The organism is Xanthomonas sp. MUS 060 (assembly GCF_000963215.1).
GTDB lineage: Bacteria > Pseudomonadota > Gammaproteobacteria > Xanthomonadales > Xanthomonadaceae > Xanthomonas_A.
The window spans coordinates 1-56,664 of the sequence record NZ_JZIM01000016.1 but is presented as its reverse complement, the minus strand read 5'-3'; the positions used below and the strand labels follow the sequence as shown (position 1 = coordinate 56,664).

The following is a 56,664-nucleotide window of genomic DNA, read 5'->3' as shown; positions in this document are numbered from 1 at the left end:
CTTCGAACGCTTCGTATTGTCGGCCGACCCCGCCTACCGCCCAGTGGACCCGCAGTGGGACTACCTGTTCAACAGCTACTACCAGAGCCTCGGTCCGGCGCACGCACGGCCGCACCGCGGCCTGTTGTCGCGCCCATCGCTGGCGCAAGTGCTGGACTATCGCAGCGAAATCGAAACGCGCGTGTTGGCACGGCTGCAGCAGGGCGCGCTAGCACCGCAGGCACTGCAGGCGCTGGAATTGGGCTTGCAGCACGAACAACAACATCAGGAATTGCTGCTGACTGATATCAAACACGCGTTCTGGCGTAACCCGCTGGGGCCAGCATACCGTTCGGATTTGCACGTCCAGCGCGCACCGGCCACCAGCTTGCGCTGGCTCCAGCGCGACGAGCAGATCTGCATGATCGGCGCCCCCGCTTGGCCGGCGCATGCGGACTTCGCCTACGACAACGAGTCGCCACAGCACCGCGTGCTGGTGCCGGCGCACGCGCTGGCCAGTCGTCCGGCCAGCAACGCCGAGTACGCCGAGTTCATCGCCGACGGCGGCTATCGCAGCATCGGCCTGTGGCTCAACGACGGCTGGGCGCGGCGCGCCGCCGAGGACTGGCAGCGGCCGCTGTACTGGCACGCCGACGGCGTGCGCGAGTTCACCCTGGGCGGCTGGCGCGAGCGCGATCCGCATGCGCCGGTGTGCCACCTGAGTCTGTTCGAGGCCGATGCCTACGCACGCTGGGCCGGCGCACGCCTGCCGACCGAGATGGAGTGGGAACAAGCCGCCACCGGCATCGCCATTGCCGGCAACTTCGCCGATGCCGATGCACTGCATCCACAACCATCGACGCCAACGGAAACAGGGCTGCAACAGTTGTTCGGCGATGTCTGGGAGTGGACCGGCAGTGCCTATCTGCCGTATCCGGGGTTTCGCCCGTGGTCGGGCGCGTTGGGCGAATACAACGGCAAGTTCATGAACGCGCAATGGGTGTTGCGTGGCGGTAGCTGCGCCACCCCGCACGACCACATCCGCGCCAGCTATCGCAATTTCTTCCCCTCCGATGCGCGGTGGCAGTTCGCCGGCGTGCGCCTGGCCAAGGACCCCGCATGAATGCCGCAACCGCCCGTGCCCTGACCGAAGCCGCATTGACCGACCTGCATCCGCAGCCGGACGATATCCTCGCCGATGCAATCGATGGATTATCGCGCAGCCCCAAACAATTGCCGTCCAAGTATTTCTACGACACCGAGGGGTCGCGTCTGTTCGAAGCGATCACGCATCAGCCCGAGTATTACCTGACCCGTACCGAGTTGAGCCTGCTGGAAGCACATATGCCATCGATTGCGCAGGCCGTGGGTATCGGCGCGCATGTGGTGGAACTGGGCAGCGGTAGCGGACGCAAAACACAACTGCTGCTGGACGGCCTACGCATGCCGGTGGCCTATACCCCAATCGAAATGGCGCGCGACATCCTGATGTCCAGCACCACGCGCCTGACCGAATGCTTCCCGCACATCCAAATGCTGCCGGTGTGCGCCGACTTCACCGCACCGGTTCCTCTACCGCAGCCACAACGCGACGCACGCCGCACGCTGGTGTTCTTCCCCGGCTCGACTCTGGGTAACTTCACCCGCGAGGACGGCATCGCACTGCTGCGCTCGATACGCACGACCATGCGCGAGCACGGCTGCGCGCTGATCGGTCTCGACCTGATCAAGGATCCCGCAGTGCTGGAGGCGGCCTACAACGATGCCGCTGGCGTCACAGCCGCATTCACGTTGAACCTGCTGCGCCGCCTCAACCGCGAAATCGGCAGCGACTTCGATCTGGAGCAATTCCGCCACCGCGCGGTGTACGTACCCGCAGAGCAGCGCATCGAAACCTTCCTGGTCAGCCAATGCGCGCAGCAGGTGCATGTGGGCGGACATCGCTTCGCCTTCGCCGCCGGAGAAGCGATGCAGGTGGAATACAGCCACAAATATACCGACCACAGCTTCGGTGCGATGGCCGCCGAAGCCGGCCTGCGCGTCAGCCATGGCTGGAACGCGCAGGACGATGCGTTCGGATTACGCTTGCTGCAAGCGCTGTGAAGCCAGAAAAGCACACCACGCGCGGTTAGGCGTGGTAGCCGTTGCTGATCGGGTAGCGGCGTTCGCGCCCGAAGGCGCGGCGCGAAACCTTCGGGCCCGGCGCAGCCTGATGACGCTTCCACTCGGTGATGCGCACCAGCCGTATCACCTGATCGACCACCTCCGCCGCATAGCCGGCGGCGACGATCTCATCGCGCGATGCTTCCTGATCGACGTAGCGATACAGGATACCGTCGAGCACGTCGTAGGGCGGCAGCGAATCCTGGTCGGTCTGGTTGGCGCGCAGTTCCGCCGACGGTGCCCGCGCGATCACCGCTGACGGAATCACCGCCGTTGCAGCGAGCGTATTACGCCATGTCGCCAGGGCAAATACCTCGGTCTTGTACAGATCCTTCAGCGGCGCGTAGCCGCCGCACATATCGCCATAGATGGTGGCGTAGCCGACCGCGTACTCGCTCTTGTTGCCGGTGGTCAGCAGCAAGCCGCCGAACTTGTTCGCCAGCGCCATCAGGATCAACCCACGGCTGCGCGATTGCAGATTCTCTTCGGTAACGTCGGGTTGAGTGCCTTCGAATAACGGACCGAGCGCCTGCAACACGCCTTCGAACGCCGGCTCGATCGCCACCGTCTCCAACCGTACCCCCAGCGTGCGGCATTGCTCGGCGGCCAGGTCGTTGGACAAATCGGCGGTATAACGCGAGGGCAAACGCACGGCGGCGACATTCTCCGCACCCAGCGCGTCCACCGCCATCGCCAGCACCAGCGCCGAGTCGATCCCGCCGGACAATCCCAGCCATACCTTGGAAAAACCGTTCTTGCGACAATAATCTCGCAGCCCACGCACCACTGCGCGCCAGGCCAGCGCTTCCATGCTCTCCTCGTCGGCACCGTCGCGATTCCAGTGCAAAGGCGCGAAGCGGCGTTTGCCAGGGTCGTAATCGACGACCAACCATTGGTCGGTAAACGCAGCGGCGGCGGGATGCACCGTGCCGTCGCCGTCGGCCACCACCGAGGCACCATCGAACACCAGCGCATCCTGACCACCGACCACGTTGAGATACGCCAACGCCGCACCGCTTTCACCGCTGCGCTCGGCCAGCAACGCATCGCGCTGCGCGTGCTTGCCACGCTCGTAGGGCGAGGCATTGGGCACCAACACAAGTTCGGCACCGGCACGCACGGTCGCGGCCAACGGCTCGGGGAACCACAGATCCTCGCAGATCACCAATCCCACCGGCGTGCCCTTGAGGTCGAACACGCAGTGTTCGCCATCCGGATCCACATCGAAATAACGGCGCTCGTCGAACACCGCGTAGTTGGGCAATTCGCGCTTGCGGTAGGTAGCGGCGATACGCCCGTCGCGCAGCACGCTAGCGGCGTTATACACCACGCTGCCGACGCTTTGCGGCCAGCCGACCACCGCGACGATGCCATGCACACGCGCGGCGATACGTTGTACGGCCTGTTCGCAATCGGCGAGAAACCCAGGGCGCAACAGCAGATCTTCCGGAGGATAGCCACTTATCGCCAATTCCGGGAACAGCACGATGTCGGCGCCATGCGTATCGCGCGCCTGCTCGATCAGCGCCATGATCCGGTCGGTGTTCTGGGTCACGGCGCCAACCGGAAAATCGAACTGGGCCATGGCGAGGCGGAGGGAAGAAGACATTGACAACCTTGCAGTTTGGAAGGGAAGCCGGGCAGCGGCCGTCCCACAGATGATCAGGCAAGTCTAGCGAGGATCAGGTGCATCAGCAGCCTGTCAAACCCGAGCCTGCCTCCAACCACTGACAACACGCCCTCTCATGCCAGCTTTAGGAGTTGGCAAAAATCGATAGGGTGCCCCTGACCCGGCTTGCGCGTGCGATTGCGGCGGGAAGTCTGCCCGCCGCCCTGAATACAAGCTTGCAGTGTCGATGATGCTGAAATTGCGCTGCCGCCGTTTCAGTCCTCGCCTTGATGGCGTTGCGCATAGAACTCTGCCGCCGCCTCGATCAGGTACGTATAGCGCTTCACCATCCCCTGCCAGGCCAGGGCTTGCGCTTGGTGTTCGGCGGGTAGATCCGGCGGGATCTCGCTGACCTCATCGATCAGTTTTGGGACTTCGTGATTCCACCAACGCAGCATCAGGTCCGGTCGCGGATGCGTGCGAATCAAGGACTCCAGCAGCGACTGCATCGCCACCAACTGCCGCACCGTGCGGATGCGCTGGCCTTCCAGAAAATGCGTGCGCTGCTGTTGCTCGGCCAGCGCCTTTTCCAATGCCTCCAGCCGCTGGTTGAGGTGAGCGTGGCCTCGGCCGAAAACTCTCATGCGATGACACTTCGGCCAGCGCCAGCCGGGGCAACTGCGGCACTCTCAGCAATCGCTTTCAGAAAGTATGAGCCTTGATTGAGAACGCGCCGTCTGCGTGTATCGCGTGCCGTGGCGCTCATGCCATCCGCCTGGCTATCGGCCATACGAGTGCTGGTATTGCTGTTGTTGCTGTTGCTGCCGCATGGCCGTCAACTCCGCTTCCTGTGTCTGCAGTTGGGTCTGCACCTGCTGCAGCGTGGACTGCACCGATGGAAACTCTCATGCGATGACACTTCGGCCAGCGCCAGCCGGGGCAACTGCGGCACTCTCAGCAATCGCTTTCAGAAAGTATGAGCCTTGATTGAGAACGCGCCGTCTGCGTGTATCGCGTGCCGTGGCGCTCATGCCATCCGCCTGGCTATCGGCCATACGAGTGCTGGTATTGCTGTTGTTGCTGTTGCTGCCGCATGGCCGTCAACTCCGCTTCCTGTGTCTGCAGTTGGGTCTGCACCTGCTGCAGCGTGGACTGCACCGATGGAGCTCGCCGGCTCGCGCAGGTCCACCATGAAGTGCGTGTAGGGGACCTTGAGATCGCAGACATAGAGCGTATCGCCCTTGGGGACTAAATGATTATCCCCGCCTGGGCTCATTTTGTAGAGCGCCATCTCGCCGACGACCTGATGCAGGCGTTCCTCGGACATCGAGATGCCCTTCTTTTCCAGGTTGGCTTTGGTCTGCGCGTAAGATCGCAGACATAGAGCGTATCGCCCTTGGGGACTAAATGATTATCCCCGCCTGGGCTCATTTTGTAGAGCGCCATCTCGCCGACGACCTGATGCAGGCGTTCCTCGGACATCGAGATGCCCTTCTTTTCCAGGTTGGCTTTGGTCTGCGCGTAGAGGGCGCGCAACGGGGAATTGGGGCTGCTGTAGGGTTCCAGCGCCTTGGGTGCGGCTTGTTGCTGCGCAGTGGCGAGGTCGGGGCGAGGCTGGGCCGGACGCTCGGCGACGGCATCGGTCGAGTGGGAGAGTGCAGGCTGGGCGTGATCGGCCAAATGGCGGTCGGTGGCGAGGTCCTGTGTCTTCTGCCGCGCGGCGAACTGGGCATGCGTTTGCAGCGCTTCGAGCGTGCCTGGGTCGGCGATACCGGTTGGCTCGCGGCCAGCCCAACGCTGGAAGTTCTCTACCGCCTGTTGGGTGCGGGGGCCGTAGTCCTTGTCGTCCTGGATGGCCTTGCCATCGTGGTCGGTGGCACCGATGGTCTGCAAATGTTGTTGTANTGACGCTGTTCGTGTTGATGCGAACGGGTGTCTTGGCTGTGGCGCTGGTCGTGTTCGTGTTGCTGCGCATCCATGGTTTGACGGTGCAATTGCGCGTGTTGCTGCGTGATCTGGTGTTGCCGCTCGCGCGTTGCCTGCGCTTGCTGTTCCTGCTGCTGCAGTTGCGCGATCCGCGCCTGTTCCTGCATGTCCACGCTGGCTGGTTTTTGCGGAGCCAATGCGGTGTCATGTGACGTCGGCGCATGTGTCTGCGAATGCGCTTGCGCGAGTTGCGGCGCGTGCTGCTGCGCCTGTTGTATGCGTTCGTGGTGCTGTTGGGCGGCGAGGTCTCCTGCATCGACGTGTGCCTGTCCATGGACAGCGACGGTGTGGAAGCGGCAGAGGATGAAGAGGAGGAGGACGTGTTCGCGTTTGTCGATGTGCTGTGGGTGGACGCTACGCCCGGCACATGCGGCGTTACGTCTTGTTGCAAATACGCCGGCAACGGTGGCGCCACTGACGCATGCGGATGCGGTCCCTCCCGGAAGAACGCCGGCAACGCCGGATCGGTGCGCTCAGGCGACACCGCCACCGTGCGCAAGGGCAAGTGCGCGCGCAACCCGGCATCCAGGGATTGGGCATCGAATGGAGCCAGAGTCATGGCTGGGCCGGCCAAGTCATGCACATGCACGCGATGCCCGAGCGTCGTCGCCATGGTGGTGGTGTAATAGGATTCGTGTTGTTCGGAGCGGTGGATGACGTTCATTTCCGGCGCGCTGGGCACGGTGCGCGGTTGCAGGAACGGTTTATCGCTGAGGCTATTGACATAATGGTGTTGCCGCTCGCGCGTTGCCTGCGCTTGCTGTTCCTGCTGCTGCAGTTGCGCGATCCGCGCCTGTTCCTGCATGTCCACGCTGGCTGGTTTTTGCGGAGCCAATGCGGTGTCATGTGACGTCGGCGCATGTGTCTGCGAATGCGCTTGCGCGAGTTGCGGCGCGTGCTGCTGCGCCTGTTGTATGCGTTCGTGGTGCTGTTGGGCGGCGAGGTCTCCTGCATCGACGTGTGCCTGTCCATGGACAGCGACGGTGTGGAAGCGGCAGAGGATGAAGAGGAGGAGGACGTGTTCGCGTTTGTCGATGTGCTGTGGGTGGACGCTACGCCCGGCACATGCGGCGTTACGTCTTGTTGCAAATACGCCGGCAACGGTGGCGCCACTGACGCATGCGGATGCGGTCCCTCCCGGAAGAACGCCGGCAACGCCGGATCGGTGCGCTCAGGCGACACCGCCACCGTGCGCAAGGGCAAGTGCGCGCGCAACCCGGCATCCAGGGATTGGGCATCGAATGGAGCCAGAGTCATGGCTGGGCCGGCCAAGTCATGCACATGCACGCGATGCCCGAGCGTCGTCGCCATGGTGGTGGTGTAATAGGATTCGTGTTGTTCGGAGCGGTGGATGACGTTCATTTCCGGCGCGCTGGGCACGGTGCGCGGTTGCAGGAACGGTTTATCGCTGAGGCTATTGACATAATCGGTCGGCCAACAGATTGCCGTTGCGTACCGACAAACCATCGAGCCGATAGGAACCACCGATATCCGAATGCGCGCCAGGATGGACCAGATTGAGGAATCGCCCGTCGTGGGAATGGCCGGGATGCAAGATGTCCTTGGCCGGAAAGAGATCGCGGCGTTCATCGCGTGCGGTGAGTTGCAAACTCGACACCACCGAGGGCGGCAAGCGCACGTCGTGGAGGAATCGCCCGTCGTGGGAATGGCCGGGATGCAAGATGTCCTTGGCCGGAAAGAGATCGCGGCGTTCATCGCGTGCGGTGAGTTGCAAACTCGACACCACCGAGGGCGGCAAGCGCACGTCGTGCAGATTCATGTCACCGGTGGCGACCGGGTCCAGCAAGCCGACTGTCTGCGCGGTGCGACCGGGCGGCACCAACGGCGGATGTGTGGGAGTGAGTTTTAGGATTTCGCCGTGTGGTCCCTGTTCGATCTTCATGTCAATCGGGTTCTGGATGCCGCGCTCGTGGACCATGCGGGTAAACATGGCCGCAGTGACGGCACCACGGCTGAAGCCGGTGGACACGATGCTGATTTCGACTTTCTTGTCTTGGTCACGCCATTGTTTGGCTTGGTTGATGAAATTAAAGTACATCTCTTCCATCCGTGGGCCGTAGCTATAGCCCATGGCTCCGTCGAGAGTGCGGGTCACGGCATCGTCCTGGGTGCCTACCCCGGGGACGTAGTGGCCTCCGATATTGCGAAAATTTGCTTTTTTAGTAGCTTGCACCTGGTCGTACAGAATCCCAATATTGGTGATGTGCTGAGGATCCTTGTACTTGTCGTTGCCCGTGCCATCGAAGCAAGCCACGAACAAACGGGTGTGTGGGTTCTGTTGACTGACCAGTAGCGGCGCTTGGAACTGAGCCAGCGCATGGCGACTGTGTGCATATGCCGCCAAGTCTTGCGCCGTCACCGGATACGTTTCCACCTCATCCGGCCATGTCTTTGCATCGGTATGCTCGTTGCTCATTACATGCTCCCTGGCGAGGACGCCATCAGTAAGTTTTGGTGTAGGCGAGGATCAGGTCGTTGCGGAAATCGCTGTCTGGGTTGTCTGGCTTCCGTAGCACAGTCGTCTGCACCATCGCCTTCATATACACATTGATGGTGCGATCGTTGACTTCCAGAATGATGTCCGGACGGATATCTGCCTGCAGGATTGGCGGCAACTGATTCTGTGGCACGTGATGCAGGACCACCTTATCCTTGAAGATGGCTTCGAGATCGACCAGGGCATGGTGCGGCTGGCCGTCCTTGGAGCGCCATGTCACTTCGGCGGGCGGGGGGAAGTGTGGAAAGTTACGGATGCCGATGGTGCCGGAATCAAGGTTGCCGGGGTAACCATCGCCTAGCGAAGCCGACGAAATTTGTTTGACATCATCGGGATCGTGGGCCTCGTATCTGCCGTCGTACAGCACCTTGCAGCCATAGGTGTCGTAACACATCGCCCCGAACGCATGCGTACTGAACGGAATCGGCTTACTGGTATCGATATGCACGGTGTTATGGGCATCGACGGGAATATTGCCGATCATGTGAATGCCGGAAGCGGTGTTGGTCGGAGCGTTGGTCGGCGTGTTCATGCGCGAACATCCAGTCAGGGAGTGGGCGAAGACGGCGGTCAGCAGCAGGGGAAGCGCTGCACGGGACGGCGTGGCAAACGGAGGTCGCGCAGCCATAGTTCCACCTGTGGGAAGGGAGAGAGACAGCCTACTGCCCAGGGCGTGATCGCGATAGCGAGGTGCCGGGTTGACGCTGCTCAAGCGCCACGCGGGTTGAGCGGCCATCATGGCGCCGCGTCCGGCATACGCAGCATCGCGCAGGTGGCAATCGATGGACATCAGCAGTTCGGCAGGAATTTTCCTACAGCGTCATTTGGCATCAGCACTGTCCTGGTCTAATTCTCGTGGACACCTCGATAGGGGATGATCATCCCCAACGAGGACGTAGCACGCCATGACATCGCTTCGCCGCAGAACCTTCGATGCCGCCTTCAAACTGCAGGTGGTGCACATGATCGGCAACCAACATCTGAGCGTTGGCCAGTAAGGCGTGTCTGAATTGCCAGTTTCCGTTAGGGAAGGTCTGAACTTGCCCACCTTCCCTGTTTTTTACCTGACCAACACATTGAATTTTAAGCTTGCTGATATCGGAAGTCTGACTTGTTCAGACCTTGGCTGTCTCAAGGATCAAGTGCATCGTCGCCTCAATACGCTCCATGCGATGGAACAGACGCCGCATCCTGCCACCACGCCAACAGCGCGGCACAATCAGTGAAATGCAGGTCAGCTAGCGCAGGCCATGGGTTATCCGCACGCAGCAACACCGTAGTGGCCCCTGCATTGCGACCGCATTGCAGGTCGTACTCGTGATCGCCCACCATCGCCATCGCCTGCGGCGCCACACCCCACTGTTCTGCCAGATGCAACAGGCCACCCGGATGCGGCTTGGGCGGAGCGTCGTCGCGGCCGAGGATGGTCACCGTGTCGAACAGATCATCAAGTTCGATCTCTTCCAGAGTCAGCTGCGCCAGTTCACGCGCATTGCGGGTCAGCACGGCCAACCGGCAATCGGCGGCATGCAAAGTCCGCAGTAGTAACGAAGCACCATTGGCGGCGATCGCTTCATGCGCCAATGCGCGTTCGTGTTCGAGCAACCAAGCATGCTTGGAGGCGCGCTGCGCCTCCGGCAACGCCGCCAGGTGCTGCAGGATGTCGGCATGCAGCGGAATCTGCAGGGCGTCGCGAATCACGCTGAAATCGTGCACGGCGCGGGTCAAGGTGCCATCCATGTCGAACACCCAATGCCGCACCTGGCGCAACGTCCGTGCCTGTGACGTGGTGAAATCCATGCGGCTCAATCCCACCCCGGCATCTGCGCGCCATCCAGCCCGCCAGTCTCGAACACTGCCGTGCGCGTCCCACCCGCCTTCACGGGAAACGTGATCTGCAGGACCGTGGTCTTGCGCGCCAGCTTCCACAGCGCTTTGTTGTCGGTGATGAACATGGCGATGGCTTCGTCGGTCTTCGGGCGGCTCGCCGCAGCGGGACGTGGCGCACCGGCATCGGCCTTCAATTCCACCTTGCAGCCGCTGGCGCAACGGAAATCGCCGGACTGCAGCACCAGGTACGCGCTGCGCTTCCACTCGGGATGATCGCGGAACACCAGTTGCACCGGCTTGGGTCCACTGCCGTCCACGTCCACCTTGTCGCGGCTGTACAGCATCGCCGCGCGCTGCACGCCCTTGCCCACCGGCACCTGCGAATACTGCCAGGCGGCCTGCATGCGCCGCAGTTCGCGCGCGGCCTCGCCCTTGGCCTTGACCTCGGCATAGCCGGGCCGAATGCGTTCGGCAGCAGCGGAGCCGGGATACTGCTGCAGCAATGCGGCGCCGTGGATCCGCGCCAACTCCCAGTTGGCAGATGTGACGGCAGCGGCGTATTGCTTGGCCAGGTCCTCGGCGGCCTGCGCCTTGGCCTGCGCTTGCGCGGCGGCTTGCGCCTTGCGTTCGGCTTCGTGGTCGCCGCAACCGGCCAGGGCAACGGCGCACAGCGCGCCGAGCAGGAGACGTTTCATCGTGGGGTTCCTCGTTGGATCAGGGTCGCGATCGCCTGCGCGACGTCGTTGGGTTTTTCGACAATGGACATGTGGCCGCTGCCCTCCAGCATCACCTGGATCGCCTGCGGCAGGCGCTGCGCGTACAACGCCAACGCACTGACATCGATCACCGCATCCTGCACGCAGTACAGCAGCAAGACCGGCTGACGGATCGACGCGGCCTCCTCGAACGGCAGAAACGCCTCTTCGCCGCGACCGATCCGCGCCAGTACCTGCTGCTCGAAATCGGCCTCTTGGCGGCGCCAGGCAACCACCACCGGCACCGCCCATGCCGGGATGCGCGGTTTGCTACGCTCAAGCACGAATGCGGTCTCGATGTAACGGCGCAGCGAGGCGGCATCGTGCACTGCGAACGGGTTATGACCTTCCAGCACCGTCTGGCCGAAGGCGTTGTCGGCAAAACGCACGCCGGCCGCATTGAGCAAACCGACGCGGTCAAATCGTGCGGGATGACGCGCGGCGGCCAACGCGGCGATGCCGCCGCCCATCGAATGTCCAATCAGCACGCACTGGCTGCCGGCACGGCGGACGCAATGCGCGGCGAATGCGGCGACGCGTTCGGCCTGCGCGAGGAAACCATAATCTTCGCCGGCAATGCGCTGGCTCTCCGCCCAGCCAGGCAGATCGGGGATGATCAGGTGATAACGCGTCCCCAGCACACGCGCCAGCGGTAGCCAGTTTTCCTTGCTACCCGTGAAGCCGTGCAGCAGCAGCAGGGTCGGTGCGGCGGGATCGGACGCGGCGCGTTGCAGATACGTCCAGCGGTGCCCGGCAACCTGCGCCTGACACCGTTGCAATCCAGTGCCGCAACACTGACGCCGGCCTTCCAGGCGCAGCAGCAGGAATGGCTTGTGCCACAACAGCAACGCAACACCTGGCAACAGCAGCAACACAACGGCCAGCACGGTGAACAGCACCCACGGCCACATCATCATCGACGCCATGAAAGAACCAGGAAGCAACAGCATGCCATGCGCTCAGGCCGCCGCGTCGGCTTCGCCAAGATGGATCGCCAGCCAAACGGTGGCATGGTCGAGGTCGGTGAAGGTCACCCAGTGCGGCGTATCGGCGGGGATGAACACATAGTCGCCTGGCGCAAGCGAGATTTCCTGGTCGTGCACGAGCACCCGCGCGCGGCCACTCAGTACCATCACCCATTCATCGTGCGCTTGCAGATAGGGCGCGTCCTTGGGCGTGGTTTGCCCATGCGAGACGATGCGTTCGATGCGACAGCCGGAGCGCTTGAGCAGCTCGGTGAAGACTTCACCGCCAGCGGCATCCGGCAGCGGCGTCAGCAGCTTCCCGAACGTGGTACAGAGATCGGTCATGTCAGGGCATTCTCCTCGGCAGATGCCAGCCGGTCCAGCAAAGCTGAACCTGGGAGCGGAGGACCAAGACGACGGCAAATGCCGGAGCGTCGGGTCGGCAGGCGGACGAAGGTCAAGCACGCATGGACGATGAGGCCATCGGCATTTGCCGAGGATAGCGCGAATGCCCAGCGCCGGGATCACCCCGGCGCCGCGCGCACCCACCGACACCGTCTGCGGGCGCTACCAGTTCAATGCGCGACTGCGTCGGCCTTGGCCTTGGCTTTGTCCAGCATGTCCTGCACCGACACCGTGGTGATCGGATGGTATCCAGGCTTGGCCTGGGCGAAGACCTGCTCGGCGAACGCCAGGCCGTCCGGGGTCTTCACCAACTCCGCGTAGATCGGCAGGATCAGCCGACGGCGACCGATGCGGGCGATGAATTGCCCAGCGGCCGGGCGCGCGTCGAGGTCGCCGCTGCGGATGGCCAGCGGGTACCAGCGCATCGCGATCTCGCCGTTCGGTGTACCGGTGAAATGGTAGGCCGCGTCGAGCTGCTTGATCTGTTCCGGACTGAGTACAGGCGGCAGGCCACTGAGGAAACGCACCCATTCCTGCGTGCTCCAGGCATCGGTGATCTGCTTGCCCGGCAACGTGCCACTACCATTCCAGGCGATGCGTGCGGTGTCGACCATCGTGAAATTGCGTGAGCGCGCTTTCTGCGCGAAAGCGGGAATACCCGGCTCGTCCAGCCACGCATGCAACTCCTTCTCACTCACCACGCCCGGCTTCTTGGCCAGCAGATGGGTTTTCAGATAATCGACGAATTGGTCGGTGTTGGCACTCTGGAAAGCGTGGTCATCGAACCAACCGCGCAGGAACGCATCGAACGTGTCGCGACCGAAACGTTGCTCCAGAAATTGCAGGAACCAAGCACCTTTGACATAGGCAATCTGACTCAGAGCATCGTCTGGATCGCGCTCGGTCAGCGCTGGCAGCGCCAGCAGTTGGTCGGCCGGACGCATGCCCTGCAGATCGGCCAGTAAATCGGTTTGGTCGATCTGGCGCTCCATCTCGGCCGCTTCGGCACCGTACAGCGCTTCGGTGATGCGTGCCTGTACATAGGTGGTGAATCCTTCGTTGAGCCAGATGTCTTTCCAACTGGCATTGGTCACCAGGTTGCCGGACCAGCTATGCGCCAGTTCGTGCGCGATCAGCGACACCAGCGACTTGTCGCCGACAATCACGGTCGGCGTGGCGAAGGTCAGACGCGGATTCTCCATGCCACCGAACGGGAACGACGGCGGTAACACCAGCATGTCGTAGCGGCCCCAGCGATACGGGCCGTACAGCGTCTCGGCGGTGACGATCATTTTTTCGGTGTCTTCAAATTCCTTGGCCGCCTTGTCGGCCATCGCCGGTTCGGCCCACATGCCAGAGCGTGCGGAGATCGGCTTGAACACCAAGTCACCAGCGGCGATGGCGAGTAGATAAGACGGGATCGGCTGCGGCATCTTGAACGTGTAATCGCCGTCGCGCACCGCGTTCGGATCGTTGTCGGCGCTCATCAGCACCATCACGTCAGGACGCGAGACCACATGCGCGCTGTAGGTGAAACGCACGCTCGGCGTGTCCTGCAACGGCACCCACGAGCGTGCGTGGATGGCTTGCGACTGGCTGAACATAAAGGGCAGCTTTTTGCCCTCGGTCATCGCCGGCTCCAGCCACTGCAAGCCGGAGGCAGTGGCGGAGGTGTGATAAGCGATGGTGATCTTCTGTGGCCGGTTGGGCGCTTCGATCGTCAGCTTGCTGCCGTAGATCGCATTGGCCGGGGCCAGCGCGTACTGCAGCGGCGCCAGATCGCCCTTGCCATCGTCGGCCTGCACCTTTTCGATGGTCAATTCACGGGTATCCAGGACCAGTTGCTTGGCGTTGCGATCCTTCCAATCCAAGGTATAGGTTGCGGTACCACCGATCTGCTTGTGGTCGAAATCCAGCTTGAGATCCAGCACCAGATCCTTGATGACGACCTTGGACGGCTCGGCATACGAGGTCTCGTCGTGGCTGCGATCCACGCGCGGCGCGGCGGCAGGCGTTGCGGGAGCGGCGGCGGCAGGCGCCTGTTCATTGGAACAGCCCGCCATGCCGATCGCGACAGTCAAGGTCAACAGCAAGGGAGATCGCATACAGGCCACCGCATCGGGCAAAACCGGATTCTAACGCAGCCTCGCCCGCACGCCGTGCGATGCCCGATTGGCGCAAGCCACCGCGTTACGTCGATAACTCCTGTGCTTGCCAGCTCGCCGGCAACGCCAGGAAATCGCGCTCCTGCCATTGCGCATGTTCAAGATATTCCTCGGCAATGCCACGAATCAGGCGCTGCTTCATCTCATCTCCCATGGACAGCAGCTCGGCGACCGGCAAATTCCAGTGTCGCGCGAAACGGATCGCATACCGATATCCGTCGACATCCTCGAGGATCGGGCGCAGCGCAGGATCGGGCCATAGCGCCACCAGTTCTTCCAGCAGCGAGGAGCGCTCCTGCTGCCTGCGCAGCATCTGCTCGACGCGGCGCAGCGCCCTGTCGAGGAACGCGTCAGGATCGCCCAAGCGTAATCTGCACGAATGCCACTGCCAACCGCTCGCCCAGTGCGGATCGGCAATCATCCGATTGATCAGTGAAATCGACCCACCCTCCAGAATCACACCACCAGCAGCACGGTGCCGCTCGACCATGTCCTTGAGTAAGGCGTGCGCCTCATCCGCTGCGATGATGCCCTCGCGCACCGCGCGCGAAGCGAGATAGATCCTGCGGGTGCCACGCAGCTCTGGCGACAACGGACGCCCGCTGCCGGTCGCCAGTTCGGGATAGCACTGAATGCGATCCAGCGCGATGACCGGCCATCCGGTTTGCTCGGCCAACGCCACGGCGAGCGCAGTCTTGCCGCTGCAAGTCGGCCCCCAGATCAAATGCAACGTCCCGCTCATCGCCCGCCAGCCTCTTTCAGGCATGGCCTGTGCGTAAGCGCATCGCCCGACCGGGCACAGGTGTGCATGTAGTTGGCAATCAAGTTGGCCGCATGCTCACGGATTCCCTCTCTCCAACCCGAGGAAAGCATCAGACCACTACGCTGCTCCTCGGCGTGCATATAAGGTGTTTCCCATTCGATCCGGACAGCAGCGCCGGTGCATTCCTCAAGCATCCGACCCAGCGCTTGCCCTTCGCAGCGATACAGAAGACACGTTCGCACGCCTTGCCGTACTAGTGCATTGAAACGCTCGGCTCGTGCGATTAAAACGTCCCCCGCCACCAACGGCATGGACGAATAATAGCAAGCGATATCGAGGGAGCGAAAGCACGGATCGGATTGTGCATCGCCATCGCATATCAAAAAAAACGATTGCCACTGGCAAGGCTAAATTTCAGCAGGCCGGTCTGCGGCATACCCAGCATCAACGGTGTTAACTGGCCGCACAAGGCCGTGAATTCGATGTCCTCGAAACAACCGAGGACATCCATCAATGCCAGCCATTCAAAGGTATCGCAGCTACCGCATGCAGGAGAAATCGCCATTCGTCACCAACCATCTCGATGAATATAGAAAGAAGAAACTTATTGCGGAACGCTTCAGCCAAAACAGCTTGAACACCATGCTGAGAAAGCTATTCTTCAAAAAGATTCATTTCAAAATCATGAAATCGACTCACAACCTCGCGGCAATCTCCATAATTGCTTAGAGTTGCTAAAAACGTCGCCATTCGCTTTCGGGTGGGGGGCTGACAACGTACAAGAGCCGCAGTGTACAAAGGATGAGGATTTCCTAACGCTGCTCGCATACCGTGCGGCGACAACGGCGTCGTTTTGTTAGCGACTCTTAAATGCGTTGACCGATGACGCGTGAATCATCCAGAGACTGTACAACTCATCGATCCGATGCAAATTCAGCAACATTAAAATTTACATGGCGATAACAGGGACGACCGACCGTAAGCCAACGCATCCGCCAAGACTCAAACGGTGGAGCCGATGTTCGGCGGTCCGGCCAATACCCTGCATGCCTTCTGGATGCACAACTGCGCACGCATCCGCCACAGCGACGCGACGCATCCGCCACCAGCAAATGATAGGCTCAGATCTTATAGCCGGAATGGATCGCCACGATTCCACCCGTCATATTCTTGTAGTGACTGCGGGCAAAGCCGGCCGCTTCCATCATCGCTTTCAACGGCTCCTGCGGCGGATGCTTGCGGATACTTTCAGCCAGGTACTGGTAGCTCTCGGCATCCTTGGCGAACAATTTACCCAGCCGCGGCAGCACCTTGAACGAGTGGAAGTCGTAAAGCGGCTTGAACCAATCGACGGTGACCTCGGAGAACTCCAACACCCGCACTTGTCCGCCAACCTTGAGGACACGGTACATCTCGCGCAATGCCGCGTCCTTGTCGGTCACGTTGCGCAGACCGAAGGCGATGGTGACCAGATCGAAGCACTGGTCCGGGAACGGCAGCGCCTCGGCATTGCATTGCACATACTCCAGGCCAGCCACCAGGCCACGATTGGTCAGCCGGTCGCGCCCCACCGACAACATGCCGGCGTTGATGTCGCCCAGCACCACCGCGCCGTCGCTGCCGACGCGCTCCTTGAGCAGCGCGGCGATATCGCCAGTGCCGCCCGCCAGATCAAGGACGCGGTCGCCCGGTTTGACCTGGGCAGTGGCCACAAAATAACGCTTCCACACCCGATGAATGCCAAGACTCATCAGATCGTTCATCAGATCGTAATTGCCCGCGACCGAGGTGAACACCTCACCGACCAGCTTTTGCTTGTCCTTGGCGGCAACGTCGCGGAAACCGAAATGGGTCGTACCAGTGGTGTAAGGAGATTCGCTCATGCCCGGGATTATCGCACTGCCAGCCGTTCTATGGTGGTCGTGGCGTTGACAAGATCGGCACCTTGGCAATCCGGCCGATGTGACACGGCCCCACCCCACGCAGTTGCCGACACGCCCCCTGAGCACTCTGGACCTGATGTGACGCAAACCACAGCCGGATGTGCGTCATGGACCGCCCGTCCTGCAAGCAATGGCTCTCATGCCGGGACAATCGCTGCGCGCCGTACCGCTGCACATCCATCCCAACGCATCTTTCACTTTGCAACGCCAGAACGCGACAGATACCACCCCAGACACACCATATTCATCCGCAGGCAACTTCCTGCGTGATCGAATGAATTTCCCTGTACACGCTGGAGATTCACGATGTCAACTCGCCTACCATTGTATTTATTCATCGGCATGACCCTCGCTACAAGCAGTTGCAATGCGCTGACGGCAAGCAAACGCGACACCTGGGTCGTACAGCAGATCTACAACGACAACCATCCCTATGCCGCGCAACACGGCGAACTGGATACCAAGATGGCGAAGATGGCAGCAAGCGCCTACGCCTTCTACCGCGGCACCGACACCATCTTCTATCACGACATGAAGCGCTTGCCGTGTTCGCCGTGGACATCTCCGCAGACCAGCTACACCTGGCTCAACGGCGACGCGCACATCAACAACTTCGATGCCGCACGCGACAGCAACGGCGTGACCGCCTTCAAACTTTCCGACTTCGACGAAGGCCATCTCGGCCAGTACATCTGGGACCTGCGCCGGCTGGCGACGAGCATGGTGCTGGCCGGGCGCGACAACGGCTTGTCCGACAGCGACATCGGCGATGCGATCGACACCATGGTCGGCGCCTATATGGACAAGATGCGCCAGTTCAGCAGCAGCGATGCGGAAAAGACCTTCCAGTTGACCAAGGACAACACCAGCGGCGCCGTCGCCAAGATCATCGAAAAGGCCGATGGCAAAAGCCGCAGCAAGTTACTGTCCAAGTACACCGAAGTCAGCGGCGGCAAGCGCAGCTTCCAAACCTTGGACAATTTGGTCGCCGTGGACAATGCCACCACGACGGGAGTCGCAGAGGCAATGCATGGCTACATCGACTCGATCGCCGCCTCCAAACGTTATCCCTCCAGCTACTACACGATCAAGGGCGTGCGGCAGAAGCTGGGCTCTGGCGTCGGCAGCCTCGGCCGACTGCGTCTGTACGTGCTGATCGAAGGCCCCACGACGTCCATCGACGATGATGTCATCCTGGAATGGAAGCAGGAAGCGACCAGTGCGGTGGCAATCGCCGCGCCATGGCAGATGCCCGCTTCCACCTACGACGACAACGAAGGCGCGCGCGTGGCGCTCACCGCCAAGGCACAGACCATCGCCCCCGACGTACTGATCGGCTACGCCAGCGTCAACGGCACGCCGTTCTACGTGCACGAAAAATCGCCGTTCCAGGAAGACTTCGACCCGAGCATGCTCAACAGCACCGACACGCTCACCACCGCAGCGACCTATATGGGCCAGGCGCTGGCTTCGGCACATGCGCTAGCAGACCGGGACAACAACCCCAAGGTGGTGCCTTACAACATCGACAAGCAAATCGACAAAGCCGTCACCAGCACAAGCGGGCTGAAGTGGGAGCTGCGCCGGTTCGCATTCGATTATGCCGCGCAGGTGCAATTGGATTGGCAATCCTTCGTGGCCGCGTACAAGGCAGGGACACCGCTGTACTAGGAATCGCTAACAAGACGACTGCCTCGCCGCCAGACGGACGCGGGCAGTGCTCGGAATCCTCATACACCCTGCACACTGCGATTGCTGAGCGCTGTCCGCACCCACCCGACAGCGACTGGCGACGTGTTGTTAGCCACTCTAATAGCGCGCTCACACAGCGGTGTCGCCACGCAAACGCCAGGGATCGGCAAGATGCACACCATCGGACCTGCCCGCACTGCGAGACAGCGGGCAGCAGCGCACGCCATCGTGCAACAGGCGTTCTTGCGACCGCTTGCAGCGGCTTGCGCCGCGACACGGTTACAAGATGTAGCGACTCAGATCCGGGTCTTGTACCAGCTCGCCCAGGTGTGCATCGACATAGCCAGCATCCACGGTGACACTCTCGCCGTCACGGTCGGGCGCTTCGTAGCTCAGCCTGTCGAGCAGGCGCTCGAGCACGGTATGCAAGCGCCGCGCGCCGATGTTCTCCTGACGCTCGTTGACCAGGAACGCGATTTCGGCGAGACGGGCGATTGCATCGTCGGTGAAGCGCAGGCTCACGCCCTCGGTCAGCAACAATGCTTCGTATTGCTTGATCAGCGCGGCCTTCGGCTCGGTGAGGATACGAATGAAATCGTCCTTTGACAGCGCCGACAACTCCACCCGGATCGGAAAGCGCCCCTGCAACTCCGGGATCAAATCGCTGGGTTTGGCCAGATGGAACGCACCCGAAGCGATGAACAGGATGTGGTCAGTCTTGACCGTGCCGTACTTGGTGCTGACGTTGGAACCTTCCACCAGCGGCAACAAATCGCGCTGCACTCCCTCACGCGAGACGTCACCGCCAGACACGCCGGCTTCGCCGCGTTTGGCGACCTTGTCGATTTCGTCGATGAACACGATGCCATGCTGCTCGCAGGCATCGATCGCCGCGTCACGCACATCGTCCTCGTTGACCAGCTTGCCGGCTTCTTCCTCGATCAACAGCGGCCGCGCCGCTTTGATAGTGAGCCGGCGCGACTGCGACTTGCCGCCGCCGAGGTTGGAAAACATGTGCCGCAACTGCTGCCCCATCTCCTCCATGCCTGGCGGGGTCATGATGTCCATGCTGACGTTGACCGGCACGTCCAGTTCGATCTCACGCTCATCCAGCTCGCCGGTACGCAACATGCGCCGGAACTTGCTGCGCGTGTCGCCGTCCTGTGCCGATGGTTCTTGGCGCGCGAGGTCCGGATCAAAACCGATGCCGGTGCTGCGCCGCGGCAGCAGTGCATCCAGGATACGCTCCTCGGCAGATTCCTCCGCCTGGGTCCGCACGCGGGTCTTGGCCTGTTCGCGATACAGTTTGACGGCGGTATCGGCCAGATCACGCACGATCTGCTCCACGTCCTTGCCGACGTAGCCGACTTCGGTGAAGCGGGTGGCCTCGACCTTGACGAACGGCGCATTCGCCAACGTCGCCAGACGCCGCGCAATCTCGGTCTTGCCGACGCCGGTTGGGCCGATCATCAAGATGTTCTTCGGCATCACTTCGTCGCGCAGCGCATCGGGTAACTGCATGCGTCGCCAACGGTTACGCAGGGCGATTGCCACTGCGCGCTTGGCGTCGTGCTGACCGACGATGTGGCGGTCCAACTCCTGCACGATCTCGCGCGGAGTCATGGCGGCGGCGGCGGATTCGATCTTGTGCGACATGGATGTACTCACGAATGACATTGGGATATCGGCACACGCGACGCTGCGCCTGGCTCACCACGCCCTGCGCACGGCGTGCAACCGACCGATGTGGGAAGAAGCTGCGCAAGAATGCCGCACACGCCACAGCATGGATCCGATGGCATCGAGGCAAACCGATGGCGCATGCCGATCACAGCTCTTCGACCACCACGTTGCGGTTGGTATAGATGCAGATGTCACCGGCAATGTTCAACGCCTCCACCGCGATGGTTCTGGCGTCAAGGCTGGTATGGCCGAGCAGCGCGCGCGCAGCCGACAAGGCATAGGAACCGCCTGAGCCAATGGCAATGATGCCGTCCTCCGGCTCGATCACATCGCCGGTGCCGCCGATGATCAGCGAGGTTTCCCGGTCGGCCACCGCCAGCAACGCTTCGAGCTTGCCCAGGCGGCGCTCGGTGCGCCAGTCCTTCGCCAACTCCACTGCCGCGCGGGTCAGTTGGCCGTGCTTTTCCAGCTTGGCCTCGAACAGTTCGAACAAGGTGAAGGCATCGGCGGCGGCACCGGCGAAACCAGCCAGCACCTGGCCGTCGCGACCGAGCCGGCGCACCTTGCGGGCATTACCTTTCATCACAGTATGGCCCAACGTCACTTGGCCGTCGCCGGCGACGGCGACACGGCCATCGCGGCGCACCGACAAAATCGTGGTGGCGTGGAACACGTTGGGGTTCTGACTGGGGTCCATACGGCCTCCGAAGCGGTGACTGAGTTGTGGGGGCGGGCGACACCGGGTTCAAGCGCTGCCGCTGCCGTCCACGTGCCCGCACCACGGCAATCCACCGACACGGCAATACCCACGCCGACAATCATGCCCAGCCCTGAGCCAGAACTGCGCGTACAACGCATCGTGCCCCTTACTCGCACTCACTCGCGATAGCGAGGCCACCGCCGCGCACCCACACGACGGAAAGGAATCGACAACACCCCCACTCGCACAATGGCATCGCTGCGTCACTGCTGCTTAGAGCGGCTCACAATACGTCGCGAGTCGCTGTCGGCTTGGCGCGAACAGCACACAGGAACCGCAGTGTCCACGTGGGGACATGAAGATTCCGAGCACTACCGCGCCCGTCCAACGGCAACGCAGTGGTTTGTTAGCCGCCCTTAACTACCGCAGCATGCTTGATCGCATGCTTGCGCCACATCAGCGGTAGCGCCGACATGCAGCGCTCAGGATTTGCGTTTGGCGCGCGGATGCGCGGCATCGTAGACCTTGGCCAGGTGCTGGAAATCCAGATGGGTGTAGATCTGCGTGGTGGCAATGTCGGCATGGCCGAGCAATTCCTGCACTCCACGCAAGTCACCGGAAGATTCGAGAATATGGCTGGCAAAGCTGTGTCGCAGCATGTGCGGATGCACATGCTTGAACAGCCCCTGGCGAGCGGCCAACTGCTTGATCCGGATCTGCACCGCGCGCGCGCCGATCGGCGCTCCGCCACGGCCAGGAAATACCGGTGCGGCGGCATCGGCGCAGTGCTCTGCGCGCCACTGCGACAGCGCCTTGCGCGCATGCGAGCCAATCGGCACCAAGCGTTGTTTACCGCCCTTGCCATGCACGCTGACCAGACCACTGGCGGCATCCAGGTCGCGCCAGCGCAACGCGCACAGTTCGCTCAGGCGCAAGCCGCAGGAGTAGAACAATTCCAGCAAGGCCCGATCACGCATGCCCAGTGGCACGTCGGTGGGAACTTCGACCAGGCGCACGGCCTCGTCGGCATCGAGTACCTGCGGCAACTTGCGCGGGGCCTTCGGTGCACGCAACGCCGCGGCCGGACTGGCCTGGAGATGACCATGCTTGAGCAGCCAGACATAGAAACTGCGACAGGCCGACAGACGCCGCTGCAGGCTCTTCGGCGACAAGCCGCGGCGATGCTCGGCGGCGATGAACTGACGCAGTTGTTCGGCAGCGAGCAACGCCGGATCGCCCAACATGTGATCCGCCGCCCACGTGGTCAGCGCTGCCAGATCGCGGCGATAGGCATCCACCGTATGCGCGGACATCCGGCGCTCGACCTGGAGATAGGCAAGAAACTCGACGACGCGACATGTCGCGGAAGAGGCGGCATGAGCAACAGCCGCATCGGCTACCGCGCCAGGGCGACTCGCGCGCGTTCCGCGTTTGGCCTTTGTCGCCGCCACTGTCATCGCTGCAGCGCCACCACCAGCGCCTCGCCCATCATGCGCAAGAACAATGTCCCCATGCCGGGATAGAAGCGATTGGGATCGCGGCTACCGACCGCGATCAGGCCCAGAGCAGGCAGCGGCAGCAATGCGGTGGATTGCACGGTATCGATCCGCTCGGCGTACAGCAACGCCTGTTTTTCCGGTTGCAGGCGTCCGCAGATCGGCTCGCCATCCTTCAGGCAATCGTGGAACGGCGCCAGACGCGGATCGTCCTGCGCCACGATCTGCAACCACGGCGCCTGCTCCAGGCCGGGTAACGGTTGCAGCAACACGATGCTGACCAGATCGCCGTGAAAATCTTCCTGCAACGACGCCGCCATCGCGCGCACGCTGTCGGCGGCGCTGGCTTGTCGCATCAGCGCCAGGGTCAACTGATGGGTACGCACCGCCAGACGTTCGTTGACCTGCGCGTTGGCGGCCAATTCGGCCAGGCGTCGCGACAACTCGCGATTTTTGTCGCGCAACACTTCCAACTGGTAACTCGCCAACGACGCGGTCGGGCCATCATCGCGCGGCACCACCAGGGTCAGCGCCAGATCCGGAAACTGCTTCAGAAAGCTCGGATGACGGCGCAACCATGCCGCGACTTCGTGTGCACCGATCTTGTCCAGACTCTCGCTCATTGAATCCACTCTCCATCGAAAACGAACGCGGCAGGCCCCGACATCACCAGCGGCGCGGTAGCGTGCGGCCATTGCACACGCAACTCGCCGCCGGGCAAGGCCACACGCACATCGCGATCCACACGACCACGCTGCATCAACACCGCCGCCGCCGCGCAGGCGCCGCTGCCGCAGGCCAGCGTTTCGCCGACACCGCGCTCGTATACGCGCAGGCGCAGGCGAGCGCGATCGATCACTTGCACGAAACCAACATTGACCGAATCCGGAAACGAGGCATGCTGCTGCAATCGCGGCCCCAGCCGTTCGACTGGCGCGGCATCGACCAGGCTCACTTCCAGTACCGCATGCGGATTCCCCATCGACACCGCGCCGAAACGCACGCTCTCACCGTGCATCGGCAGCAGATATTCGTCCTGCGCATGCGCAAAACCGATCAGCGGCACGTCTTCCGGAGCAAAGCGTGGCACGCCCATCGCCACGGCGAACTGGCCATCGTCGCAGCGTTCGATGTGGTGGATTCCGGCGGGACTCTCGATGACGAAGCCATCGCCGCTGGCGCTGCCGTCGCGCACCAACCACGCGGCCACGCAACGCGCACCATTGCCGCACTGCCCAGCGGCGCTGCCATCGGTGTTCCAGATACGATAACTGGCCAGCGCCGCCGCGTTGCGCGCGGGCTCGATGGTCAGGATCTGATCGCAGCCGATACCGAAGTGACGATCGGCCAGACGCACCGCCAACGCGGCATCCGGCGGGGAACTGCCATCGCGCAAATCGAGCACCACGAAATCATTGCCCGCACCCTGCATCTTGGTGAAGCGCAGGCTCGCGCCGCGACTGGCCTCAGCCTTTTCCATCGACGGAGGGGCCGCTGAGGTTGGTCGGTTGCGAGGATTGACCGTCGGCCGGGGTGGACGGAGCAGCGGGGTCGGCGCTTGCTGGCGGCGTGGCCTCGGGCGCGGCGGCTGGCGTGACCTCCACCGGCACCGGCTTCTGCGGCATCACCAGCGGACCCTTGTTGCCGCATCCGGCCAGCGCGAGCAGCACGGCAGCGGCCAGGACGATACGGATCGAATGAGAGGACAATGTGCTCATCTGCCGAGTATAGCCACACCGGCATGAATCTGGCTGCGCCGCCTTGCCGCGTTCACCGCGCGCGCGCAGGCGCGATCACGCCACAGTCCATCGTGCGGCGACTACCGATGCCACAGCAGTCACCGCACGCACCGCACCCTCGTCAACGCCGCCATCCAGATGTGACGACATCCGCGCCTCCAAGCCCTATCGGCTCACAGCACCACGCGCGCCTCACTTCGCGACGTGCTCCACACCCAACTGATCGAGCACGAACGCGTAGGATTCGGCCAATTCACGATAGCGGCGGAACCGTCCGGATTTGCCGCCGTGGCCGGCCTCCATATTGACCCGGAATAGGATCGGCCGCGTGCTGGTATCGTCCTGGCGCAGCTTGGCCACCCACTTGGCCGGCTCCCAGTACTGCACTTGCGAATCCCACAAGCCGGTGCCGACATACATCGCCGGATACGCCTGGCGCTTGACGTTGTCGTAGGGCGAGTAGCTGAGCATGTAGTCGTAATAGGTCTTGTGCTCGGGATTGCCCCACTCGTCGTATTCGTTGGTGGTCAGCGGGATACTCGGATCGAGCATGGTGGTGACCACATCGACGAACGGCACCTGCGCCACCAGCACGCGGTAGTCCTGCGGTGCCATATTCGCCACCGCGCCCATCAACAGACCGCCGGCACTGCCGCCGCCGGCAGCGACACGGTCAGGCGCCGCATAGCCTTGCTTTACCAGCGCGCGAGTCACGTCGATGAAATCGTTGAAGGTGTTTTTCTTGTGCAACAACTTGCCTTGATCGTACCAGGCGCGCCCCATTTCCTGACCACCACGGATGTGAGCGATGGCATAGACCACACCACGGTCGAGCAGGCTGACCGCAGGCAGATTGAAGCCGGGGTCGGTGGATATGCCGTAGCTGCCGTAGGCGTACTGGTACAGCGCCGCGCGACCGTCCTTCTTGAAGCCCTTCTTGTAGACCAACGACACCGGCACCTTGACCCCGTCGCGTGCGGTGATCCACAAGCGTTCGGTCTGGTATTTACTGGCGTCGTAACCGATCACTGGCTGCTGCTTGAGCAGTTTGCGTTCACCGGTGCGGGTATTGAGTTCATAGACCGTGACAGGCGTAGTCAACGAGGTGTAGCTGTAACGCAGCAGCGGGGTGTCGGGTTCGGAGTTGACCGACAACCCCATCGAATACGCCGGCTCGTCGGCCTTGACGTATTCCTCCTTGCCGTCGGCGAAGTGCAGGCGAATCCGCTCCAGGCCATCGGAGCGCTCGGCAATGGCAGTAAAACCATCGAACAACGCAAATTCTTCGATGAACACGTTTTCGTCGTAAGGCAGCCAGGGCTGCCACTGCGTGCGCGCAGTCGCGCCGTCGGGCGCGCTCATCAGCGCGTAGTTCTTGGCCTTCCAGTTGGTGCGGATCACCCAGCGTCCATGGAAATGGTCGGCGTGGTATTGGACATCGCGCTCGCGCGCAGCCAGCACCACGAAGTGTTGCGGATCGGCGGCGGACGCATAGCGCTGCTCGGACGACACGGTGCTTTCCATGGTGATGACAATGTACTTGTCGTCGCGGGTACGCCCCAAACTCAGGTAGAAACTATCGTCTTTTTCCTCGTAGACCAGTGCATCCTGGGTCGTCGGCGTCCCCAGCACATGCTTCTTGACCCGCACACTGAGCAAGGTTTCCGGATCGTTCTCGATGTAGAACAGGGTCTTGTTGTCGTCGGCCCAGACCACATCCGGCGATACACTCGGAATGCGGTCGGCATACACCTCGCCCGTGTCCAGGTTCTTGAAGCGCACGACGTACTGACGACGGCCGACCTCGTCTTCGGTCCAGGCCAGCAGGCGGTTGTCATGGCTCACCTGAGTATCGCCCACGTTGAAATATCCCTTCCCCGCGGCCATCGCATTGACGTCGAGCAGAATTTGCTCGGGCGCATCCATGCCGCCCTTGCGCCGCGCATAAATCATATAGTCCTTACCGCTCTCATAGCGGCCGTAATACCAGTAGCCACGCTCGCGATACGGCACGGTACTGTCGTCCTGCTTAATGCGACCGACGATCTCGGTGTATAGCGTGTCTTCCAGCGGCTTGAGCGGCTTGAGCACATGATCGGCGTAGCCGTTCTCGGCATTGAGATAGGCCAACATCTTCGGGTTTTCGCGGGTGTCGTCGCGCAGCCAGTAATAGGGGTCCTGACGCACCGCGCCGAACGGCGCCTTGACCGCATGCGGATGCTTGGCCGGATGGGGAGGTGTGACATCGGAGGCAGAGGCGAAAGAAGTCGTCATGAAGATGAGGAAGCACGCTAGCAAAGGACGATGGGACATGTAATTGGGCTAAGGCGACGGAAACGCAATGGCAGGTCGCCCGGCCGGAGGAGACGGCATGGTGCGATAGCAGCCGAGTCTCTCCATAACGCCGCATGCTGGCAAGTCCACGACGATCGTTTCAGACACCCTGACCATCAGCTACCATCGCCAGCATGACTCCCTTGCCCGGCGAAACCCCTGCGTCGCCACCGACTGGACCGCAGTACAGCCAGCGCAGCCGCGAGATCGCACCGTTCTACGTGATGGCACTGCTGGCGCGGGCCAACGAACTGGAACACGCCGGCCACGATGTGATCCATCTGGAAATCGGCGAGCCGGACTTCACCACCGCCGCGCCAATCGTCGCCGCCGGTCAGGCTGCGCTCGCCGCCGGCCACACCCGTTACACCGCCGCACGGGGATTGCCAGCTTTACGCCAGGCCCTGGCGAATTTCTACCAACAACGCCACAACATCGACCTGGACCCGGCGCGAATCCTGATCACCCCCGGCGGCTCTGGTGCGCTCCTGCTGACCAGCGCACTGCTGGTCGATCCTGGCAAACACTGGCTGATGGCCGACCCATGCTACCCCTGCAACCGGAACTTTTTGCGTCTAGTGGAAGGCAACGCGCAATTGGTCCCGACCGGACCGGACAGCGACTACCAGCTAACGCCGGCATTACTGGAACAGCACTGGAACCCTGCCTGCATCGGTGCGCTGACGGCCTCGCCGGCCAACCCGACTGGCACGCTATTGTCGCGCGCCGAGTTGGCCGCGCTGGCACAGGCGCTGCGCGCACGTGGCGGTCACTTTGTCGTGGACGAGATCTACCACGGCCTGAGTTACGGCATCGACGCGCCCAGCGTGCTGGAGGTCGACGATGACGCCTACGTCCTCAACAGTTTCTCCAAGTATTTCGGCATGACCGGCTGGCGTCTTGGCTGGCTGGTGGCACCGCGCGCAGCGGTACCTGCACTGGAGAAACTGGCGCAGCACTTGTACATCAGCGCATCCAGCATTGCACAACAGGCGGCGCTGGCGTGCTTCCATCCCGAGACTTTGCAGATCCTGGAAGCACGTCGCGCCGAATTCGCACGGCGCCGCGATTACCTGTTACCGGCATTACGCACACTCGGCTTCCGCATCGACGTCGAGCCGCAGGGCGCGTTCTATCTATATGCCGACGTCGGCGCGTTCACCGACGATGCACAAGCGCTCTGTACGCACTTGCTGGAAACCGAGCATGTGGCGTTCACCCCCGGAGTGGATTTTGGCCACCACCGCGCCCACCAACACGTGCGCATCGCCTACACGCAAAGCCTACCGCGGCTGCAGGAGGCAGTTGCGCGAATGACGCGCGGACTGGCGCAATGGCAGCGCTGAGCCACCTGTACGCCGTCGGCGCCTGCGACACGAACGCAGCACTCCGGCGTGGTGCGTTCGTGCGGCTGCGTCCGCATGACTTTCACCACTGAGAGAGAAACACACAGGTCCGCCACCTGGTAGACAGCGGACCACAATGCTCTCACTTGGCAAGATGCTCCCACAGGAAACTGTAGGCCAACGCCTGCTTGTGCGCGGCCTGCGCATTATTGGCCGCACCGCCGTGACCGCCTTCGACGTTCTCGTAGTACGTCACGTCCTTGCCTGCATCGAGCATCTTCGCCGCCATCTTGCGCGCGTGACCCGGATGCACACGGTCGTCTCGGGTGGAGGTGAGGAAAATCACCGGTGGATAGGTCTTCTTGGGATCGAACAAGTGGTACGGCGAGAAGGTCCGAATGAATGCCCAATCGTCGGTATCCGGGTTACCGTACTCGGCCATCCACGAGGCGCCGGCCAGCAGGTGGCTGTAGCGCTTCATGTCCAGCAACGGCACTTGCACGACCACCGCGCCGAACAACTGTGGGTACTGCACCAGCATGTTGCCGGCCATCAGCCCGCCGTTGCTGCCACCTTGCACGCCCAGGTGCTTGGCCGAGGTGATCTTGCGTGCGACCAGATCCTGCGCGACCGCCGCCATATCCTCATAAGCCTTGTGCCGGTTCTGCTTCAGCGCCGCCTGATGCCAGCGCGGGCCATATTCGCCACCGCCACGGATGTTGGCCAAGGCGTACACCCCCCCCCGATCGAGCCAGGCGCGGCCCAAACTGCCCGAGTAAAATGGCGTCATCGATACCTCGAAGCCACCATAGCCATACAACAGGGTCGGATGGCTGCCATCGCGCTTGAGCTGCTTGGACAGGACCAGAAAATACGGCACCTTGGTGCCATCTTTGGACACCGCGAAATGCTGCTCGACCTCCTCCTTGGACGCATCGAAGAAACTCGGCATTGCCTTGAGCGTTTCGATGCTCTGCGGACCACGCTGCACATCGGCCAGCATCAGCGTGGTGGGGGTGAGGAAGTCGGTGGAAATCAGCCAAACCTGATCGTTTTCGTCGGCATCGACCGCTTCGACATTAATGCTGCCGAACGCCATCTTGCCCACCGGAAACGGCGTGCGTTCCCACGCGCCCTCGCCCGGCGTCAGCACCCACAGTCGGCTCTTGACGTTGTCGAGAACGTTGAGCACCAACCGCGACTTGGTCCAGGCGAAGGACTCCAGCGACGCCGTCTCGGTCGGCGCGAACAGCACCTGGAAGACACGCTTACCCGCCATGAAATCATCGAACCTGGTCACCAGCAGTGCACCGGCCGGATACGTGGTGCCATCGACGGTCCACGGATCACGTAATTGCACGGTCAACCATTGCCGGTACACATTTTTGGCCGCCGAATTGGGTACATCGATCTTGCGTAACCCACCGTCGGCATGGGGATCACGCAGATACAACTCGTCATTGTAAAAAGCCAACGCGCGGGAAACGACATCGCGCTCGTAACCGGGCGTGTCGTCGTGCTTGGCGTTGACTGACATGTCCTGCGGCTTGCCCTCGTACACCAACGTCGCGCTGCGCATCGGGGTGCCGCGCTTCCATTGTTTGACGATGCGCGGATAGCCAGACGAGCTCATCGACCCGGGACCGAAGTCGGTGTAGACGTAGACCGTGTCGATATCAATCCAGCTCATGGCACCCTTGGCCTCGGGTCGGTAGAAACCGTCCTTGACCCACTGTTTGGTGCCCAGGTCGAACTCACGGGTGACGCCCGCATCGGCACCGCCGCGCGACAGCGCGATCAGACAGCGGCGGTACTGCGGGCGCAAACAATCGGCGCCATGCCACACCCAGTTCTCGCCTTCGGCTTTGTTCAACGCGTCCAGGTCCAGCACCGTCTCCCACTTCGGCTCGGGCTTGCGGTACTCCTCCAGGGTAGTACGACGCCACAGGCCACGCTCATGCTCACGGTCCTGCCACAGGTTGTAGTAGTAAGGGCCGATCTTCTCCACCCACGGGATCTTGGCATCGGAATCCATCACCTGGCGGATACTGGCTTCTGTCGACTTGAACGCCGTGGTGTCAGCCAGCCGCGCCTCGGTCTTGGCGTTCTGCGTCTTGACCCAGTCCAGCGCCTTGGCACCGGTGACATCTTCAAGCCAGGCATAAGGATCTTGGGACATTGCGGGTTCCTTGGCGGCAACGGAGCCGGCCGTGAGCAAAGCGACGAGCAAGCAGGCCTGCGCGAGAGGCGACATGGGCGATGGGATCCTGGAAAATGGCAGCGCACCGTAGCATGCGCCATCGCGATCTCTCCCCTGCCGAAGGTCAGGCCACGCTGGGAGGCTAGCGCACCGGCACGCGCCGCCGCGCCTGCACGCGCGACCTGGCCCGCATCCAGGCCAACAGCGGCCGCAGCGGCATCGGGAATCGGTGCAACGCCCACCAAGCGCTCAGCGGCATGCCCAACAACCACAGCGGTCGCCAGCCCAACCATGCGCTGTCCCCGCGCGCGGCGGGCCACACCGCGACCATGACGAGCCCGACCAGCATCACCTGCCGCAGCAGGCGACACAGGCCCGGATGCGGGACATGGACCCGACCTGAAACGGCGATATTCTGCATGACGGTGACTCCTGTAATGACAAGGCGCGCAGGGTGCCGCGATCACATCTCAAGGACTGCGACGCACTATTGACACGCCGGAAGGGCACAATCCATTACGCTCGACCCTACCTCTCGGAACTCCCCCATGCGCCTACTTGCTCTGTTTGCCTCCGTGTTGCTGCTCGGCATCCTCGCCCCTGCGTCGACAGTGCGGGCAAAGTCACAAAGCCCGCAGGAGCAGGAAACAGCGCAACCGCCCATCGATCTGCAGCGCTTCATGGGCCGTTGGTACGTGATCGCGCATATCCCATACTTCGCCGAACGCGGCCATGTCGCCAGCAGCGACGAGTACACGCTCAAGGACAATGGCAAGATCGCCGTGCGCTACCAGTACCGCAAAGGCTTCGACGAGCCGCTCAAGGAAATCACGTCTCACGCCACGATCAACGAAGGAACCAGCAACCATCGCTGGACCACCTGGTTCTTCGCCGTGCTGCCCACCAAGTACCGCATCCTGGAAGTGGCGCCGGACTATTCCTGGGCGCTGATCGACTATCCCGGACGCGATCTGGCCTGGGTATTCGCACGCAATCCAGACATGAGCCAAAAGCAATACCGCGAATTGGTGGACAAAATGGATCATCAATACGGGATCAACACCGACAAGCTCCTGCGCGTGGCGCAACGCCGCGAGCAGGTCGGACGGCTTGGCTTCGAGGTCCCGCAAAAGCCCTGAGCGTCCCGGCACTCAACGATCACCTGCCGCTCAGCGAAGTCGACGGCGCTGCTCGTATGATCGGGAGGCATTCCCCCACAGACAGGTGCATCCCCTTGGACAGCGTACTTCCCGAATCTCCCCACAACCCAGCCCGCTCCTCCACCAACCCGGCGATGCTACGCGGACAGGTGTTCGCGCAGAACTGCCCCTCCCGCGCGATACTGAGCCACGTGACCAGCCGCTGGGGCGTGCTGGTGTTGGTGGCGCTGAGCAAGGGCACGCACCGCTTCGGCGACCTCCGCCGCAGCCTGGAGGGAGTCAGCGAAAAGATGCTGTCGCAGACTTTGCACGCGCTGGAAGCGGACGGATTCGTGCAGCGCACCGCCTACCCAGTGGTACCGCCGCATGTGGAGTACACCCTGACTCCGATCGGCGAAGAGATGGCCGTGCATGTGCATGCACTGGTCGACTGCATCGAGCGCAACATCGGCACCATCCTCAGCAACAGCGCCGTCGCACACGCCCTTCCGGAATAGCCCAACAGGGCGCGGCCACCGATGCTGGCCGGCTCAATCGTCGCTGTAATTGCTCAATGCCAGCGCGAGCAGCGCCTTGGCCTGCTCGCGCAACGAGCGCGGCTCGACGATCTCGGCATCGGAACCATAGTGCAACACATCCATCAGCAACTCGCGCGAGACGCTGTAGGGTACTTTCAGTTCGTAGCGGCCATCGGGCAAAAATCGCCCCTGTTGCTTGGAGTGCCAGTGCTCGTCGGCCACCCAGCGCGCCGCCTTGGGGCTGAACACGATCGTCGCCCAACCCTTGGGCGCACCGGAGAAAATCCCATAGCTGGATGAAAGCTGCGAATCCAGTTCCGCGTCGGCGACGTCCTGTGCCGGCTGATCGAGCAATCGCGCATGATTGATACGGTCCACCGCGAAACTGCGTACCGCGTCGCGGCCATGGTCCCAGGCATCCAGGTACCAGTTGTCGCGGTAGTGGGTGATGCGCTGTGGCGAAACGTTACGCTTGGTCGATTCGTCGGTGGAACGTGCGCGGTAGTCGAACGAGAGCCGCTTACGCTCCAGCACGGCCGAGGCAACCGTGCGGAAGCTGGCCTCGTCGAGTTTGCGACCGCGATGCGGAATCACCCGCACCCGCTCCACCGGCCATTGGGTCACCCCGGCCTGCGCGGCGAGCAGGCTTTCGATCCGTTGCTGCAACGGCGCCAGCACCGAGGACAATACTCCGCCACCCGTGCGCGCCAGCAACTGTTGCGAGGCCAGCAGCGCATGCAATTCCTCGGAACTCAGCCAAAGTCCCGGCAATTCGAAACGGTCGCTTTCGGCGGATTCGTAGCGGAAACCCGCTTCACCATCGCCCTCGACGGGCGCCATCAGCGCATCGCGCAGAAACGCCAGATCGCGGTAAACCGTGGCGCGGGAACAGCCCAGTTCGTCCTGCAGCCGCGCCACCGTCACCGGGTAGCGCGCGGACTTGAGCTGGCGGTGCAGTGCATTGATGCGTTCGTAGCGGTCCATGCCCCAATTATGTCTGAGTCCGAGGCTGAAAACGCCAGCTGCAGCGCAGCCCGCCAGCCCCAGCCCCAGCCCCAGCGACCGAATCGATCATGCAGTACGTGACCAGGATGTGATGTGGATCCGGTATGATGAAATCGTTTCCAACTCGTTAGCCGAAAGCTGCGTCCCGCCCCCCACCTGCTGAGAGAAGCTCATGTCCCGCCGTGCCTCCATCGCATCCACCATCGCCTCATTGCTGCTGAGCACGTCTTCGGCATGGGCCGCTGACACGGATCCGGCCAGCTCGCCTTGGAGCGGATCGGGTGAACTGGGCATCGCGTCCTCGCACGGCAACAGCTCGAACGAGAGCATCAACGGCAGGTTCAAGGGCCAATACGTGGACGGCGACTGGATCCACAGCCTGGACTTGTTCGCGCTACGCGCCAGCGCCGAGTACACCAACACCAACGCGGACGGCACAATCACACGCTTGCGCCAGACCACCTCCAACCGCTACACCGGCAGCGCCGGCAGCGCGTTGCAACTCGGCGAGCACCGTCAACTGACCGCCTCCCTACGCTACGAACGCGACGACTTCGCCACCTACGACCGACTGGGCACGATTGGTATCGGCTACGGCACGCGGATCATGGATGGCGACCACAGAAGCATCGACGTACAGATCGGCCCCGGCGTGCGCCGCGCCCACGACGCGGCGCAGGATCGCACCGAAACCGGGCTGATCGGCCGCGGCCTGGTCGATTTCAAATATCGACTCACCCACAACACCGAACTGGGCAACACCCTGCTGGTCGAATCGGGCGCCTACGACACCTTTGCCCAGAACGACCTGGGCATCTCGGTGAACATGAACGAGCGCCTGGCACTCAAAGCCGCTTGGCAAGCACGCTACAACAGCGTCGTCAGCGTCGGAAAAGAAAAAACCGACACGCTGACGACGGTGAACGTGGTGTACAAGTTCAAATAAAACCCGCGATTGGGCAGTCACTGCGTCGCAGGCGGCATCAGGCGACAGCGGATGGATACCTGCTCGTGCGGCAATAGCACACGTTCAAGTCGCTCGGTCGATGTCGAGCAATGCGCCAGCGCCAGCACTGAGCAGGGCATCGGCCACGGCCTGACCCAGTGCCTGAGGATCCTGTGCGCTGCCCTGTAACTGCGCGCGTACCAGGCGTCCGTCGGCAACATCACCGACCAACCCCTGCAACAGCAGATCCTCGCCCCGCCACTGGGCGAAGGCCGCGACCGGAACGTGACAACTGCCGTGCAGCGCGCGGTTCATCGCCCGCTCGGCCTCCACGCAGGTACGCGTCGCGGCATCGTCCAGCACGGCGAACAACGCCCGTGCCCCGGTCGCGTCCCGGCGGCATTCCAGCGCGATCGCCCCCTGCGCCGGGGCCGGCAGCCAGTCCGGGGCCTGCAGCCGCTGAGTGATGCGAGGCTCCAGACCCAGCCGCTGCAGGCCGGCACAGGCCAGTACGATCGCGTCGTAATCCGCATTGTCCAGCTTGGCCAGACGCGTGTTGACGTTGCCGCGCAGGTCCAGCAGTTGCAGGTCCGGACGCCACGCGCGCAGTTGCGCCTGCCGGCGCAACGACGAGGTTCCCACACGGGCACCGAGCGGCAGCGCATCCAGTGCCGCGTACAGATTGGAAATCAGTGCATCGGCCGAATCGGCACGCGGCAGAATCGCCGGCAGCACGAACGGCGGCTCCAATTCCATCGGCACATCCTTGAGCGAATGCACCGCGCAATCGGCTTCACCGCGCAGCATCGCCAGCTCCAATTCCTTCAGAAACAACCCTTTGCCGCCGATTGCCGCCAACGAGCGGTCCAGCACTTCGTCGCCGCGTGTGCTCATCGGTACAAGCACCACCTCAAGTTGCGGGTGCGCGCGCCGCAGGCAAGCGGCGACATATTCGCTCTGCCACAGGGCGAGCGGACTCTTGCGAGTGGCGATACGCAGGATCTTCATCCGCGCATTATCGCGGAAAGCCGGCATGCGCCGCTGCCGCAATGGGAATGCAGCACCTTCAGCGCGGACGGATCCCCTGCCGCAACTGCGCCAAGCAACGACGGCTCACTTCCAACGGCTGCTTGCCATGGCGCAACACCGCCTGCACCTGGCCATCGCCGAGGCGACGCAGTTCAACCAGTTCCTGGCGCGCGACCAGACAGTTGCGATGGATGCGAACGAAGCGCTCGGCGAACTCCTCCTCCAGCGAGCGCAGCGATTCCTCGATCAAATCTTCGCCCGCCGCATGGTGGACCACCACGTACTTTTCCTCGGCCTGCAGATAGTGGATGGTATCGAGCGGAATCAGGCGCAGACTACCGCGCAAACGTGCGCACAACTGGGTACGGCGTTGCATCGGCACAGCGGCGCTGTCGGCACGCCCGGCCACGAACATGCGCGCACGCTGCAATGCCGCCGCCAGACGCTCGGCACGCACCGGCTTCATCAGATAGTCGATCGCCGCCGCTTCGAACGCGGACAAGGCATGCGCGTCGTAAGCCGTGCAAAACACCACCGCCGGCCGGGGCTCGAACGCAGCAAAGTAGCGGGCGGCCTCCAGGCCATCGAGACCGGGCATCGCAATATCCAGCAACACCAGATCCGGACGCCACTGATCGCAGGCATCCAAGGCCTCCAGGCCACTGCTGGCCTCGGCCACCACCTCGACACCGAGATGCTCGGCCAACAGGACACGCAGACGCTCGCGGGCCAGGGGTTCGTCGTCGGCGATCAGCACTTTCACATGCGTCTCCTCGGTCGGCTGGCGTGCGCTCTGGAGCATAGTAGCGGGCACCCTTGCCACCTGCCATCGGGGCACGCAATCCCGCCAGCAGCAAACCCGGACTCAGACGGCAGCGAAACGCGCCGCCATCCAATCGCCAAGATCGGCGATTTCCTCGGCACACACCTGATGCGCCATCGGATAACGCTGCCATTGCACCGGCATGCCTAGCGCCTGCAGCGCCTGCGCGGTCTGCTCGGCATAGACCTGCGGGATCACCGGATCGCTCTGACCATGGGCCATGAACAGCGGCTGCGACAGCGCCGCCGGAGCATGCCAGCGGGCCACCTCGGCCAATTCAGGCAAATACGTCGACAGACCAATCAGACCTGCCAACGGCTGTTCCCGGCGCAACCCAGCCGCCAGGGTGATGGCGCCCCCCTGGGAAAAACCGGCCAATAGTAGGCGCTCAGCTGGAACACCACGCGCATGCTCGCGCGCAATCAGCTCCTCGACCTGGGCGACCGAGGCAGCGACCCCGCTGCTGTCGGCGCGGTGAGCAAAGTCCATGCTGACGATGTCGTACCAGGCACGCATACGCACGCCGTTGTTGATGGTCACCGCGCGCAGCGGCGCGTGCGGGAACACGAAGCGCAACGGCGGCCAGCCCGGCCGGACCAGTTGCGGCACCAATGGCGCGAAATCGTGACCATCCGCCCCCAGCCCATGCAGCCAAAGAACGCTCCAGCGCGGCGCAGCGCCGGTTTCGTGCTCCACGGTTTCCAGCATGTCAGACCCCTATCGTGATGCCCGGCATTATGCCCGGTGCCTCACGCTTCGGCGCGCCGAGCGGCGGCCTCGCGGCGTAACTCCGCCGCGCGCAACAACACCGCCGGCGGCTGCGATTCCTCTGGGATAGCGAGAATGCGCAGCTTGCGCAACCAAAGGCCCACCGCGCGCGAGGAACTGATCGCCACCACCGGCACGGCCAACGCCATTCCGATCACGACTGGCGCCATCCACGCAGCCAGCGATGGCGAGACCGCATAGGCCATGCCACCCATCAACAAGCCAAACACACTCAACCCGCCATAGCTGCGCAACAGCGCCCGCCACGACAGACGACCGTCGTCGCGCTGCTGCGCATCCCAGCCCGAATCCTTGCCGGCCAGCACCTCGGCAACACCGCGCGACTGCACGTACATCACCACCGGCGCCATCAACGCAGCCAACAGCGTCTCCAGCAACATGCTCAACAGCGCGCGCAATGCACCGCCGCAAGCGCGTCGTTTCTCAGGCGTGAACACCATCGCCAGATAACCCAGCATCTTGGGCGCCAACAGCACGAACATGGTCACCGCGAACACCCAGAACATCCGGCTGGAGTCCTGCTGGTGCCAGTAGCGCGCAGGCGAAAACGGCGCCAACACCGAGGCGACCAGATCAATGCCGCCGTTCTGTAGCGGGATGGCGATGCCGATCAACATCAACATGCCCCACATCGGCGCGGTGAAGTAATGGCCGATACCCACCAGCATGTGCATCCGACTGACCCAGTGCAGGCCGCGCGCAGTCACTACCTTGGAATGCTGCAAATTGCCCTGGCACCAGCGACGGTCGCGCACCAGCAAATCGGTCAGCGTCGGCGGGCCTTCTTCGTAGCTGCCCTGCAGATACGGCACCATGTGCATTGCCCAACCGCCACGACGCATCAACGCGGCCTCGACGAAATCGTGGCTGAGCACATGACCGCAGAACGGCTTGCGTCCTGGCAGCGCCGGCAGGCCAGCATGCGCGGCGAAGGCCTCGGTACGAATCATCGCGTTGTGGCCCCAATAATTGCTTTCCGCACCGTGCCACCAGGCCACGCCGAAGGCGATCACCGGGCCGTAAACGCGGCCACCGAACTGCTGCATGCGAGCAAACAGGGTATTGCCATTGACCACTTCCGGCAGCGTCTGGATCAGGCCGACATCCGGATTGGCTTCCATCGCCGCTGCCAGGCGCACGATGCTGTCGCCAGTCATCAAACTATCCGCGTCCAGGATCAACATCTGCGGATAGGCGCCACCGAAGCGGCGGACCCAATCGGCGATATTGCCGGCCTTGCGCCCGGTGTTGCTGGCACGACGACGGTAGAACAACCGGCCATGGCCGCCGACACGCGCCACCAGGTCGGCATAGACCACTTCTTCCTCTGCGCCGATGGCCGGACGCGTGGTATCGCTGAGGATGAAGAAATCGAAGCGATCGAGCTGACCAGTGGCCTGCACCGACTCGTAGATCGCCTGCAAGCCGGCCATCAGCCGATGCGGATCTTCGTTGTAAGTGGGCATCAACAAGGCGGTGCGGCAGTGCACGCTGGGCAGCGGCGCATCCGGATCGATGCCCAGCTTGCGGCCATGGCCGAACACCAGGGTGAAGAATCCGGCCAGCGCACTGACAAAGGACAGCGTGATCCAGGCGAACATCGGGACGAACAACACCATCAGACAGCCTTCGAGCACGCTGACTCCGCCGATCAGCAAGACCTTGCCGATCAGCATGCTGGCATAGGCGGTCATCGCTGCGGTGGTGCCGAAGACATACAAACGCCGCCAACCGATACCGACTGGCGTACTGGGCAGACGCTCATGACGCAATTCGCCCTCGCCCAGCGACTGCAGCGGCATCGCCAGCGGTGACTCCGGCGGCAACACCGCATGACCGGCATCCAGGGACACTACAGCGGGCATGGACATGGGTGGGGCGATGGTACTCATGCGATCCGCCGACCGCTTCGGACAGCGCCGCGCCAGCATTGGAGCTGTGCACGCACAGACATCGCGACGTTTAACGTCGCGGCCGCGCGAGCCTTGTTGTGTTCGCCACTCGATACCACGTTCGCTCCTGTGCGCAGGCACGCACCACTGCCACTGTAAAGCCTAGATAGTAAGCTTTCACGAAGGCTGTCACAGGCATGACGGCGGTCCCAGCGCCAGATCCGTTCAGGCATGCCAGCCTTCACCGCCGCCCAGGATCCGGAGCCCGCCCAGGTTCGGGCCAGAAACGGCGGCAACCACCACCGGCACGGGCGAACACCTGCGCGCGCTAGGAAACGATGGAATCGGCGCTATCGCCAAGCGGCCGTGGCACCAGCGGAAAGGCCAACGTGATCGTGGTGCCGCGACCCAATTCGGAATCGACATCGACGAATCCACCAGCCTGACGCACCAAACCATAGACCTGGGCCAACCCCAGCCCGGTCCCCTTCCCTTCCGGCTTGGTGGTGAAATACGCCTCGAACAGGCGCGACTTGGTCTCTTCCGACATCCCCTCGCCGTGATCACTCACCGTCAGGGTGACGTATGTGCCGGGTTGGCGCATCGCCGCCGCGCGCAAAGGCGGCACTTCCAGCGTACCGCAACGGATCCAGACCACGTCGCCCGGGCGGCAGGCATCGCGCGCGTTCAGGGCCAGATTCATCACCGCCTGTTCGACCGAATTGCGGTCGGCATAGGTCGTTGCGGGGCTGGCGGATGTCTCCAACTGCAGCCGCATCTCGCTTCCCAGTGCCTGCGCCAGCAGCGGCTGCATCTGCACGACCAGGTCGCACAGGTCCAACCACTCTGGTTTGACCGGGTGCGCCCGTGCGAAGCCGAGCAGGCGCCGGGTCATCCGCGCACCATGCTGTAGCGCATCGCCGGCGATGCTCAGCAACCTGAGCTGGTCCGGCTGCAGACGCTGCGGCTGATCGGCGACCATACTCACCGAGGTCATCGCGGTCTGCAGCATGTTGTTGAAGTCGTGAACGACGCCGGCGAGCATCTGTCCGACTGCCTCGCCCTTCTGCGCCTGAGCCATGGCACGCTCGGCGACGCGCTGCGCCGCCAGGGCGATATCCAGTTGCCCACGCAACTGCGAGTGCTGCACCTGCCAATGCCGACCAAGCGCCGCAGTCTCGGCCTGCACCATGGCCTCGGCCTCGGCATGCCTCTGCGCGCGCCCGAGCGTCAGATCGCCCAGGGTACGCAGTGCCTGCTCGATCTGGCGTTGCGGAGTGACATCGCGACTGATCACCAACACGCTTTCGACCAGTGCCGACGCATTGGCCAGCGGACTGACCATCACATGCCACCACCGTTGCCGCCCATCCTGGGAGGGACGCTGCGCCCAGAATTCGTTCTGCTCGTTGCGCAAGGCCGCAGCGAACGCGGCATCGGCGAACGGCTGCATATCCTCCGGCCACAGCTCCACCCAGGGGCGCCCGACGATGCTCTTGGGCTCGGACACCCCAAGCAAGGTCAGCCCATGCGTATTGATCGAACGCACAACGCCATCGCAACCGACTTCTTTGATGCAATCGTGCGAGAGTTCGACGATCTGCCGATAGCGGGCGTGAGTGGACAAGCTGCTTCTCGCAGTCATAATGAAGCCGAGAGTATCGGGATTGCCCCAGCATCACCAGCGCTTCACTGGAGAACCGCGAAGCTGCGTACTTCAGCATTCTGCGGTGACAGCATTATGCGCGCAACACGCGCCCTGGCCACCATTCTTTTGGTGGAAGACGATCAAACCATACGCGAGCTCGCCGCCGACATGCTCGCCGCCGATGGCTACCGCGTGCTGGCGGCAAGTACAGCGCACGAAGCCATGGAGAAGCTGGCGCGGCATCCGGACGTGGATCTGATCTTCAGCGATGTGCAGATGCCCCGTTGCGACGGCCTCGGCATGGTCCGCCAGCTGCGGCGCAAAGGGATCGCGCTCCCGGTCCTGCTGACCTCGGGCCTGCACACCCCAGAGGCAGACCATCTGCCAGCGCAGACCGACTTTCTGCCCAAACCATACCGCCGCAGCGAACTGCTCGCCGCACTGCATCGCTTGCAAAGTGGAAGCGCCTAGCGTCGGCGACCGACGCCAGCGCACCATCGAACCACACGCTGAATTTGCCCACAAAAATAAAAGCGTTCAATTCCAGTTCAATTCCAGTGGCAAACGCACCGCAACTCACATCATCTCGCCACTGCATACCAGCACCGCAGAAATAGCACCGCGTACAACAGTCATTGCGCAGTGTCGGCACATCATCCACGCACAGAAAAACTAAACGATTCATTGATGCGCATGTTTTGCTGCGCCTGCATGACAACGGTTTTGCGTTCTAACTCCACCTGCTTACCAGCTTAGACAAGGCGGCATTTCATGCACCGTTTATTGCATGAATCACCGTCTGATTGAACAGCGCAAAATTGCTTCGATACTCGCAAGCACGTCGCTTTTTCTTATTCGACGTCGCGCCCCCTCGAAGACGCGCTATTGCATCGCGCTGAGGCGGATGGCTCAAGATCGGCCGAAGCCGCACCCACGAGCGGTTCCCAATGACGCGCGCAGCGGCTGTATTGCCGACTCACACCATCGCACACATCGATTGCAGCGGCGCCTCCTGCACACGCGCCTCGGCGACCGCCTCACCGACCAGGCGCGCCCGGGACGAGCATCGCGACATCGGCCGCCAGACGCGCCAGCGTGGTCAGCAGTTGCACCTGCCGCGGCAGACTCAACGACTGCACCACTGCGGCCGGCGTATCGGCGGGCAGATGCCGCAATAGGCTGTCGGCCAGTGCCGCGACGCGGGCCATGCCCATCATGCCCATGTAGATCGCCAGCGTGGTACGGGTGGCGCACAGCGCGGCCCAGTCCGGCTCGCCATGGTCGCGGTGCGGTCACGAAGGTGATGCCATGGCAATGCGTGCGGTGGGTCAGCGACATGCCGAGTCCGGCCGCTGCGGCGATGCCGGCACTGACGCCATTGACGATACGCACCGGCACGCCAACTGCGCGCAAGAACGCGATCTCCTCGCCGGCACGCCCAAACAACAACGCCTCGCCCCCCTTGGCACGCACCACCGTCGCACACTGCAACGCGTAGCGACGCATCAATCGGCAGATGAACGCCTGCGGCATGGAACGACAACCGCCGCGCTTGCCGACGCGAATCACCCGTGCCTGCGGCGCGAATTGAACGATCTACGGATTGACCAGATCGTCGAGCAGCAACACCTGCGCACTGCGTAGCGCATTCACCGCCTGGAGCGTCAACAGTTCCAGATCGCCCGGACCAGCCCACAACACCACCACCTCGCCGTCGCCACGCGCGGCGGACACGCTGACATGCTTCATCGCCCACTCCCCATCGAAGGAACACACACCACCCCTGGATCCGCGCGCAGGCATCCACACCCACAAAAACGGCTGGCAACGACGCCAGCGGATTTGCGGCCAGCAGATCGACACACCCTCGCCGATACCAAGATCGATCGTGACAAACGACGCCGAAAACCCAATGGCATCCCGGCACGCTTCTCGGCACCAACTCGCACGCAGCGTGCGCTGAGATTGGCCAGGCGCGCAGGCGCACTCATGCGACCACCACATCGGCGCACAGCCGCTGCACCTGCGGCATGCACGACCCGCAGACGCTGCCACACCCCTGACGTGCACGGACCTGCGCCGGCGTCGCGCCACGCGCGGCCTCGGCACAGATCGCCGAGGCGCGCACCTGCACGCACTGGCACACCAGCGGATCACGCACCCCGCCAGCGACCTGAGCAAACACCGCCAAACGCGGCCCATCCCAGACAGCGGACGCAGTACCGCCACAAGGCAGCGCCTGGTTGGTCGGCACCGGCACCGGTGACCCAGGCGCGCTGACGCTGAAAGCACTGCGCGCACTCAACCAGGCCGATCTGCTGCTGTGCGGTGCCGACGTCAGCGCCGCGGTGCTGAGCCTGGCGCGTCGCGACGCCACCCGCCAGCCACTGCCTGACGATCCAGCCGCACACCTGGCGCTGCTGTGCGAACAGGCCCGCGCGGGACAGCGCGTGGTCAGTCTGTTGCCCGGCGATGCATTCCGACACCCACCATACGCCACGCTGGCCGCCAAGCTCGCTGGCGCCGGCATTGCCTGCGATGTGATCCCCGGCGTCGCGTTGTATTGAGGCAAGCGCATCGCGCGTGCGCTGTCCGTACAGATGCGTGCGAAGCAGCGGAGCGCACGGACAAAACGTGCGCTTGACCTTGACCATCCGCCTCTGCGCACGATTGATCGTCAACGCAGCTCGGCTCAAGAATCCAAACCCGCTCCAGGCAAGTAACCGCGGCACCGATGACGATGCGCATGCCGTCAGGGTCGGGCCATCGCCCATCACCACGATTGTGGCGAGGCATGCGCGTCGATGCCATCGTCCACCAGCAGGCCATCGACATCGGCCTTGTGATCGAAGGGAATGCGAAGAGCGTGCCGCAGGTTGCGGGTCATACATCGGGATCGACCCAATGTATTGCATGCTCCAAGCATGCTCAAAAAATAAAACGCAGGCGTCAGGCAAGCGAACGTGCCCGCCGCATGCGGCGGGCACGATGTCGCAAGAGGCAACCGATCAACGCGAAGCCGGCGGCGGCACGACCGGAACGCCAGGTTGTCCCGGCACAGCCGGCGGCGGCGGCGGGGCCGGCGGCGCAAACACCGCTTGTTGCGAGGCACGGTCACGACCCACTTGAGTCGCTTCCACCGCACGCCCCACATTGGTGATCACACCAAAGCCGCTCACGCTCAGGCGTGCGCCTGGACGCAACAACTCGCTGTATTGCAGCGCGGCCGGGGGCGGCATCCGCACCACCGTGCCGTCGCTGAGCAACGCACCAGCGGTTTCGCCACGCGGCCCGTAGATCAACCGTTCGATACGGCCATCGGTCTGCAGCGGGGTGAGCGACGGCGGCGACGGCGGGGCGGGCGGCGGCGTCATCGGGTTCGGCGGGCGGTCCACCACCTGCTTGCCACTGCGGCGCGCGGTGATCGTGCTGGCCTGCAATACCGGCAGGCTGCCCAGGCGATAGCCCTGCACCGACACCGCATCACCACGGCGCACCGCCGCTTGCAGATCGCCCGATAGATGTGGCGGGAAGTTGACCTGGGTACCGTCCACCAACCACATCCCATCGACATCGCCATTCGGGTTGATCATGAAACGTTCGACGGTGCCGTCCACCTGCACCGGCGCGGCAGCCACTGGCGCGTCGGTTCCCAGCGGTGCGGGCGGGACAGGCGGCGGAGCGGGCTGCGCATACACCTGTGCGCCGGCAGTGGTGGCAACAAAGACCAAGGACAGAGCGAGTGCGTGACGACGGATCATGAGACGTTCTCCAAAGCGGCAAGGAGGGCCGCTTGCATTAGAGATAAAGCAGGCACCGTGCCAACCTTTAAATCATTGATATATAAAGAAATAGAAGGGAACCCTTAGCATCGCGACGTCCTCATTGCATCCACATCCGTCCGTTTTTCGGACACCTTCCCGCCCGGCGCCGCCCGCGACGGACACTCACTGCAAACCGTATTCGTCGAGCTTGCGGTACAGCAATTGGCGATGAATACCGAGTCGACGCGCTGCCTCGGCGCGATTACCATGGGTGTGGGCCAACGCCGCCTGGATCATGCGTCGCTCCAGTTGCGCAATCGCCTGCGGCAGGGTCATCGCATCGGTGTCGACAGCCGTCGCATCGCTCGGCTCGGCCAGTAGCTCGTCGAGATCGTGCGCTTCGATCACCGGCGCCCGCACCAGCACCTGGCAACGCTGCATGGCGTTACGCAATTCGCGCACATTGCCCGGCCAGGGATAGGCGCGCAGTCGTGTCTGCGCCGTGGGCGATAACGTCTGCGCGCTGCTCGCGCCGGTCTGTAGAAAGTGTTGCGCCAACAGCAGGATGTCGTCGCCGCGCTCGCGTAGCGGCGGCAGTTCGATCGGCACGACGTTGAGCCGGTAGCGCAGATCGCGACGGAAGCTCCCCGCCTCCACCGCCTGGGCCAGATCGCGGTGCGTTGCGGCGATCACCCGCACGTCCACTTTTTGCGCGCCGCGCCCGCCCAGTGGCGACACTTCACCTTCCTGTAGGAAGCGCAGCAGTTTGGCCTGCATCGGCAATGGCATGTCGCCGATTTCGTCGAGGAACAACGTGCCACCGTCGGCATCGCGAATCAGGCCACTGCGATCGGCAACCGCGCCGGAGAACGCCCCCTTGCGGTAACCGAACAACTCGCTCTCCATCAGCTCGGTGGGAATGGCCGCGCAATTGACCGCAACGAAGGGCTGCCCGGCGCGAGCGCTGGCACGGTGCAAGGCGCGCGCGGCCAGTTCCTTGCCGGTGCCGGTTTCGCCGCAGATCAACACCGGCAGATCGGAAGCGGCAGCCAGACCGATACGCTTGTGCACGGTGCGCATCGCCGCACTGTGTCCAAGCAGTGCATCGTCGTCCTCGACCGGTGCCGTCGACGTTGACGCCGGCGCCTGTTCGGCACGATTGAGCAGCGCGCGTTCAACCACCGCGGCGATATCGGCACGGCCCACCGGCTTGACCAGATGATCGAACGCGCCAAGTTTCATCGCTTCGATGGTATTGCTGCTGGAAGCATGGGCGGTGAGCATCACCAACGGCACGCGCGCGGCCTGCACATCGTCCTGGCGCGCGCGCATCAGTGCGATGCCATCCATCCCTGGCATGCGGAAATCCACGAAGGCCAGGTCGATGTCACCCTCGCCCAATCGCGCCAGTCCAGCGTGCGGATCGGCCAGCGCGATCACCTCGTGGCCGAACGAGCGCAATGTGGCCTGCAACGTCGCGAGGAACGCCTGGTCGTCGTCGATGATCAGGATGCGCGCCATGGCAGCTCCAAAGTGAACGTGGTGATGCCATCGTGGTGCGCGTAACGCACCTCGCCGCCATGTGCGCGGGCGATTTCACGCACCAATGCCAGACCCAGCCCATTGCCATCGCTGCGGCCGCTGGCAAATGGCTCGAACAAGTGCGCGGCGACCGGCGCCACGACCGGTTCGCCACGGTTGCACACGCTCAGCCGCAGCAGATCCGCGTCGGCGTGCGCGGCCAGGGTCACTTCAGTCCCTGCCGCGGCGTGTTGCAGCGCGTTGCGCAACAGGTTGTGCAAGGCGCGGGCGCTCTGCTGCGGATCCAGCCGCCACTGCGCCGGCGCCGCGCCAAGACGTAGCACGATCGGCGGCACCTGCCCGCCCCATTCGGCCGGGTCCAGCAACGCCTGCAGCCACGGCCGCAAGTCCACCGTTTGCTGTTGCAGGCGGATCGGCTGGACCATGCCGAGCAGGCTTTCGACCACTCCATCCAGGCGCTGGATCTGCGTCAGCATCAATTGCGCTTGCGCATCGTCGAACCCATCTCCACCCGCTGCGATCTGATTCTCCAACGCCAGGCGCAGGGTGGCGATCGGGTTGCGGATCTCGTGCGCCACGGTCGCGGTCATGCGTCCGAGCGCGACCAGCCGTTCGTGTCGCGACAGTTCCTCGCCGAGCCTGCGCGTCTGCGCCAACGCCTGCGCACTGCGCTGGGCGTAATCGGTGACCGCGGCACCGAGTCGATCCAGCTCCGGTGCGCCGGTCGCGGGAATGGCGGGTATTTCCGCTGGCGTCGCCAGCGCCTGCTGGATGCGCTGCAAGCGCTGGCTCCAGCGCCGCACTACCCATCCCAGCGCCAGTGCCGACCCCACCACCAAGACCAGAATCAGCGCCATGCCCAGCGCCAGCGGCAGACTGGCCGCAGCATCACTGGAAGCGACTCGGGTCATGGTCCAGGCGGCGGCATGGCGATCCAGTGGACACGCCGCGATCAGCAAGGTCTCGCGCTGCCCGTCGCGCCGGTAGCTCACCGCCTGGCGCGCCTCGACGCCGCGCTGCGCCGTGGCGACGATCATCGCGCGTTCGGCCGCGGGCACGTCGGTTTTGTGTTCGCTGCCATCGTAGGTCGGGTAGGCATAAGCCAGGAAGCCGCGCTGGCGATCCCAGATACCGCCTTCCACGCCAGCGGCATCGGCCAGAACCAATTGCGTCACCACCGCCGCCAGGCCGGTGCCATCGCTGCCATGCGCGGCGACACTGGCGCCGTTGTAGCGCTGCACCATGTGTGCACACACCTCCTGCAACTGCGCTTGCGCACGCTGCGCACGCACGCCCTCGCTGTGCCGATACAGCCCGACCAGCACCACCGCCATGCCGACACAGGCGGCGACGATGACGATCCAGATCAGCAGGAGTTGGCGCAGCAGCGAACGGGGCATGGCTGACCTTTGCACGAAACGAAACGACGAAGCCGATCGTACCCGCGGGGCGAAGCCACGGCCATGCGCGGGACGCAGCGCACCGTGTTACGCGTCGTTCTCAATGCTCGGACCAACCTGCTTCGGCGACACGCGCACGCATCTGTGCGATACGCGCAGGCAGTACATGCAGCGTCGTTGCGACGGGACAACCGCCATGAGGTCGAGGTTGATCGGTTACGTTACGGTGCGGCGTTTTTCGCCGCGATCAGCGCCGCATTTGCGGTCACGATCTGACGGCAGCCATGAGAATGCGCTGAGCATACGCACAACCTCACGACCGCTGCGTCACTGACGAGGCCCGGCGCGTTGTTGCAGCGCCGTGCCGTTTACTCAACCGGCTTGTTGTACCGCCGCCCGCAAGGCACGCGTCGGCCGCGGTCGACTGGGGAAGGCATGGCGCACGATCCGCCACATCACCTGGCCGAACTGACGCGGCAGCGACCCGGTGTTGTAGTGCTGACCGTAACGCGCGCAGATCTTGCGCACCTCCAGCGCCAGCCCCGCATAGCGGTTGGCCGGCACATCGGGATAGAAATGATGTTCGATCTGATGGCTCAGATTGCCCGAGAGCAGATTCAGCAGCTTGCCGCCGGCCAGATTGGACGAGCCGCGCAACTGGCGCAGATACCAGTGACCGCGCGACTCGTTCTTGATCGATTCCTTGGGGAACGTCTCGACTTCTGCGGTGAAGTGGCCGCAGAAAATAATCACGAACGTCCAGATGCTGCGCAACACGTTGGCAACCAGGTTGCCCAGCAACACCGGCAGGAAGAACGGACCAGCCAGCACCGGAAACACCACATAGTCCTTGATGATCTGCCGGCCCATCTTGCGCCCGACCGGAGCGAACGCACGGCGCAACTGGCCAGGCTTCATCTTGCCGGCGAACCAGCGGCCCAGGCGCAGATCCTGGATCGCCACGCCCCATTCGAATAACACCGCGAACACCACCGCGATGAACGGCTGCGCCAGGTAGAACGGACGCCAGCGTTGCTCGGGGAAGATGCGCAACAGGCCATAGCCGATGTCGTCGTCCATGCCGCGCACGTTGGTATAGGTGTGGTGCTTGAAGTTGTGCGTCTTGCGCCAGTTATCGCCAGTGGCGACGATGTCCCATTCGTAGGTATTGCCATTCAACTGCGCATCGCCCATCCAGTCGTACTGGCCGTGCATGACGTTGTGGCCCAACTCCATGTTCTCCAGGATCTTGGACAACGTGAGCAGCAACACGCCCGCGATCCACGCCGGCAGCAACACGCTATGCACGAACGCGCCGAGGAACAACAACGCGCGCCCCGCCAGACCGGTGTAGCGCACCGCCGCGACGATACGACGGATATAGCGCGCATCGCGTGCGCCCAAGTCGGCGAGTGTGCGCGTGCGCAGCGCGTCCAGTTCATCGCCAAAGGCTTGCAATTCGGCCGGAGTCAGTGCGCGGTTACGGGGAGCCGCCATGGGAAAATCCTTCAAAGGTCCAGGGTCAGGTCACTACTGGCGCTGTTGATACACAGCTTCAGCGAACCGGGTTCGGTGGTGTGGGCGCCGCTGAGCATGTCGCGGGTCGCACCGGACTGCTTGCCGCAGGCGCAGCTATTACAGATGCCCATGCGGCACCCATGCTTGGGCCGCAGGCCCTCGGCTTCCAGCGCGGTGAGCAGCGATTGTCCGCGCGGCAATTGCAGCACACGGCCGCTGCGCGCCAGAGTCACCGCGACCGTGCCCTGCTCGATGTCGTCCAGCGCCGGCGGCGGGCTGAACGCCTCGGCCTGGAAGCGCGCGACATGCGGCTGCAGACGCGCACGCGCAGCCTGCACGAAACCGCCCGGGCCGCAGGCCAGCACCTGCGCCTGCTCCAGGCCGCGCAGATGCTCCAGCGGCAACGCGTCCACACGCGGCGCGGGAAAATCGCCCTCGCCGGTGATCGCCAATTGCAGATGGAAGCGCGGATGCGCTGCAGCCAGCGCCTGCAGTTCGTCGCGGAAGCACACTTGCTCGTGGCGGCGCGCCCAATAGATCAGATCGACATCGGCAGGCATCCCTTCCGCTGCCAACTGCCGCAGCAACGCACGCATCGGCGTGATGCCGCTGCCAGCGGCCAGCAACAACCAGCGACCGCGCGAGGCCGCCGGCAGCACCATCTCGCCGAACGCCTGGCCCAGCTCGAACACTTCGCCGATCCGCGCCGTATTGGCCAGATATTGGCTGACCCGGCCACCGTCGACCACCTTGACCGTGATCGCCAGACGCCCATCCGGCAATAGCGTGGGACTGTAACTGCGCAACAAACGACGGCCTTCGATCTCCACGCCCAGTTCCACATGCTGACCGGCGCGCAACCCGCGCCAGTGGCGATTGGGCTGCAAGACCAGGGTCACCGCATCGCTGCTGGCGGCCTCGCGCTGCAGCAACCGCGCACGCGGGCGTTGCCAGGTCCACAGCGGATGCAGGCGCGTGGACCAGAAATCGAAAACATCCGGCCGCACCCAAGCATGCAGCGCACGCATGGAGGGACGGAGCTTGGCGGGACGGCGGGCGGCATTCATGGCACCCACTATACAGACATAGATACGAATGTCTATACAGTTGTATATTCAGCAAAAGCGCTATGATCCGTCATTGCCTGCTCCGGCCCAGTCCATGACGTCGATCCACCTGCCCCAGCCCGAGGACGCGCTTCCCGCGCGCAAGGGTGCGATCTCGCGTGAAGACCTGCTGGCGGCGGCGCTGAAGCTGATCGGACCGCACCGCAGCGTCTCAACGCTGAGCCTGCGCGAGGTCACCCGCGAGGCCGGCATCGCGCCGAACAGCTTCTACCGCCAATTCCGCGACATGGACGAACTCGCGGTGGCGCTGATCGACCTGGCCGGCAGCTCGCTGCGCACTATCATCGGCCAGGCCCGGCAGCGCGCCGCCGGCAACCGCCGCAGCATCATCCTCAGCTCCGTGGAGACGTTCATGGAGCAGTTACGTGCAGACGACAAGTTACTGCACGTCCTCTTGCGCGAGGGTACGGTCGGCTCGGACGCCTTCAAGCGGGCGGTGGACCGTGAGTTGAATTATTTCGAAGACGAACTCCGCGTGGACTTGATCCGCTTGGCTGCGCAGGAGGGCGCACCGCTGCACGAGCCGGCGCTGGTGTCCAAAGCGATCACCCGGCTGGTCTTCGCGATGGGCGCGACAGCGATGGATTTGCCACCGGAAAAAGATCCGCAACTGATCCGCCAGATCACCGCGATGCTGCGCATGATCATCCTCGGCTCGCGAGCATTGGCGATTGGCTGAGGGGTGTTGGTGTTGGGTGCCAGGCTATAAAGCGATTAGGCAGGCACTAGCTCAACCACCTAGGATTGCGCTTACCACGGCGAACCACTCAGCTAGCATGAAGAGAGAGCACATCTAACTCATCAGCTCCAACGACAATGGCCCGGCTCAATGGCATGAATAACAATGGCGGCAAGGTCACAGCAGCACTGGGCCGCACCTTCCAGCCAGTCAACCAGGCCGCGAAGATATTCGCAGCGGTAGCACCGGCGGTGTGATGAGTGGACGCGTATTGGCACCGGTTATTCGCCGATGACAGCGACGTCCTCAATCAGCTGAAAAGTCGCCACCACTTCCGCTCTGGTGGTGCAGTCGCCACCCCAGCTTCAACCTGTTCTCTGAAAGCATTGGCATGGATTCGAACCCATGAGCAATGCTGGGGCGAGGTCATCGCGCGCCGTCGTCCCGACCATCGAAACCAAAGCCAACTACTAGGGGTAGCAAGCAGGTGAGCGGCGGGACTGTGCATGCCGGCAGCGCCCATAACAAGCCTCACCTGCCCTTACACGCGTGATCCACGGGCTCTCAGCGGCCATGGGAGGGGTTCTACCCATTCCCCAGTCGCTGGGGCGTTACGCGTGTACGGGCCTGCCATTGCGACTCCAGGGACGTGGCAAAAGGCAAACACGGTGGGGAAGCAGGGGGGGCAAGTTGCCAGCACTCGGTCAGGGAAAAAATTGTTTGAGCGATGCGACAGAAATATCGTATTCAGTGTCGCTGTCCAAAGATGATTTTCCAATCACCTGGTCCAAGATGACCCGAGCGCGCGCGCACAATTCGGCACGGTCAAGATTTTCCATTTCGAATATCTTGGCAGCGATTGCGTGGCTTAGGTTGTTGGCTCCGCTGCCGCCATAACCCCATCCATAGCCACCAACGTAATCGAATAAGTCGCGGCGTGTAGGCACAAGCTCGGCTGGCCCAGTGGTGGCGTGGCGATATAGCGCCACCCTAGCCCCCTCAACGATTCTCAGCAGAATGTAGCTCATTGACACCTCTTCGCCATGTGCAGATGGTCGGGGAACCCAGATTGTGAGCCAGGGCGCATGGCTTGTGAAGTGGGGTGCGTAGCAGACGGAAATTGTCGCTTATGAAAGACCACGCACGTGTGTCCTAGTCTAATGTTCGTGGACACCTCGATAGTGGATGATCACAGCCATCACGTTTCCAGTTCGAAATGCAAGCCGTTCGCGTAGAGGTACGGGAGGAGGTCACTGCCATCTCGCAACCCGAGCTTGGCCAATCCACTGTACTTGTGTGTCGTCACCGTGCTGTAGCTGCGCCCGGTGCGCTCTCCAATCTCCGCAGCCTTCTCGCCACGGCTGAACGCGAGCAGGATCGACTTTTCTGCGTCCGTCAACGACGTCCAAGGGTGCGCCTTGATGCTGTCCAGATCGATGCGGCCGTCCAGATAGCGACAGCCCGCGCCAACAACCTCGATGGCCTGCGCGAGTTCTGTCGTGGCACTCGTCTTTGCCACATACCCCAAAGCGCCGACTTGAAATACCGCATTCGCGAGAAATGCGCTTTCCTCAGCGGTGTAGACGAGCACCTGTGCTGTCGGATCTGCCTCCATTACCGCCTGTACCAGACGCGCCCGCTTGAGATTGCCAGGCATCACCAGGTCAAGCACAACAAGCCGGTTCTCATCGCCGGGACGATTCGCGCAGGCATCCAGCAGTGCCGCGCTCTCATGGAAGGTGGCGCAGTGCGAGTCCGGCACGGCAAAGACCGTGGAAAGCAGTTGCAACGCCGCGAATGTCGTCGACGGATGATCGTCGGCGATGAAATACTTCCTGGGCCTCGCATCCGCTTGGCCCGTTCGCTTGTGGCCCGCAGGCCAACCATTGGTCGCCCAGTTCATCACTGCGTGTTCCATCGCTCAACCAACATTTCCATCCGCGCCGTGCTGCGGCAGCTTTTTTTCTGCGCACGGCACGCCCCATTTCAATTACTTTGTATGAATCGCATGTATGAATCGAACGGCTCCATCTCCATGACCTCTCGCCTCTGATCCAGCGATGCCTTGTCCTGAATCGGATACGGTTCGACCTTTCCGCCGTCCTCGCTGAACTGGGAGCCGTAGATCTGATCCTTCCCTTGGTACATGCGCAGCCGATCGATCATCAGCGCGTAGTCATGGCGTACCATCTCGCCACGGAGCATCAGCGGACGTGCTTTTACGAGTGCGTCCCGGATCAAATCGGGGCTGTGGGAGTGCTGCACAAGGATGAAGAACTCCATAACCCCCTTGCGACCCACCATCTGCGCGTTAGGGAAGCCATGTTCCTTGAGCACCTGTGTCACAAACACCGCGTTCTTGGCATCGTCAGCATCAGTGGCCTTCGCTTCCACCGAGTCTGCGCCTGTTCCCGCCTGATCCCACACCTCTCTCAAGTGCTGGTCTCTCGCGTACCGCTCATCCAAAGACCGCCTCAGATCGGCATGCGTGATGGGTGGCGGTCGCTGGCACAAGGCGGTCGCACCGATCACCTGGTCGTAGGGTATTCCGACAGCGATCAGATCGTTGGCAGCACGAAGATCTAGCGCAATCGGAGCCAGTCCCAGATTATCGCGCTCCTGGTTCACAGCCATCGCGTTCAAACCCTGCGGCAATTTGAGCACTCCGTCCTTGAGCTCAGGGAGCGCACCATACGTCTGTTTTTTGCCGCGCGAAAGCGACACGCGGTCGACCAGCGCGGCGTAACCCCGTGGATCGACGTCATCCCCTACACGCTCGTACAGCGCGTCCATGAGCATTCGCTGTAACTTCCTGTCGCCACGCAAAGCGAGGACGATGGGGCCGAGGGCATTGACCCCTTCGCATCCGACTTGGCCTTCGGTCGGTACTCCACCATCCAGCACCTTTGCCACTTCGCGCAGCTCTTCTGGCTTGAGAGGCCCACTGCTCGCCTTGGCTTGGAAGGCCAGAAGTTTGTCCCGCACATCAGGCTGAGAGATCCCTGTAGCGTGCGCGGACGCCACCAATACGCCCACAAACAAACAGATCCAAACCATTATCAGTCTACGCATCGCGGCTTCACCCTAGGTGCTTGTCAAGATGTTTCGTATCGACTGTTCCGAACGCGGCAAGCTGCCGCGCCAGCTGCTTGTACCGGCTGGAGTCGCAGATAAGCTGCAACACCAAACTGTTGAAGTCAATGGCTCCGGGCTGCGGTTGGCCTGGCACCAGACCGATGACAAATTCGCAAAATCCAGCCAACGCCCTCATCTCAGGTAGGTAGTCTTCAATCCAGAGAAATTGCCCTTGCTGATTCACTTCGACAAAAACGAAATCGCCTGCGCGATCCACGATGAAGTCAAAACACCCCATGTTCAGTGACATCCCATCCAAAAGAGCGACACATTTATCATGGATTGCTGCGGGTAGCTTGGTTGGACTCAAAACACCATGCAAGTTGTCGATGGCGCGCCAGTCGATAGCGCCGGCATCTGTCGATTGAGAGTCGATGCGAACCGAATACTCCCGCCCCCCAAAGAAGGTAGAGCGCACCTCGTACTCCTTTCCAACGTCGTGCGACTGGTAGATGGCCGGGACAGCGCGAACGACGTCCATGTCGATCAGATCTCCCACGACGATCTCCGATGTGTAGTTCTCCAGCACACGGTCTTTCTCGAACCATGTCATGGACCCGAAGGTCTTGAAGACAGTCCCCTGGCCACTTGCCTTGCAAGCCTCGATGAACTGCACGATCTCATCGGGATCATTGCTGATCAACGTAGGAGGAATCTTGAAGCCCAAGCCATAGGCGTGCTGCAGTTGCTGAATTTTGCTTTCGCCATTCAAGCGAGAGGCCGGCGAATGAATCCATCGGGCCGAGGCCGACAATGGTGACCAGAAAAATCCAAAAAACGCAGCGTTGTCCACAGCGGCGAACTTTCGGTCATCGGCATGCATCCATTCTGGCAGCGCGATGTTGCCGATGCGACGCAGCCAAACCACATCGAAGTCCGATGGCCCATAGTTCCTACCGCACACACTCCACCTGATCTCGCGCTCTCCAAGCTCAATGCTGGCCACTCTCTCGCCGGCCAGTTTGGGTTCGCTCCAAATGACACAGTTGTGCCCACACATCTCCATCGCCGCCGCAACAGCCAGCGCATGAGAGTCATCTGCGTAGGAGATGATGAGGAGGTTGATGCCGCTTTCTTTGCTCATATCCATGTGCCAGTGCTGGGACAGGGAGGGTCCAGCGAACTGGACCCTCCGACAATCATGCTTTAGCGACGCATCAGTAATCGCAGCGCGTTTGGCCCGTGCCACCGCCACCGGTACCCGTGCTGACCTTGCTGCGGTTCTTCTTCGGGCAGTTGCCATCATCGTCGTCGTCGCCACCGGAGACCTGTGAGATCTCCTGGTTGCTCAGTTCGCGCGCATGCACGTAACCCATCACCCGCTTGTTGTTGTCGTCATTCTGCATTTTTCTGCTCCTTATGAAAAAACACATGTTGGCAGCGAAGGCCGCGCTGCCGTCGGCATCCAGGATGGTTCACCCTGAAATCTCTGTGGGTCGGTGACGTACCGCATCCAGCTTCAATCCGCCTTCGCCCAGGCGGTCGCTGATGACGCAGCCCCCACGCAGGACCACCACTCGATCCGCGCTGGCGATTGTGTCGGGCCTGTGCGCGATGATGATTTTGGTGATGTCCAAACGCGCGATCTCGCTGTTGATGCGGCGTTCGCAGTCCATGTCCAGATGACTGGTGGCCTCGTCCAGAACGAGAATCTGCGGCTTCTTGTAGAGCGCTCTCGCGAGCAGGATTCTCTGCTTCTGACCGCCGGACAGCGACGACCCCATGTCGCCCACGAACGACTCGTAGCCCATCGGCATGGCTTCGATTTCCCCGTCAATCTGGGCCAGGCGGGCTGCGGCAACGATGTCGTCGAGGTGCGCTGCTTCCTCGAAGAAAGAGATGTTGTCGGCTATCGACCCCGCGAAGAGCGCGTCGTCCTGCATCACGGTGCCGATCAAACTGCGGTACGCATTCAATCCGTGGTGGCGAATGTCCACGCCATTGATCTCAACCCGTCCGCTGGTCGGCTCCAGTAGCCCGAGCATTACCTTTGCCAGGGTGCTTTTACCGCAGCCGCTGGCACCGACGATGCACAAGGAAGCCCCGGCCTCGACTTCCAGATCTACCTCGTTCAGTACCAGAGGCTCACCCTCGGCATAGCGGAAACAGACACCCCGGATCGACAGGTTCGGCCGGACGATCCTTTCTCCACTCCGCGCTGTAGCCGTGCTCCGCTCCGGCAACGCCTGGGCAATGTCCGCGATCCGCTCACCATGGAGGCGTAGCATCCTCAGTTCGACCAGCTTGTCGACCAAGCCGCCCATCTTCGCGGAAAACTGGTCGGCGTAAGCGACGAACGCTACCACCATTCCCGCACTGAATCGCCCTTGCATCGTTAGATATGCACCGAGCGCGATCAGCGATGCACGCAGTAGGCCGAAAAGGCATTGGTTCAGCACACCGAACGACAGTGCAATGCGCTGAACCACCACGTCGCGGCTCACCATTTCTAGGGTGGCATTTGCGAGACGCGCGCTGCGGTCGGCCTGCTTGTTAGCAAGCTTGATGGCCTGTACCCCACGGACAGACTCCATCAGTACGCTCTGCTGCTTCGCCCCATACACCAGTTGCTCCTCGGTCGTGCGCCAGAGGGTTCGGTACATCGCACAGCGAAGCAGCACGTAAACGGCGAACACTCCCAACACGCAGCCGGTGAGCGGCAAGCTGTAAACGCACAGAATCACCAGCGCGAGTATTCCCATCGCACCGTCCAGCAAGGCTTCGACAAAACTACCCGTGAGTGTGGCCTGGATGGAGTGGATCGATGAGAACCGGGAGACGACGTCCCCCATGTGGCGCTTCTCGAAATATTCCAGTGGCAACTTCATGAGGTGACTGAAGAGGTTGCTGGTCCACTGCGCGCTCAAGGATGCACCGAGCCAGCTCAGCAGCCATGCCCGCGCTAGCGTCAGACCGGCTTGGATCGCGATAACCAGCATGAAACCCAGCGTCATCACCAGAAGCAGATTGTGATCGGAACCCACGAGCACTTGGTCCAGCACCCATTGCATCTGGAATGGAAGGGTGAGGGCCAGCACCTCGATGCCCATGGCGAGACCCAAGACCTGAGCGAGCGAGCGCTTCCAGCCCGAGACGCGACCTGTAAGACTTCTTAGCGGCACGGGTTTCTTGCGCTTCGTGGTCTCAAAGTCCTCGCCTGGGATCAGCTCCAGCAGGATGCCGGTGAAGTATTTCCCGGCCTCCTCCATTCCCATACGCAACTTGCCGCGCGCTGGGTCATGGATCTCCACACCCTTGGACGTCACCCTGCTCAGCACAACGAAGTGATTGAGATTCCAATGCAGGATGCACGGAGTGACAGCATCACGCAGATACTGCATGTCCGCACGCAGCGCCCGCGTCGCCAAGCCCAGCGAATGGGCGATATGAATCACGCGGGACAGCGTCGCGCCCTTGA

Annotated in this window: 53 protein-coding genes, 1 other RNA gene and 3 pseudogenes (1 of these 57 only partly in view); 14 read left to right on the top strand and 43 right to left on the bottom strand. The window is 62.6% G+C overall.

The features are described from left to right. On the top strand, window positions 1-1,102 hold the 3' portion of the coding sequence (gene egtB, locus XANALMUS060_RS13500; protein WP_045738867.1) for an ergothioneine biosynthesis protein EgtB. Its footprint begins 188 nt before the window's first position; the window shows 1,102 of its 1,290 coding nt (coding positions 189-1,290); its start codon lies off the left edge, out of view; its stop codon occupies window positions 1,100-1,102. Continuing rightward, entirely contained in the window at window positions 1,099-2,082 is a 984-nt protein-coding gene (egtD, locus tag XANALMUS060_RS13495; RefSeq protein WP_045738866.1) for an L-histidine N(alpha)-methyltransferase, read from the top strand. The genes egtB and egtD overlap by 4 nt, the downstream gene beginning before the upstream one ends. Window positions 2,083-2,107: 25 nt before the next feature. On the opposite strand, the gene XANALMUS060_RS13490 is transcribed toward egtD, so the two are convergent. The 4 genes from XANALMUS060_RS13490 to XANALMUS060_RS18750 form a co-directional block, all read right to left on the bottom strand. Continuing rightward, on the bottom strand, window positions 2,108-3,751 hold the full coding sequence (locus XANALMUS060_RS13490; RefSeq protein ID WP_045738865.1) for an NAD+ synthase: 1,644 nt from the start codon (window positions 3,749-3,751) through the stop codon (window positions 2,108-2,110). Window positions 3,752-4,026: 275 nt separating this feature from the next. After that, window positions 4,027-4,395 carry a hypothetical protein gene (locus tag XANALMUS060_RS13485; protein WP_045738864.1) on the bottom strand — a complete coding sequence of 123 codons (369 nt, stop codon included), beginning with the start codon at window positions 4,393-4,395 and terminating at the stop codon, window positions 4,027-4,029. A gap of 383 nt (window positions 4,396-4,778) precedes the next feature. Beyond that, complete coding sequence (locus XANALMUS060_RS19955; RefSeq protein WP_152640505.1) at window positions 4,779-5,078, bottom strand: hypothetical protein; 300 nt, start codon at window positions 5,076-5,078, stop codon at window positions 4,779-4,781. Continuing rightward, on the bottom strand, window positions 5,024-5,644 hold the full coding sequence (locus XANALMUS060_RS18750) for a peptidoglycan-binding domain-containing protein (RefSeq protein WP_161795418.1): 621 nt from the start codon (window positions 5,642-5,644) through the stop codon (window positions 5,024-5,026). Before XANALMUS060_RS18750 ends, XANALMUS060_RS19955 begins: the two co-directional genes overlap by 55 nt. 23 nt (window positions 5,645-5,667) lie before the next feature. On the opposite strand from XANALMUS060_RS18750, the gene XANALMUS060_RS20595 reads away from it, so the two are divergent. The 4 genes from XANALMUS060_RS20595 to XANALMUS060_RS20980 all read left to right on the top strand — a co-directional run bounded on the left by XANALMUS060_RS20595 (window position 5,668) and on the right by XANALMUS060_RS20980 (window position 7,061). Beyond that, window positions 5,668-5,889, top strand: coding sequence for a hypothetical protein (locus XANALMUS060_RS20595; protein ID WP_161795417.1), 222 nt, complete (start codon window positions 5,668-5,670; stop codon window positions 5,887-5,889). Window positions 5,890-5,898: 9 nt separating this feature from the next. Then, window positions 5,899-6,363: a hypothetical protein gene (locus XANALMUS060_RS20590; protein WP_161795416.1), complete on the top strand. Its 465-nt coding sequence runs from the start codon at window positions 5,899-5,901 to the stop codon at window positions 6,361-6,363. Window positions 6,364-6,464: 101 nt separating this feature from the next. After that, window positions 6,465-6,587, top strand: coding sequence for a hypothetical protein (locus tag XANALMUS060_RS22690; RefSeq protein ID WP_255352377.1), 123 nt, complete (start codon window positions 6,465-6,467; stop codon window positions 6,585-6,587). Between the two features lie 9 nt (window positions 6,588-6,596). After that, the gene (locus tag XANALMUS060_RS20980; RefSeq protein WP_161795416.1) at window positions 6,597-7,061 is read left to right on the top strand and encodes a hypothetical protein; all 465 of its coding nucleotides are present in this window, start codon (window positions 6,597-6,599) and stop codon (window positions 7,059-7,061) included. A 90-nt stretch (window positions 7,062-7,151) separates the two neighbouring features. Here the strand turns inward: XANALMUS060_RS20980 and XANALMUS060_RS22130 are convergent, their stop codons facing one another. The 10 genes from XANALMUS060_RS22130 to ubiE all read right to left on the bottom strand — a co-directional run bounded on the left by XANALMUS060_RS22130 (window position 7,152) and on the right by ubiE (window position 17,021). Beyond that, entirely contained in the window at window positions 7,152-8,174 is a 1,023-nt protein-coding gene (locus tag XANALMUS060_RS22130; RefSeq protein WP_235430498.1) for a DUF2235 domain-containing protein, read from the bottom strand. A gap of 25 nt (window positions 8,175-8,199) precedes the next feature. Further along, window positions 8,200-9,045, bottom strand: coding sequence for a hypothetical protein (locus XANALMUS060_RS13450; RefSeq protein WP_235430497.1), 846 nt, complete (start codon window positions 9,043-9,045; stop codon window positions 8,200-8,202). Window positions 9,046-9,410: 365 nt separating this feature from the next. Beyond that, window positions 9,411-10,055, bottom strand: a complete 645-nt coding sequence (locus tag XANALMUS060_RS13445) for an HAD family hydrolase (RefSeq protein WP_045738858.1) — start codon at window positions 10,053-10,055, stop codon at window positions 9,411-9,413. Window positions 10,056-10,060: 5 nt separating this feature from the next. Then, complete coding sequence (locus XANALMUS060_RS13440) at window positions 10,061-10,780, bottom strand: hypothetical protein (RefSeq protein ID WP_045738857.1); 720 nt, start codon at window positions 10,778-10,780, stop codon at window positions 10,061-10,063. After that, window positions 10,777-11,790: an alpha/beta fold hydrolase gene (locus XANALMUS060_RS13435; RefSeq protein ID WP_235430495.1), complete on the bottom strand. Its 1,014-nt coding sequence runs from the start codon at window positions 11,788-11,790 to the stop codon at window positions 10,777-10,779. The genes XANALMUS060_RS13440 and XANALMUS060_RS13435 overlap by 4 nt, the downstream gene beginning before the upstream one ends. Before the next feature lie 9 nt (window positions 11,791-11,799). Continuing rightward, entirely contained in the window at window positions 11,800-12,150 is a 351-nt protein-coding gene (locus XANALMUS060_RS13430; RefSeq protein WP_082065123.1) for a cupin domain-containing protein, read from the bottom strand. A gap of 230 nt (window positions 12,151-12,380) precedes the next feature. After that, complete coding sequence (locus XANALMUS060_RS13425) at window positions 12,381-14,315, bottom strand: M1 family metallopeptidase (protein ID WP_045738856.1); 1,935 nt, start codon at window positions 14,313-14,315, stop codon at window positions 12,381-12,383. An 85-nt stretch (window positions 14,316-14,400) separates the two neighbouring features. Further along, a complete protein-coding gene (locus XANALMUS060_RS13420) occupies window positions 14,401-15,117 on the bottom strand; it encodes an isopentenyl transferase family protein (RefSeq protein WP_045738855.1) in 717 nt (238 codons plus the stop codon). 400 nt (window positions 15,118-15,517) lie between these two features. Further along, window positions 15,518-15,703 carry a hypothetical protein gene (locus XANALMUS060_RS19940; RefSeq protein ID WP_152640504.1) on the bottom strand — a complete coding sequence of 62 codons (186 nt, stop codon included), beginning with the start codon at window positions 15,701-15,703 and terminating at the stop codon, window positions 15,518-15,520. 556 nt (window positions 15,704-16,259) lie between these two features. After that, a complete protein-coding gene (ubiE, locus tag XANALMUS060_RS13410) occupies window positions 16,260-17,021 on the bottom strand; it encodes a bifunctional demethylmenaquinone methyltransferase/2-methoxy-6-polyprenyl-1,4-benzoquinol methylase UbiE (protein ID WP_045738853.1) in 762 nt (253 codons plus the stop codon). 366 nt (window positions 17,022-17,387) lie between these two features. On the opposite strand from ubiE, the gene XANALMUS060_RS13405 reads away from it, so the two are divergent. Continuing rightward, window positions 17,388-18,752, top strand: a complete 1,365-nt coding sequence (locus tag XANALMUS060_RS13405; protein ID WP_045738852.1) for a DUF2252 family protein — start codon at window positions 17,388-17,390, stop codon at window positions 18,750-18,752. 300 nt (window positions 18,753-19,052) lie between these two features. Here XANALMUS060_RS13405 and hslU read toward each other — a convergent pair whose 3' ends face one another. The 8 genes and pseudogenes from hslU to XANALMUS060_RS13370 form a co-directional block, all read right to left on the bottom strand. After that, entirely contained in the window at window positions 19,053-20,396 is a 1,344-nt protein-coding gene (gene hslU, locus XANALMUS060_RS13400) for an ATP-dependent protease ATPase subunit HslU (protein WP_152640506.1), read from the bottom strand. A 205-nt stretch (window positions 20,397-20,601) separates the two neighbouring features. Then, window positions 20,602-21,153: an ATP-dependent protease subunit HslV gene (gene hslV / locus XANALMUS060_RS13395; protein ID WP_045728376.1), complete on the bottom strand. Its 552-nt coding sequence runs from the start codon at window positions 21,151-21,153 to the stop codon at window positions 20,602-20,604. A gap of 283 nt (window positions 21,154-21,436) precedes the next feature. Continuing rightward, window positions 21,437-21,513, bottom strand: a non-coding RNA gene (locus XANALMUS060_RS18740) — sX9 sRNA. A 125-nt stretch (window positions 21,514-21,638) separates the two neighbouring features. Further along, a pseudogene (xerC, locus tag XANALMUS060_RS13390) lies at window positions 21,639-22,505 on the bottom strand (tyrosine recombinase XerC); the annotation flags it as partial. Window positions 22,506-22,609: 104 nt separating this feature from the next. Continuing rightward, window positions 22,610-23,275, bottom strand: a complete 666-nt coding sequence (locus tag XANALMUS060_RS13385) for a DUF484 family protein (protein WP_045738849.1) — start codon at window positions 23,273-23,275, stop codon at window positions 22,610-22,612. After that, window positions 23,272-24,132 (bottom strand): diaminopimelate epimerase, encoded by an 861-nt coding sequence (gene dapF, locus XANALMUS060_RS13380; RefSeq protein ID WP_045738848.1) that lies wholly within the window; start codon window positions 24,130-24,132, stop codon window positions 23,272-23,274. The genes XANALMUS060_RS13385 and dapF overlap by 4 nt, the downstream gene beginning before the upstream one ends. Further along, window positions 24,119-24,370, bottom strand: coding sequence for a lipoprotein (locus XANALMUS060_RS13375; protein ID WP_045738847.1), 252 nt, complete (start codon window positions 24,368-24,370; stop codon window positions 24,119-24,121). The genes dapF and XANALMUS060_RS13375 overlap by 14 nt, the downstream gene beginning before the upstream one ends. Before the next feature lie 213 nt (window positions 24,371-24,583). Further along, entirely contained in the window at window positions 24,584-26,665 is a 2,082-nt protein-coding gene (locus XANALMUS060_RS13370) for a S9 family peptidase (protein ID WP_200894052.1), read from the bottom strand. 194 nt (window positions 26,666-26,859) lie between these two features. Here XANALMUS060_RS13370 and XANALMUS060_RS13365 point away from each other — a divergent pair, with 194 nt between their 5' ends. Further along, window positions 26,860-28,071 (top strand): pyridoxal phosphate-dependent aminotransferase, encoded by a 1,212-nt coding sequence (locus XANALMUS060_RS13365; protein WP_045738845.1) that lies wholly within the window; start codon window positions 26,860-26,862, stop codon window positions 28,069-28,071. A gap of 142 nt (window positions 28,072-28,213) precedes the next feature. On the opposite strand, the gene XANALMUS060_RS13360 is transcribed toward XANALMUS060_RS13365, so the two are convergent. Together XANALMUS060_RS13360 and XANALMUS060_RS13355 are read right to left on the bottom strand one after the other, a co-directional pair. Next, window positions 28,214-30,325 carry a prolyl oligopeptidase family serine peptidase gene (locus XANALMUS060_RS13360; RefSeq protein WP_045738844.1) on the bottom strand — a complete coding sequence of 704 codons (2,112 nt, stop codon included), beginning with the start codon at window positions 30,323-30,325 and terminating at the stop codon, window positions 28,214-28,216. 88 nt (window positions 30,326-30,413) lie between these two features. Next, entirely contained in the window at window positions 30,414-30,692 is a 279-nt protein-coding gene (locus XANALMUS060_RS13355; protein ID WP_045738843.1) for a hypothetical protein, read from the bottom strand. A 127-nt stretch (window positions 30,693-30,819) separates the two neighbouring features. Here XANALMUS060_RS13355 and XANALMUS060_RS13350 point away from each other — a divergent pair, with 127 nt between their 5' ends. Both XANALMUS060_RS13350 and XANALMUS060_RS13345 read left to right on the top strand, forming a co-directional pair. Further along, on the top strand, window positions 30,820-31,410 hold the full coding sequence (locus tag XANALMUS060_RS13350; protein ID WP_045738842.1) for a lipocalin family protein: 591 nt from the start codon (window positions 30,820-30,822) through the stop codon (window positions 31,408-31,410). 155 nt (window positions 31,411-31,565) lie between these two features. Continuing rightward, complete coding sequence (locus tag XANALMUS060_RS13345) at window positions 31,566-31,928, top strand: helix-turn-helix domain-containing protein (RefSeq protein ID WP_045738841.1); 363 nt, start codon at window positions 31,566-31,568, stop codon at window positions 31,926-31,928. Window positions 31,929-31,961: 33 nt separating this feature from the next. Here XANALMUS060_RS13345 and XANALMUS060_RS13340 read toward each other — a convergent pair whose 3' ends face one another. Next, window positions 31,962-32,933: a YafY family protein gene (locus XANALMUS060_RS13340; RefSeq protein WP_045738840.1), complete on the bottom strand. Its 972-nt coding sequence runs from the start codon at window positions 32,931-32,933 to the stop codon at window positions 31,962-31,964. 193 nt (window positions 32,934-33,126) lie between these two features. On the opposite strand from XANALMUS060_RS13340, the gene XANALMUS060_RS13335 reads away from it, so the two are divergent. Then, window positions 33,127-33,900 (top strand): DUF481 domain-containing protein, encoded by a 774-nt coding sequence (locus tag XANALMUS060_RS13335; RefSeq protein ID WP_045738839.1) that lies wholly within the window; start codon window positions 33,127-33,129, stop codon window positions 33,898-33,900. A gap of 84 nt (window positions 33,901-33,984) precedes the next feature. Here the strand turns inward: XANALMUS060_RS13335 and hemC are convergent, their stop codons facing one another. The 5 genes from hemC to XANALMUS060_RS13310 form a co-directional block, all read right to left on the bottom strand. Next, the gene (hemC, locus tag XANALMUS060_RS13330) at window positions 33,985-34,908 is read right to left on the bottom strand and encodes a hydroxymethylbilane synthase (RefSeq protein WP_045738883.1); all 924 of its coding nucleotides are present in this window, start codon (window positions 34,906-34,908) and stop codon (window positions 33,985-33,987) included. Between the two features lie 58 nt (window positions 34,909-34,966). Further along, a complete protein-coding gene (locus tag XANALMUS060_RS13325; RefSeq protein WP_200894051.1) occupies window positions 34,967-35,731 on the bottom strand; it encodes a LytTR family DNA-binding domain-containing protein in 765 nt (254 codons plus the stop codon). Window positions 35,732-35,794: 63 nt separating this feature from the next. Beyond that, entirely contained in the window at window positions 35,795-36,460 is a 666-nt protein-coding gene (locus XANALMUS060_RS13320; protein WP_045738838.1) for an alpha/beta hydrolase, read from the bottom strand. 41 nt (window positions 36,461-36,501) lie between these two features. Then, the gene (gene mdoH / locus XANALMUS060_RS13315; protein ID WP_045738881.1) at window positions 36,502-38,433 is read right to left on the bottom strand and encodes a glucans biosynthesis glucosyltransferase MdoH; all 1,932 of its coding nucleotides are present in this window, start codon (window positions 38,431-38,433) and stop codon (window positions 36,502-36,504) included. A gap of 328 nt (window positions 38,434-38,761) precedes the next feature. After that, entirely contained in the window at window positions 38,762-40,078 is a 1,317-nt protein-coding gene (locus XANALMUS060_RS13310) for an ATP-binding protein (RefSeq protein ID WP_235430493.1), read from the bottom strand. Between XANALMUS060_RS13310 and XANALMUS060_RS22125 the strand changes: the two genes are divergently transcribed. Then, window positions 39,962-40,552: a response regulator gene (locus tag XANALMUS060_RS22125; RefSeq protein ID WP_235430491.1), complete on the top strand. Its 591-nt coding sequence runs from the start codon at window positions 39,962-39,964 to the stop codon at window positions 40,550-40,552. The two genes, XANALMUS060_RS13310 and XANALMUS060_RS22125, sit on opposite strands and share 117 nt — an antisense overlap. Before the next feature lie 505 nt (window positions 40,553-41,057). Here the strand turns inward: XANALMUS060_RS22125 and cobA are convergent. Together cobA and XANALMUS060_RS13290 are read right to left on the bottom strand one after the other, a co-directional pair. Further along, window positions 41,058-41,788, bottom strand: a pseudogene (gene cobA / locus XANALMUS060_RS17565) (uroporphyrinogen-III C-methyltransferase). A gap of 280 nt (window positions 41,789-42,068) precedes the next feature. Further along, entirely contained in the window at window positions 42,069-42,335 is a 267-nt protein-coding gene (locus XANALMUS060_RS13290; RefSeq protein ID WP_200894050.1) for a hypothetical protein, read from the bottom strand. Here XANALMUS060_RS13290 and XANALMUS060_RS13285 point away from each other — a divergent pair. Next, window positions 42,292-42,648, top strand: a pseudogene (locus tag XANALMUS060_RS13285) (SAM-dependent methyltransferase); the annotation flags it as partial. The gene XANALMUS060_RS13290 and the pseudogene XANALMUS060_RS13285 overlap by 44 nt on opposite strands. Before the next feature lie 441 nt (window positions 42,649-43,089). On the opposite strand, the gene XANALMUS060_RS13280 reads toward XANALMUS060_RS13285, so the two are convergent. From XANALMUS060_RS13280 to XANALMUS060_RS13255, 5 genes are all read right to left on the bottom strand, one after another. Continuing rightward, a complete protein-coding gene (locus XANALMUS060_RS13280; protein ID WP_045738834.1) occupies window positions 43,090-43,842 on the bottom strand; it encodes a hypothetical protein in 753 nt (250 codons plus the stop codon). A 186-nt stretch (window positions 43,843-44,028) separates the two neighbouring features. Continuing rightward, entirely contained in the window at window positions 44,029-45,366 is a 1,338-nt protein-coding gene (locus XANALMUS060_RS13275) for a sigma-54 dependent transcriptional regulator (protein ID WP_045738833.1), read from the bottom strand. Next, window positions 45,351-46,787 carry a HAMP domain-containing sensor histidine kinase gene (locus XANALMUS060_RS13270; protein WP_045738832.1) on the bottom strand — a complete coding sequence of 479 codons (1,437 nt, stop codon included), beginning with the start codon at window positions 46,785-46,787 and terminating at the stop codon, window positions 45,351-45,353. The genes XANALMUS060_RS13275 and XANALMUS060_RS13270 overlap by 16 nt, the downstream gene beginning before the upstream one ends. Window positions 46,788-47,159: 372 nt before the next feature. After that, window positions 47,160-48,284 carry an acyl-CoA desaturase gene (locus XANALMUS060_RS13260; RefSeq protein WP_045738830.1) on the bottom strand — a complete coding sequence of 375 codons (1,125 nt, stop codon included), beginning with the start codon at window positions 48,282-48,284 and terminating at the stop codon, window positions 47,160-47,162. 11 nt (window positions 48,285-48,295) lie between these two features. Continuing rightward, entirely contained in the window at window positions 48,296-49,372 is a 1,077-nt protein-coding gene (locus tag XANALMUS060_RS13255; protein WP_045738829.1) for a ferredoxin reductase, read from the bottom strand. A gap of 94 nt (window positions 49,373-49,466) precedes the next feature. Between XANALMUS060_RS13255 and fabR the strand changes: the two genes are divergently transcribed. Then, window positions 49,467-50,111 carry an HTH-type transcriptional repressor FabR gene (fabR, locus tag XANALMUS060_RS13250; RefSeq protein WP_045728405.1) on the top strand — a complete coding sequence of 215 codons (645 nt, stop codon included), beginning with the start codon at window positions 49,467-49,469 and terminating at the stop codon, window positions 50,109-50,111. A 704-nt stretch (window positions 50,112-50,815) separates the two neighbouring features. Here the strand turns inward: fabR and XANALMUS060_RS13245 are convergent. The 6 genes from XANALMUS060_RS13245 to XANALMUS060_RS13220 form a co-directional block, all read right to left on the bottom strand. After that, complete coding sequence (locus XANALMUS060_RS13245) at window positions 50,816-51,139, bottom strand: hypothetical protein (RefSeq protein WP_045738828.1); 324 nt, start codon at window positions 51,137-51,139, stop codon at window positions 50,816-50,818. Window positions 51,140-51,309: 170 nt separating this feature from the next. After that, complete coding sequence (locus tag XANALMUS060_RS13240; protein WP_082065125.1) at window positions 51,310-52,014, bottom strand: response regulator transcription factor; 705 nt, start codon at window positions 52,012-52,014, stop codon at window positions 51,310-51,312. A gap of 83 nt (window positions 52,015-52,097) precedes the next feature. Further along, entirely contained in the window at window positions 52,098-53,183 is a 1,086-nt protein-coding gene (locus XANALMUS060_RS13235) for a DUF6624 domain-containing protein (protein ID WP_045738827.1), read from the bottom strand. A gap of 7 nt (window positions 53,184-53,190) precedes the next feature. Beyond that, window positions 53,191-54,336 carry a hypothetical protein gene (locus tag XANALMUS060_RS13230; RefSeq protein ID WP_045738826.1) on the bottom strand — a complete coding sequence of 382 codons (1,146 nt, stop codon included), beginning with the start codon at window positions 54,334-54,336 and terminating at the stop codon, window positions 53,191-53,193. A 67-nt stretch (window positions 54,337-54,403) separates the two neighbouring features. Next, window positions 54,404-54,592, bottom strand: a complete 189-nt coding sequence (locus tag XANALMUS060_RS13225) for a hypothetical protein (RefSeq protein ID WP_045738825.1) — start codon at window positions 54,590-54,592, stop codon at window positions 54,404-54,406. A 69-nt stretch (window positions 54,593-54,661) separates the two neighbouring features. Next, the coding region (locus XANALMUS060_RS13220) for a peptidase domain-containing ABC transporter (protein ID WP_045738824.1) at window positions 54,662-56,664 on the bottom strand (2,003 nt) is incomplete at its 5' end.

Bases quoted from the DNA above. Each gene is read 5' to 3' on its own strand.
- ubiE (WP_045738853.1), bottom strand. From the start codon at position 17,021: ATGAGCGAATCTCCTTACACCACTGGTACGACCCATTTCGGTTTCCGC.
- XANALMUS060_RS13255 (WP_045738829.1), bottom strand. From the start codon at position 49,372: ATGAATGCCGCCCGCCGTCCCGCCAAGCTCCGTCCCTCCATGCGTGCG.
- XANALMUS060_RS13270 (WP_045738832.1), bottom strand. From the start codon at position 46,787: ATGCCCCGTTCGCTGCTGCGCCAACTCCTGCTGATCTGGATCGTCATC.
- XANALMUS060_RS13320 (WP_045738838.1), bottom strand. From the start codon at position 36,460: ATGCTGGAAACCGTGGAGCACGAAACCGGCGCTGCGCCGCGCTGGAGC.
- XANALMUS060_RS13345 (WP_045738841.1), top strand. From the start codon at position 31,566: ATGCTACGCGGACAGGTGTTCGCGCAGAACTGCCCCTCCCGCGCGATA.
- XANALMUS060_RS13370 (WP_200894052.1), bottom strand. From the start codon at position 26,665: ATGACGACTTCTTTCGCCTCTGCCTCCGATGTCACACCTCCCCATCCG.
- XANALMUS060_RS13335 (WP_045738839.1), top strand. From the start codon at position 33,127: ATGTCCCGCCGTGCCTCCATCGCATCCACCATCGCCTCATTGCTGCTG.
- XANALMUS060_RS13340 (WP_045738840.1), bottom strand. From the start codon at position 32,933: ATGGACCGCTACGAACGCATCAATGCACTGCACCGCCAGCTCAAGTCC.
- XANALMUS060_RS13240 (WP_082065125.1), bottom strand. From the start codon at position 52,014: ATGAACTGGGCGACCAATGGTTGGCCTGCGGGCCACAAGCGAACGGGC.
- mdoH (WP_045738881.1), bottom strand. From the start codon at position 38,433: ATGAGTACCATCGCCCCACCCATGTCCATGCCCGCTGTAGTGTCCCTG.
- XANALMUS060_RS22130 (WP_235430498.1), bottom strand. From the start codon at position 8,174: ATGAGCAACGAGCATACCGATGCAAAGACATGGCCGGATGAGGTGGAA.
- XANALMUS060_RS13405 (WP_045738852.1), top strand. From the start codon at position 17,388: ATGTCAACTCGCCTACCATTGTATTTATTCATCGGCATGACCCTCGCT.
- XANALMUS060_RS13225 (WP_045738825.1), bottom strand. From the start codon at position 54,592: ATGCAGAATGACGACAACAACAAGCGGGTGATGGGTTACGTGCATGCG.
- XANALMUS060_RS13420 (WP_045738855.1), bottom strand. From the start codon at position 15,117: ATGAGCGGGACGTTGCATTTGATCTGGGGGCCGACTTGCAGCGGCAAG.
- XANALMUS060_RS13325 (WP_200894051.1), bottom strand. From the start codon at position 35,731: ATGCTCCAGAGCGCACGCCAGCCGACCGAGGAGACGCATGTGAAAGTG.
- hslV (WP_045728376.1), bottom strand. From the start codon at position 21,153: ATGGACCCCAGTCAGAACCCCAACGTGTTCCACGCCACCACGATTTTG.
- XANALMUS060_RS13360 (WP_045738844.1), bottom strand. From the start codon at position 30,325: ATGTCGCCTCTCGCGCAGGCCTGCTTGCTCGTCGCTTTGCTCACGGCC.
- XANALMUS060_RS22125 (WP_235430491.1), top strand. From the start codon at position 39,962: ATGCGTATTGATCGAACGCACAACGCCATCGCAACCGACTTCTTTGAT.
- XANALMUS060_RS13235 (WP_045738827.1), bottom strand. From the start codon at position 53,183: ATGCGTAGACTGATAATGGTTTGGATCTGTTTGTTTGTGGGCGTATTG.
- dapF (WP_045738848.1), bottom strand. From the start codon at position 24,132: ATGGAAAAGGCTGAGGCCAGTCGCGGCGCGAGCCTGCGCTTCACCAAG.
- XANALMUS060_RS20980 (WP_161795416.1), top strand. From the start codon at position 6,597: ATGTGTCTGCGAATGCGCTTGCGCGAGTTGCGGCGCGTGCTGCTGCGC.
- hslU (WP_152640506.1), bottom strand. From the start codon at position 20,396: ATGACTCCGCGCGAGATCGTGCAGGAGTTGGACCGCCACATCGTCGGT.
- fabR (WP_045728405.1), top strand. From the start codon at position 49,467: ATGACGTCGATCCACCTGCCCCAGCCCGAGGACGCGCTTCCCGCGCGC.
- hemC (WP_045738883.1), bottom strand. From the start codon at position 34,908: ATGAAGATCCTGCGTATCGCCACTCGCAAGAGTCCGCTCGCCCTGTGG.
- XANALMUS060_RS13365 (WP_045738845.1), top strand. From the start codon at position 26,860: ATGACTCCCTTGCCCGGCGAAACCCCTGCGTCGCCACCGACTGGACCG.
- XANALMUS060_RS13310 (WP_235430493.1), bottom strand. From the start codon at position 40,078: ATGACTGCGAGAAGCAGCTTGTCCACTCACGCCCGCTATCGGCAGATC.
- XANALMUS060_RS13430 (WP_082065123.1), bottom strand. From the start codon at position 12,150: ATGACCGATCTCTGTACCACGTTCGGGAAGCTGCTGACGCCGCTGCCG.
- egtD (WP_045738866.1), top strand. From the start codon at position 1,099: ATGAATGCCGCAACCGCCCGTGCCCTGACCGAAGCCGCATTGACCGAC.
- XANALMUS060_RS19940 (WP_152640504.1), bottom strand. From the start codon at position 15,703: ATGGCGATTTCTCCTGCATGCGGTAGCTGCGATACCTTTGAATGGCTG.
- XANALMUS060_RS13385 (WP_045738849.1), bottom strand. From the start codon at position 23,275: ATGAGCGAGAGTCTGGACAAGATCGGTGCACACGAAGTCGCGGCATGG.
- XANALMUS060_RS13485 (WP_045738864.1), bottom strand. From the start codon at position 4,395: ATGAGAGTTTTCGGCCGAGGCCACGCTCACCTCAACCAGCGGCTGGAG.
- XANALMUS060_RS19955 (WP_152640505.1), bottom strand. From the start codon at position 5,078: ATGTCCGAGGAACGCCTGCATCAGGTCGTCGGCGAGATGGCGCTCTAC.
- XANALMUS060_RS13375 (WP_045738847.1), bottom strand. From the start codon at position 24,370: ATGAGCACATTGTCCTCTCATTCGATCCGTATCGTCCTGGCCGCTGCC.
- XANALMUS060_RS22690 (WP_255352377.1), top strand. From the start codon at position 6,465: ATGGTGTTGCCGCTCGCGCGTTGCCTGCGCTTGCTGTTCCTGCTGCTG.
- XANALMUS060_RS13355 (WP_045738843.1), bottom strand. From the start codon at position 30,692: ATGCAGAATATCGCCGTTTCAGGTCGGGTCCATGTCCCGCATCCGGGC.
- XANALMUS060_RS13435 (WP_235430495.1), bottom strand. From the start codon at position 11,790: ATGCTGTTGCTTCCTGGTTCTTTCATGGCGTCGATGATGATGTGGCCG.
- XANALMUS060_RS13230 (WP_045738826.1), bottom strand. From the start codon at position 54,336: ATGGATATGAGCAAAGAAAGCGGCATCAACCTCCTCATCATCTCCTAC.
- XANALMUS060_RS13260 (WP_045738830.1), bottom strand. From the start codon at position 48,284: ATGGCGGCTCCCCGTAACCGCGCACTGACTCCGGCCGAATTGCAAGCC.
- XANALMUS060_RS13425 (WP_045738856.1), bottom strand. From the start codon at position 14,315: ATGCGATCTCCCTTGCTGTTGACCTTGACTGTCGCGATCGGCATGGCG.
- XANALMUS060_RS13280 (WP_045738834.1), bottom strand. From the start codon at position 43,842: ATGATCCGTCGTCACGCACTCGCTCTGTCCTTGGTCTTTGTTGCCACC.
- XANALMUS060_RS13440 (WP_045738857.1), bottom strand. From the start codon at position 10,780: ATGAAACGTCTCCTGCTCGGCGCGCTGTGCGCCGTTGCCCTGGCCGGT.
- XANALMUS060_RS13245 (WP_045738828.1), bottom strand. From the start codon at position 51,139: ATGAGCTACATTCTGCTGAGAATCGTTGAGGGGGCTAGGGTGGCGCTA.
- XANALMUS060_RS13490 (WP_045738865.1), bottom strand. From the start codon at position 3,751: ATGTCTTCTTCCCTCCGCCTCGCCATGGCCCAGTTCGATTTTCCGGTT.
- XANALMUS060_RS13275 (WP_045738833.1), bottom strand. From the start codon at position 45,366: ATGGCGCGCATCCTGATCATCGACGACGACCAGGCGTTCCTCGCGACG.
- XANALMUS060_RS20590 (WP_161795416.1), top strand. From the start codon at position 5,899: ATGTGTCTGCGAATGCGCTTGCGCGAGTTGCGGCGCGTGCTGCTGCGC.
- XANALMUS060_RS13445 (WP_045738858.1), bottom strand. From the start codon at position 10,055: ATGGATTTCACCACGTCACAGGCACGGACGTTGCGCCAGGTGCGGCAT.
- XANALMUS060_RS13450 (WP_235430497.1), bottom strand. From the start codon at position 9,045: ATGTCCATCGATTGCCACCTGCGCGATGCTGCGTATGCCGGACGCGGC.
- XANALMUS060_RS13350 (WP_045738842.1), top strand. From the start codon at position 30,820: ATGCGCCTACTTGCTCTGTTTGCCTCCGTGTTGCTGCTCGGCATCCTC.